The 56,917-nt window shown below is 56.8% G+C and carries 48 protein-coding genes and 3 pseudogenes (2 of these 51 only partly in view); 27 read left to right on the forward strand and 24 right to left on the reverse strand.

All coding sequences use genetic code 11. The features are described from left to right. Together FBY12_RS27220 and FBY12_RS27225 are read left to right on the forward strand one after the other, a co-directional pair. A protein-coding gene (locus tag FBY12_RS27220; RefSeq protein WP_121731219.1) for a gluconokinase crosses the window boundary here: on the forward strand, positions 1-519 show its 3' portion. Its footprint begins 15 nt before the window's first position; 519 of the gene's 534 nt are visible here — the last part of the coding sequence; its start codon lies beyond the left edge, outside the window; the stop codon is at positions 517-519. 82 nt (positions 520-601) lie between these two features. Continuing rightward, entirely contained in the window at positions 602-1,954 is a 1,353-nt protein-coding gene (locus FBY12_RS27225; RefSeq protein ID WP_092278937.1) for a GntP family permease, read from the forward strand. Positions 1,955-2,084: 130 nt separating this feature from the next. On the opposite strand, the gene alaC is transcribed toward FBY12_RS27225, so the two are convergent. Further along, positions 2,085-3,302 carry an alanine transaminase gene (gene alaC / locus FBY12_RS27230; RefSeq protein ID WP_145257508.1) on the reverse strand — a complete coding sequence of 406 codons (1,218 nt, stop codon included), beginning with the start codon at positions 3,300-3,302 and terminating at the stop codon, positions 2,085-2,087. Between the two features lie 140 nt (positions 3,303-3,442). On the opposite strand from alaC, the gene FBY12_RS27235 reads away from it, so the two are divergent. The 3 genes from FBY12_RS27235 to FBY12_RS27245 all read left to right on the forward strand — a co-directional run bounded on the left by FBY12_RS27235 (position 3,443) and on the right by FBY12_RS27245 (position 5,258). Beyond that, positions 3,443-4,105, forward strand: coding sequence for a LysE family translocator (locus FBY12_RS27235; RefSeq protein ID WP_145257511.1), 663 nt, complete (start codon positions 3,443-3,445; stop codon positions 4,103-4,105). Between the two features lie 90 nt (positions 4,106-4,195). Continuing rightward, the gene (locus tag FBY12_RS27240; RefSeq protein ID WP_145257513.1) at positions 4,196-4,681 is read left to right on the forward strand and encodes a GyrI-like domain-containing protein; all 486 of its coding nucleotides are present in this window, start codon (positions 4,196-4,198) and stop codon (positions 4,679-4,681) included. Between the two features lie 88 nt (positions 4,682-4,769). Beyond that, positions 4,770-5,258, forward strand: coding sequence for a GNAT family N-acetyltransferase (locus FBY12_RS27245; RefSeq protein ID WP_121731215.1), 489 nt, complete (start codon positions 4,770-4,772; stop codon positions 5,256-5,258). A 387-nt stretch (positions 5,259-5,645) separates the two neighbouring features. Here the strand turns inward: FBY12_RS27245 and FBY12_RS27250 are convergent, their stop codons facing one another. Beyond that, on the reverse strand, positions 5,646-6,131 hold the full coding sequence (locus FBY12_RS27250) for an N-acetyltransferase (protein WP_121731213.1): 486 nt from the start codon (positions 6,129-6,131) through the stop codon (positions 5,646-5,648). A 141-nt stretch (positions 6,132-6,272) separates the two neighbouring features. On the opposite strand from FBY12_RS27250, the gene FBY12_RS27255 reads away from it, so the two are divergent. The 4 genes from FBY12_RS27255 to FBY12_RS27270 all read left to right on the forward strand — a co-directional run bounded on the left by FBY12_RS27255 (position 6,273) and on the right by FBY12_RS27270 (position 8,935). Further along, a complete protein-coding gene (locus FBY12_RS27255; protein ID WP_145257516.1) occupies positions 6,273-6,698 on the forward strand; it encodes a nuclear transport factor 2 family protein in 426 nt (141 codons plus the stop codon). A gap of 93 nt (positions 6,699-6,791) precedes the next feature. Then, positions 6,792-7,136, forward strand: coding sequence for a YciI family protein (locus FBY12_RS27260; protein WP_121731211.1), 345 nt, complete (start codon positions 6,792-6,794; stop codon positions 7,134-7,136). 72 nt (positions 7,137-7,208) lie between these two features. Beyond that, entirely contained in the window at positions 7,209-7,700 is a 492-nt protein-coding gene (locus FBY12_RS27265) for an SRPBCC family protein (protein WP_121731210.1), read from the forward strand. Beyond that, positions 7,700-8,935 (forward strand): RNA polymerase sigma factor, encoded by a 1,236-nt coding sequence (locus FBY12_RS27270; protein ID WP_145257518.1) that lies wholly within the window; start codon positions 7,700-7,702, stop codon positions 8,933-8,935. Before FBY12_RS27265 ends, FBY12_RS27270 begins: the two co-directional genes overlap by 1 nt. A gap of 42 nt (positions 8,936-8,977) precedes the next feature. On the opposite strand, the gene FBY12_RS27275 is transcribed toward FBY12_RS27270, so the two are convergent. Then, entirely contained in the window at positions 8,978-9,832 is an 855-nt protein-coding gene (locus FBY12_RS27275) for a LysR family transcriptional regulator (protein ID WP_145257521.1), read from the reverse strand. 89 nt (positions 9,833-9,921) lie between these two features. Between FBY12_RS27275 and FBY12_RS27280 the strand changes: the two genes are divergently transcribed. Continuing rightward, the gene (locus FBY12_RS27280) at positions 9,922-10,359 is read left to right on the forward strand and encodes a multidrug/biocide efflux PACE transporter (protein WP_121731207.1); all 438 of its coding nucleotides are present in this window, start codon (positions 9,922-9,924) and stop codon (positions 10,357-10,359) included. 102 nt (positions 10,360-10,461) lie between these two features. Here the strand turns inward: FBY12_RS27280 and FBY12_RS27285 are convergent, their stop codons facing one another. Beyond that, complete coding sequence (locus tag FBY12_RS27285) at positions 10,462-11,220, reverse strand: SDR family NAD(P)-dependent oxidoreductase (RefSeq protein ID WP_145257524.1); 759 nt, start codon at positions 11,218-11,220, stop codon at positions 10,462-10,464. A 118-nt stretch (positions 11,221-11,338) separates the two neighbouring features. Between FBY12_RS27285 and FBY12_RS27290 the strand changes: the two genes are divergently transcribed. After that, positions 11,339-12,238: a LysR family transcriptional regulator gene (locus FBY12_RS27290; RefSeq protein ID WP_145257528.1), complete on the forward strand. Its 900-nt coding sequence runs from the start codon at positions 11,339-11,341 to the stop codon at positions 12,236-12,238. Between the two features lie 83 nt (positions 12,239-12,321). On the opposite strand, the gene FBY12_RS27295 is transcribed toward FBY12_RS27290, so the two are convergent. Together FBY12_RS27295 and FBY12_RS27300 are read right to left on the reverse strand one after the other, a co-directional pair. Continuing rightward, positions 12,322-13,950: an inorganic phosphate transporter gene (locus tag FBY12_RS27295; RefSeq protein ID WP_145257531.1), complete on the reverse strand. Its 1,629-nt coding sequence runs from the start codon at positions 13,948-13,950 to the stop codon at positions 12,322-12,324. 155 nt (positions 13,951-14,105) lie between these two features. Then, positions 14,106-15,128 carry a transporter gene (locus FBY12_RS27300; protein ID WP_121731203.1) on the reverse strand — a complete coding sequence of 341 codons (1,023 nt, stop codon included), beginning with the start codon at positions 15,126-15,128 and terminating at the stop codon, positions 14,106-14,108. Between the two features lie 300 nt (positions 15,129-15,428). Here FBY12_RS27300 and FBY12_RS27305 point away from each other — a divergent pair. Further along, positions 15,429-17,051: pseudogene (locus FBY12_RS27305) on the forward strand (methyl-accepting chemotaxis protein). A gap of 99 nt (positions 17,052-17,150) precedes the next feature. Here the strand turns inward: FBY12_RS27305 and FBY12_RS27310 are convergent. From FBY12_RS27310 to FBY12_RS27320, 3 genes are all read right to left on the reverse strand, one after another. Continuing rightward, positions 17,151-18,329, reverse strand: coding sequence for a GAF domain-containing sensor histidine kinase (locus FBY12_RS27310; RefSeq protein WP_145257533.1), 1,179 nt, complete (start codon positions 18,327-18,329; stop codon positions 17,151-17,153). A gap of 124 nt (positions 18,330-18,453) precedes the next feature. After that, complete coding sequence (locus tag FBY12_RS27315) at positions 18,454-18,762, reverse strand: PepSY domain-containing protein (RefSeq protein WP_092278977.1); 309 nt, start codon at positions 18,760-18,762, stop codon at positions 18,454-18,456. A gap of 84 nt (positions 18,763-18,846) precedes the next feature. Further along, positions 18,847-19,974: a glycerophosphodiester phosphodiesterase gene (locus FBY12_RS27320; protein ID WP_145257536.1), complete on the reverse strand. Its 1,128-nt coding sequence runs from the start codon at positions 19,972-19,974 to the stop codon at positions 18,847-18,849. 235 nt (positions 19,975-20,209) lie between these two features. On the opposite strand from FBY12_RS27320, the gene FBY12_RS27325 reads away from it, so the two are divergent. Next, the gene (locus tag FBY12_RS27325) at positions 20,210-20,536 is read left to right on the forward strand and encodes a DUF2025 family protein (protein ID WP_145257539.1); all 327 of its coding nucleotides are present in this window, start codon (positions 20,210-20,212) and stop codon (positions 20,534-20,536) included. Positions 20,537-20,722: 186 nt separating this feature from the next. Here FBY12_RS27325 and FBY12_RS27330 read toward each other — a convergent pair whose 3' ends face one another. From FBY12_RS27330 to FBY12_RS27345, 5 genes and pseudogenes are all read right to left on the reverse strand, one after another. Beyond that, positions 20,723-21,265: a DUF1003 domain-containing protein gene (locus FBY12_RS27330; RefSeq protein ID WP_101206580.1), complete on the reverse strand. Its 543-nt coding sequence runs from the start codon at positions 21,263-21,265 to the stop codon at positions 20,723-20,725. A 220-nt stretch (positions 21,266-21,485) separates the two neighbouring features. Continuing rightward, a complete protein-coding gene (locus FBY12_RS28280) occupies positions 21,486-22,046 on the reverse strand; it encodes a methyl-accepting chemotaxis protein (RefSeq protein WP_371927585.1) in 561 nt (186 codons plus the stop codon). Further along, positions 22,035-22,805: pseudogene (locus tag FBY12_RS28285) on the reverse strand (PAS domain-containing protein); the annotation flags it as partial. The gene FBY12_RS28280 and the pseudogene FBY12_RS28285, both read right to left, overlap by 12 nt. Positions 22,806-22,997: 192 nt before the next feature. After that, a complete protein-coding gene (locus tag FBY12_RS27340; protein WP_145257545.1) occupies positions 22,998-24,074 on the reverse strand; it encodes a diguanylate cyclase in 1,077 nt (358 codons plus the stop codon). A gap of 158 nt (positions 24,075-24,232) precedes the next feature. Then, positions 24,233-24,841, reverse strand: coding sequence for a TetR/AcrR family transcriptional regulator (locus tag FBY12_RS27345; protein WP_145257549.1), 609 nt, complete (start codon positions 24,839-24,841; stop codon positions 24,233-24,235). A gap of 214 nt (positions 24,842-25,055) precedes the next feature. Here FBY12_RS27345 and FBY12_RS27350 point away from each other — a divergent pair, with 214 nt between their 5' ends. Continuing rightward, positions 25,056-26,105 (forward strand): MBL fold metallo-hydrolase, encoded by a 1,050-nt coding sequence (locus FBY12_RS27350; protein WP_145257553.1) that lies wholly within the window; start codon positions 25,056-25,058, stop codon positions 26,103-26,105. A 56-nt stretch (positions 26,106-26,161) separates the two neighbouring features. Here the strand turns inward: FBY12_RS27350 and FBY12_RS27355 are convergent, their stop codons facing one another. Continuing rightward, complete coding sequence (locus FBY12_RS27355; protein WP_121731194.1) at positions 26,162-26,479, reverse strand: helix-turn-helix transcriptional regulator; 318 nt, start codon at positions 26,477-26,479, stop codon at positions 26,162-26,164. Positions 26,480-26,762: 283 nt separating this feature from the next. Between FBY12_RS27355 and FBY12_RS27360 the strand changes: the two genes are divergently transcribed. Beyond that, complete coding sequence (locus tag FBY12_RS27360) at positions 26,763-27,941, forward strand: hypothetical protein (protein ID WP_145257556.1); 1,179 nt, start codon at positions 26,763-26,765, stop codon at positions 27,939-27,941. A gap of 8 nt (positions 27,942-27,949) precedes the next feature. Here FBY12_RS27360 and FBY12_RS27365 read toward each other — a convergent pair whose 3' ends face one another. The 5 genes and pseudogenes from FBY12_RS27365 to FBY12_RS27385 form a co-directional block, all read right to left on the reverse strand. Further along, positions 27,950-28,939 (reverse strand): hypothetical protein, encoded by a 990-nt coding sequence (locus FBY12_RS27365; RefSeq protein WP_145257558.1) that lies wholly within the window; start codon positions 28,937-28,939, stop codon positions 27,950-27,952. A 123-nt stretch (positions 28,940-29,062) separates the two neighbouring features. Then, positions 29,063-29,911, reverse strand: coding sequence for a DUF2971 domain-containing protein (locus FBY12_RS27370; RefSeq protein ID WP_145257561.1), 849 nt, complete (start codon positions 29,909-29,911; stop codon positions 29,063-29,065). 223 nt (positions 29,912-30,134) lie between these two features. Continuing rightward, complete coding sequence (locus FBY12_RS28055) at positions 30,135-30,347, reverse strand: very short patch repair endonuclease (protein ID WP_306092833.1); 213 nt, start codon at positions 30,345-30,347, stop codon at positions 30,135-30,137. Between the two features lie 119 nt (positions 30,348-30,466). Beyond that, positions 30,467-31,180 (reverse strand): HNH endonuclease, encoded by a 714-nt coding sequence (locus FBY12_RS27380; RefSeq protein WP_145257564.1) that lies wholly within the window; start codon positions 31,178-31,180, stop codon positions 30,467-30,469. Between the two features lie 120 nt (positions 31,181-31,300). After that, positions 31,301-31,833 (reverse strand): annotated as a pseudogene (locus FBY12_RS27385) (Bro-N domain-containing protein). Between the two features lie 504 nt (positions 31,834-32,337). Between FBY12_RS27385 and FBY12_RS27390 the strand changes: the two are divergent. The 3 genes from FBY12_RS27390 to FBY12_RS27400 all read left to right on the forward strand — a co-directional run bounded on the left by FBY12_RS27390 (position 32,338) and on the right by FBY12_RS27400 (position 38,245). Further along, entirely contained in the window at positions 32,338-33,390 is a 1,053-nt protein-coding gene (locus tag FBY12_RS27390; RefSeq protein ID WP_145257567.1) for a DNA cytosine methyltransferase, read from the forward strand. Between the two features lie 153 nt (positions 33,391-33,543). After that, on the forward strand, positions 33,544-36,486 hold the full coding sequence (locus FBY12_RS27395) for an ATP-binding protein (protein ID WP_256663366.1): 2,943 nt from the start codon (positions 33,544-33,546) through the stop codon (positions 36,484-36,486). A 1-nt stretch (position 36,487) separates the two neighbouring features. Next, entirely contained in the window at positions 36,488-38,245 is a 1,758-nt protein-coding gene (locus FBY12_RS27400) for a response regulator receiver domain (protein WP_145257573.1), read from the forward strand. A gap of 120 nt (positions 38,246-38,365) precedes the next feature. Here FBY12_RS27400 and FBY12_RS27405 read toward each other — a convergent pair whose 3' ends face one another. From FBY12_RS27405 to FBY12_RS27415, 3 genes are all read right to left on the reverse strand, one after another. After that, a complete protein-coding gene (locus FBY12_RS27405) occupies positions 38,366-39,616 on the reverse strand; it encodes a ribonucleotide-diphosphate reductase subunit beta (protein WP_092279009.1) in 1,251 nt (416 codons plus the stop codon). Between the two features lie 515 nt (positions 39,617-40,131). Next, positions 40,132-40,386 carry a hypothetical protein gene (locus FBY12_RS27410; RefSeq protein ID WP_145257576.1) on the reverse strand — a complete coding sequence of 85 codons (255 nt, stop codon included), beginning with the start codon at positions 40,384-40,386 and terminating at the stop codon, positions 40,132-40,134. 190 nt (positions 40,387-40,576) lie between these two features. Further along, on the reverse strand, positions 40,577-40,843 hold the full coding sequence (locus FBY12_RS27415) for a DUF2790 domain-containing protein (RefSeq protein WP_145257579.1): 267 nt from the start codon (positions 40,841-40,843) through the stop codon (positions 40,577-40,579). 406 nt (positions 40,844-41,249) lie between these two features. On the opposite strand from FBY12_RS27415, the gene acs reads away from it, so the two are divergent. From acs to argR, 7 genes are all read left to right on the forward strand, one after another. Next, positions 41,250-43,205, forward strand: coding sequence for an acetate--CoA ligase (acs, locus tag FBY12_RS27420; RefSeq protein WP_092279015.1), 1,956 nt, complete (start codon positions 41,250-41,252; stop codon positions 43,203-43,205). A gap of 696 nt (positions 43,206-43,901) precedes the next feature. Then, positions 43,902-44,675 carry an ABC transporter substrate-binding protein gene (locus FBY12_RS27425; protein WP_145257582.1) on the forward strand — a complete coding sequence of 258 codons (774 nt, stop codon included), beginning with the start codon at positions 43,902-43,904 and terminating at the stop codon, positions 44,673-44,675. Positions 44,676-44,766: 91 nt separating this feature from the next. Beyond that, positions 44,767-45,456 carry an ABC transporter permease gene (locus tag FBY12_RS27430; RefSeq protein ID WP_092279019.1) on the forward strand — a complete coding sequence of 230 codons (690 nt, stop codon included), beginning with the start codon at positions 44,767-44,769 and terminating at the stop codon, positions 45,454-45,456. Continuing rightward, positions 45,453-46,151: an ABC transporter permease gene (locus FBY12_RS27435; protein ID WP_092279021.1), complete on the forward strand. Its 699-nt coding sequence runs from the start codon at positions 45,453-45,455 to the stop codon at positions 46,149-46,151. The genes FBY12_RS27430 and FBY12_RS27435 overlap by 4 nt, the downstream gene beginning before the upstream one ends. A 1-nt stretch (position 46,152) precedes the next feature. Then, positions 46,153-47,265: a M14 family metallopeptidase gene (locus FBY12_RS27440; RefSeq protein WP_145257585.1), complete on the forward strand. Its 1,113-nt coding sequence runs from the start codon at positions 46,153-46,155 to the stop codon at positions 47,263-47,265. Between the two features lie 27 nt (positions 47,266-47,292). Continuing rightward, a complete protein-coding gene (locus FBY12_RS27445) occupies positions 47,293-48,057 on the forward strand; it encodes an ABC transporter ATP-binding protein (RefSeq protein ID WP_046042317.1) in 765 nt (254 codons plus the stop codon). A 248-nt stretch (positions 48,058-48,305) separates the two neighbouring features. Beyond that, positions 48,306-49,286, forward strand: coding sequence for a transcriptional regulator ArgR (argR, locus tag FBY12_RS27450; RefSeq protein ID WP_092279026.1), 981 nt, complete (start codon positions 48,306-48,308; stop codon positions 49,284-49,286). Positions 49,287-49,311: 25 nt separating this feature from the next. Here argR and FBY12_RS27455 read toward each other — a convergent pair whose 3' ends face one another. Continuing rightward, positions 49,312-54,369 (reverse strand): dermonecrotic toxin domain-containing protein, encoded by a 5,058-nt coding sequence (locus tag FBY12_RS27455; RefSeq protein WP_256663367.1) that lies wholly within the window; start codon positions 54,367-54,369, stop codon positions 49,312-49,314. 304 nt (positions 54,370-54,673) lie between these two features. Between FBY12_RS27455 and FBY12_RS27460 the strand changes: the two genes are divergently transcribed. Both FBY12_RS27460 and aruF read left to right on the forward strand, forming a co-directional pair. Then, positions 54,674-55,894, forward strand: coding sequence for an aspartate aminotransferase family protein (locus FBY12_RS27460; RefSeq protein ID WP_145257588.1), 1,221 nt, complete (start codon positions 54,674-54,676; stop codon positions 55,892-55,894). Between the two features lie 195 nt (positions 55,895-56,089). Then, on the forward strand, positions 56,090-56,917 hold the 5' portion of the coding sequence (gene aruF / locus FBY12_RS27465) for an arginine/ornithine succinyltransferase subunit alpha (RefSeq protein ID WP_121731185.1). 192 nt of this gene lie beyond the right edge of the window; only the first 828 of its 1,020 coding nucleotides appear in the window; it begins with the start codon at positions 56,090-56,092; its stop codon lies off the right edge, out of view.

Consider the following 56,917-nt stretch of genomic DNA (forward strand, 5'->3'; position numbering starts at 1 on the left):
ACCGCCCTGGTCATCATGGGCGTTGCCGGTTGCGGCAAGACCTGCGTCAGCGAGGCCTTGTGCCAGCTCAGCGGCGCGACTGCCATTGAAGGCGACACTTTCCACCCTGCCGCCAATATCGAAAAGATGAGCGCGGGCATTCCCCTGAACGACGACGACCGTGCCGGCTGGCTGCAAAGCCTGTGCGTGGAACTGCGCCGCGTCGACGCCGAGGGCAAACACCCCGTGCTGACCTGCTCGGCACTCAAACACAGTTACCGCGAAGTGTTGCGCAGTGCCTTGCCGGGCCTGGGTTTCGTATTCCTTGAGTTGACGCCGGAAGTCGCCGCCGAACGTGTATCGCACCGTCCCGGCCACTTCATGCCCTCGACCTTGATCGACAGCCAATTCGCCACGCTTGAATCGCCGGTCGGCGAGCCGCTGACCCTGGCACTGGACGCCTCCAACCACAGCGTCGCGCAATTGGCCGGACAGGCGCACGCCTGGTGGCTGCAACACGGTTTGAAATTTTCGGTATGAGTTTTCTTCGAAGAGATAGCGCTGTCCTCGCGCCTGGCGAATTTCCCGCTTTAATAACAACAACAATCAGGAGACACCCCTAATGTTCGGCATGTCCCACGAGACGTTCCTGCTGCTCGATGCAGTGGTCACGGTGATCGGACTTATTGTCCTGATCACCAAGTTCAAATTTCACCCGTTTATTGCACTGATCATCGCCGCGCTGTTCCTCGGCCTGACGTCAGGCATGCCGGTGGGCACCATTCTCAAAGCGTTCCAGGACGGCTTCGGTGGTGTGCTCGGGTTTGTCGGGATCATCCTCGCGCTGGGCACCATGCTCGGCAAAATGATGGCCGAATCGGGCGGTGCGGATCAGATTGCGCAAACGCTGATTCGCGCGTTCGGCAAGGACAAAGTGCAGTGGGCGATGATGTTCGCGGCGTTCCTGGTCGGCATTCCGCTGTTCTTCGAAATCGGCTTTGTGCTGTTGATCCCGCTGGTGTTCATCGTTGCGCGGCGCACCGGTGTGTCGATCATCAAGATCGGTATCCCGCTGCTGGCCGGTCTGTCGGCGGTGCACGGTCTGGTTCCGCCACACCCGGGCCCGCTGCTGGCCATCGGCGTGTTTGGTGCCGACATCGGTAAAACCATTCTGTACGGTTTGATCGTGGCGCTGCCGACGGCAATTATTGCCGGTCCGATTTTCGGTACGTTCATCGCCAAACACATTCCGGGCCACGCCAATCAGGAACTGGTTGATCAACTGGCGCGCGAACCGCAGGCGACCACGCTGCCGAGTTTCAGCATCACCCTGATCACCGTGTTGTTGCCGGTGTTCCTGATGTTGCTGAAGACTTTTGCTGACGTGGCGCTGCCGGAAGGGCACTTCTTCCGTGCCTGGATGGACATGATCGGTCACCCGATTTCCGCGCTGCTGCTGGCCTTGCTGCTGTCGCTGTACACCTTCGGCTACCGCCAGGGCATGGGCTCGAACAAGATTCTGAAACTGCTCGACGCCAGCCTTGCGCCGACCGCCGCGATCATCCTGATCATCGGTGCCGGTGGTGGCTTTAAACAGATGCTGGTAACCAGCGGCGTCGGTGATGTGATCGGCCACATGGCGGTGAACGCGCAGATCTCGCCGATCCTGTTGGCGTGGCTGGTGGCTGCGGTGATTCGTGTTGCGACCGGTTCGGCGACTGTGGCGACCATTACTGGCGCGGGCATTGTGGTGCCGGTGGTGGGGATGATTCCGGGCGTCAACCGCGAGCTGCTGGTGCTGGCCACCGGTGCCGGTTCGCTGGTGTTGTCGCACGTCAACGACGCCGGTTTCTGGCTGGTGAAGCAGTACTTCAACATGACCGTCGTGGAAACCTTCAAGACCTGGACCGCGATGGAAACCATCCTGTCCGTGGTGGCGCTGGGCTTCATCCTGCTGCTGTCGATGTTCGTTTAAGCCACACAGGCAGCAAGATCGCAAAACAACTGTGGGAGCGAGCTTGCTCGCGATGACGGACTGACATTCAACCTCTTCGCTGAATGTCAGGCCCGCATCGCGAGCAAGCTCGCTCCCACAGTGTTATGCGTCAGGCGTTGGTTTTTGCGACCAGCCCATCCGCGCGAAACATCCCGCGTATCCCGCGCACTGCCTGACGAATCCGGTCCTGGTTTTCGATCAGTGCGAAGCGCACGTGGTCATCGCCATACTCGCCAAAGCCTACGCCCGGCGAGACACAAACCTTCGCCTCGGCGAGCATTTTCTTGGCAAATTCCAGCGAACCCAGGTGCGCGTACGCTTCAGGAATCTTCGCCCAGACATACATCGACGCCTTCGGATTCTCGACCATCCAGCCCAGTTCATGCAAACCTTTGACCAGCACATTGCGGCGCTGGCGATACTGCTCGGCGATGTCTTTGACGCACTGCTGATCACCTTCGAGCGCAGCAATCGCCGCCACCTGCAACGGCGTGAACGTGCCGTAGTCGTGGTAACTCTTGATCCGTGCCAAGGCGTTGACCAGTTCCGCGTTACCGACCATGAAACCGATGCGCCACCCGGCCATGTTGTAGCTCTTGGACAAGGTGAAAAACTCCACCGCAATGTCTTTGGCGCCGGGCACTTGCATGATCGACGGGGCTTTCCAGCCGTCGTAGACGATGTCGGCGTACGCCAGATCGTGCACCACCAAGACGTCGTATTGCTTGGCGAGAGCGATCACCCGTTCGAAGAAATCCAGCTCCACGCATTGCGCGGTCGGGTTCGACGGGAAACCGAGGATCATCATCTTCGGCTTCGGGATCGAGCCACGAATCGCGCTTTCCAGTTCGGCGAAGAAATCCACGCCGGGAACCAGCGGCACCGAGCGCACCTGCGCGCCGGCAATCACCGCGCCGTAAATGTGAATCGGGTAGCTCGGGTTCGGCACCAGCACCGTGTCGCCCTGGTCGAGGGTGGCCAGCATCAAATGCGCCAGGCCTTCCTTGGAACCGATGGTGACAATGGCTTCGGTTTCCGGGTCGATGTCGACCTCGTAACGATCCTTGTACCAATTGGAAATCGCCCGGCGCAGACGCGGAATGCCCTTGGACGTCGAGTAACCGTGGGTGTCTTCGCGCTGGGCGACGGTCACCAGTTTTTCGACGATGTGCGGCGGGGTCGGGCCGTCGGGGTTGCCCATGCTGAAGTCGATGATGTCTTCGCCACGACGACGCGCGGCCATCTTCAGCTCGGCAGTGATGTTGAAAACGTAGGGGGGGAGTCGATCTATGCGCGCAAAGCGGCGCGGCGAACCTGGGTTAGCCATTCGTTGCCTCGGAGAACGTGAGCGCCCGGAACCGTCCGAGCGACGCTGGCCACTGCGGTGGCCTGTGGCGGAATGTAAGGGCGGATGTGGCAAACTGTCCAGCCACTTTGTAAACAAAATTGTCCGAAGGAAACGGGTTGATGGAATTTAGCAGCGGCTTTTTGTTGAGCCTTTCGTTGTGCCTGGATATCGGCGTTGCCAACATCGCGATGATCACGTTGGCCATGCAACGCGGCTATTTTCAAGGCTTTGCGCTGGGGTTGGGGACCTGTGTCGGTGACCTGATCTACGCGATTCTGGCGCTGGCCGGCATGACCGTTTTGCTGCAATACGAAACCGTGCGCTGGGTGCTGTGGATCGGCGGATCGGCGCTGTTGCTGTACTTCGCGGCGAAGATGATCTACTCGGCGATCCACCATGAAGCCGTGCTGGCCGAGGCGGCGGACGTAGGAAACAACTCGCATAGACGTGAGTTTTTTCGCGGGATCTTCCTCGCCATGTCCTCGCCAAGCGCGATTCTGTGGTTCGCCGCAGTCGGCGGTACGCTGATCGCGCGGTCGGGCGGTGGCGGTGCGCTCAGTTCGGCGCTGTTTCTCGGCGGATTTCTCTGCGCCGGGGTGTTCTGGTGCGGGGCGCTGTGCTTCGCCGCGAGTCATGGCGGCAAGCTGCTCGGCGACAGATTGCTGCGCTATTCGTACATGGCATCGGCGGCGATCTTCTGCTATTTCGCGGTGTACGTGATCCTATCGGGTTACAACGAGTTTATCGGCAAGGCTGCCGTCGGGCAGATGCCGGGGCTTTGAACGGCCAATCGCTGGGGGAATCGGGCATGAGTTCTATACTTTTTCCGCTGAGCTTCCCAACGCCCACTTTTCCATCAAAGGAGTTGAATCATGGATGAACAAACGCAGGTCAAACTCGCCGAACCACGCTTTGAGCACGGGCACTTTCTGCTCATCGCCGGGCTGGGCGGGCGATTCACACAGGAATCTTCGAAGGATATTCCCAAGCTCTGGGAACAATTCGTTCCCGAGATCGGCAATATTCCGGGGCAAAAAAGCGAAGTGACCTACGGCATCTGCTGCAATCCCGACGGTCAGGGTGGTTTCGAATACATTGCCGGCGTCGAAATCGACAAGCTTGATGATCTGCCAGACAAGTACCGCTGGGTCGAAGTGCAGCCGCAGCAATACGCGGTTTTCGAGCACAAGGGTTCGCTGGACAGCTTGCCTGCGACCTTTCAATACATCTGGAAAACCTGGCTGCCGCAATCGGGGCGGCAAGCGGCGGATGCGCCGGAGTTCGAACGCTACAGCGAAGATTTCAACCCGACGCTGAATACCGGCGTGCTGGAAATCTGGTTACCACTCAAGGATTGAATCCGCGCGAGAGTGCGGACGCCCAGTCCGCCTCTGCAGCGTTTTAATTTATGATCTGCGATCTTTCCTACGCTGATCCCGAGTTGCCATGAACACCGTCATCCGCAATGTCACGCCCGCCGACCTCGACCGCTGCTACGCCATCGAAACCGTTGCCTATGAAGGCGACGAAGCTGCCACCCGCGAAAAAATCGCCACGCGCATCGCCACTTGGCCCGAGGGTTTTATCGTCGCTGACGTGGACGGCGTTGTAGGCGGTTTCGTCAATTCCGGTGCGGCGTTTGACGTCGAGATGTCGGACGAAGCGTTCAAGGAGCTGATCGGCCACGACCCGGCTGGCCCGCACGTGGTGATCATGTCAGTGGTGGTGCACCCGGATTTTCAGCGGCAAGGGTTGGCCAAAAGCTTGCTCGCCGAGTTCATTGAGCGTATGCGCGCGCTGGGCAAAACCCATATTCACCTGATGTGCAAGGAACGGCACATTGCGCTGTACGCCGGTTTCGGCTTCGCCTACATCAAGCCCTCGGCATCGGACCACGGCGGAATGGCCTGGCATGAAATGGTGCTGGAACTCTGATTGATTTGAAGACGCCTGTGGGAGCGAGCTTGCTCGCGATTGGGCCGGCACTTTCAATATCAATGTTGGCGGTGACTACGCCTTCGCGGGCAAGCCTCGCTCCTACATCGGGACGGTGTCGTACACAAATCTCCTGCCCACTGAAAATCCCCTGTAGGAGTGAGCCTGCTCGCGATTGGGCCGGCACTTTAAACATCAATGTTGACGGTGACTACGCCTTCGCGGGCAAGCCTCGCTCCTACATTGGGTGTGTGTCGTACACAAATCTCCAGCCCACTGAAAATCCCCTGTGGGAGTGAGCCTGCTCGCGATTGGGCCGGCACTTTCACCATCAATGTTGGCGGTGAATACGCCTTCGCGGGCAAGCCTCGCTCCTACATGTGTGCATCAGAACACCAGGCTCATGCGCCGCTCGTAGCCGATGCGGCCGCGATACGCCTCTCCGCTGTCGACGTAGCCGAACCGGGCGTACAGCGCAATCGCCGCTTCGTTGTCGGCGTCGACCGACAATTCAATCGCCTTGATTTCGGGAAATGCCTGCCGCGCAACCTCGGGCAATGCTTCAAGGCAGGCCTTGCCATAACCTTTGCCCTGGGCGTGCTGATCGACTTGCAGGGCGTGCAGCGTGGCGCTGTGTTCGTCGGCCCAGGCCGGTAAAACCGGTGGCCGTTTGAGCAGCAGGAACGCGACGGGAATGTCCTCGGCCAGCAGCGCGAAACCTTTGACGCCGGGGCCGGGTTTGGACAGCAAGGTGTGCAACGCACCGTGGATGTCGCCGCTGAATCTGATCTGTTCCCGGTGAACTTCAATGGCCTCGACCTGCTGGCGCTGCAACGCGTTCAGGCTCTCGTATGGCACGAGTACGACTGTCACTGGAGGTGTCCTTTTCCAACCGATATGAGGGGCGGATTCTAGCGAGTTTGCGCGGCTGGACTATTTTTATTTCGACTGTCGATTGGCCGTGATGCCGAACGACTAAAGGTGTCTTCCCAACAAAAACCACGGAGAAACACCATGAATCCGCTCAGCCAGATCCATCATCTGATCGACAGCTATCGCCAGGCTGTCGTCGCCAAAGACGTGGAAAAAGTCATGGCGTTGTACGCCGACGACATCGTCTCGTTCGACGCGGTCAAGGCCCTGCAATTCAAGGGCAAAGCGGCGTACCGCGCGCATTGGCAGGAATGCATGGAAATGTGCCCCGGCCCGCACATCTTCGAATTCCATGAAATCGACATCGTACCCTCGCAGGAAATCGCCTTCGCCCATTGGCTGGCGCACTGCGGCGGCACCAACGAACAGGGCGAAACCCAGGCCTGCTGGATGCGCGTTACTCAGTGCTACCGGCAAGAAGCGGGGCTGTGGCAGATCGTCCACGAACACTGGTCGGCACCGTTCGACATGGTCAGCGGCGCGGCGTTGTTCGAGTTGCAGCCCTGAGCGTCGGACCGATGCATCCGGGTTTGCTCGTCGGAAAAACCGCCAACTCGCCGCGCAGCAGCCATAGTTGATCAGCCGATCACGGAGAGCCCCATGAAATACCTATGCCTGGTTTACAGCAACGAACAGACCCTGCATTCGTTGCCCGAAAGCCCTGAAGACGCCGAGTGCATGGCCTACGCCGAGTCGGTTCAGGGCAGTGGCCGGATGATCGCCGCCGAAGCGCTGGAGTCAGTGCAGACCGCGACCACGGTGCGTATGCGCAACGGCAAATTGTCGATCACCGACGGCCCGTTTGCCGAAACCAAAGAGCAGCTCGCCGGTTTTTACCTGATCGATGCCAAGGACCTCAACGAAGCGCTGCAGGTCGCCGGCCATATCCCGGCGGCCCGCGTCGGTTGTGTCGAAGTGCGCCCGGTGCGCCAGTTGAATCCCTGAGCACTCATAAAAAAAACAGCATTCACAAAAACAGCAATCTCAAAAACAACAATCAAAAAAACAGGAGATCCCATGAGCCCGCAGTCCTTGAAAAACCAGCCTGCGCCGTTCCAATTGTCGATCAGCCGATTGATCGACGCGCCACGCCGCAAAATCTTCCGCGCCTGGACCGAGCCCGCGTTGCTCGCGCAATGGTGGGGCCCGCACGGCATGACCACGCCGGAGTGCGAAATGGACCTGTGGGTCGGCGGCCAGTTTCGCACCTTGATGCGCGCGCCGGATGGCAGCGAATACCCGACGTCGGGGGTGTTTCTGGAGATCGTCGCGCCCGAGCGATTGGTCTTCACCGATGCATTTGCGCCGGGCTGGATTCCCTCGGGCAAACCGTTCATGAGCGCCGAAGTGACGCTCGAAGAGCAGGGCGGGCAAACCCTGTACACCGCCCGCGCCATGCACTGGAGCGAAGAGGATCGCCAGGCCCACGAAGCCATGGGTTTCCACGACGGTTGGGGGCAAAGCCTTGATCGGCTGGTGACGCTGGTCACCGAAGGCATGCCGGACTGATGTCCGCCGAATCGGTGAAGGCGCGGGTCGAGCAGGTTTATCGCGAAGACTCGCGGCGCATTCTGGCGACGCTGATCCGTTTGCTCGGCGATTTCGACCTCGCCGAGGAGGCGCTGCACGAAGCGTTTTTCGTCGCCGTCGCGCGTTGGCAAACCGACGGCGTGCCGGCCAATCCGCGTACGTGGCTGGTGTCCACCGGGCGCTTCAAGGCGATTGACGTGTTGCGCCGACGAGCGCGGTTCAACGCCTCGCGGCCGCTGCTGATCGCTCAGTTGGAAGAACTGGAACAGGCCGACTGGAGTGACGAAGACGTGGAAGACGATCGCTTGCGCCTGATCTTCACTTGTTGCCACCCGGCCCTCGCGGCGGATGCCCAGGTGCCACTGACCTTGCGCGAAGTCTGCGACCTGACCACCGAAGAAATCGCCCGCGCGTTTCTTTCGGCGCCAGCGACCATTGCCCAGCGCATCGTGCGCGCGAAAGCGAAAATCCGTGACGCGAAGATCCCGTATCAAGTGCCGTCGCTGGCCGAATTACCCGAGCGCCTGGACAGCGTTTTGCGGGTGATTTATCTGGTGTTCAACGAAGGCTATTCGGCGTCGATTGGCGCCGAGCTGACCCGCGAAGATCTGACCCGCGAAGCGATTCGCCTGGGCCGATTGCTCGTGGAATTGTTGCCCGAAGCAGAGGTGCTGGGGTTGCTCGGGTTGATGCTGTTGCACGAGTCGCGGCGCCCGGCGCGGACCTCGGCAAACGGTGAGCTGATCTTGCTGGATGAACAGGATCGCGCACTGTGGGACGCGACGATGATTGCCGAAGGCTGCGCGCTGGTGGAACGCGCGCTGACCCTGCGCCGCTTCGGCCCGTATTGCCTGCAAGCGGCGATTGCAGCGGTGCACGCCGAAGCGCCGACGGCGGCGCAAACCGACTGGCCGCAGATTGTCGGTTTATACGATTTGCTGCTGCGCGCGCAGCCATCACCGGTGATCGAACTCAACCGCGCCGTGGCGCTGGCCATGCGCGACGGGCCGTTGGCGGGACTGACGGTGGTGGAGGCGATTCTGGCGCGCGGCGAATTGCTCGATTACCACTTGGCGCACTCGGCGCGGGCGCAGTTTTGTCGGCAGTTGGGCAGGGTGGACGAGGCGCGGGCGGCGTATCAGCGAGCGCTGGAATTGACCCGGCAAGCGCCGGAGCGGCGGTTTATCGAGCGGCGCCTGGAAGAATTGCAGTAGCCCCGATCGGCATGGAGGTTTGCCCGCAAAATGCGCGCGGCGCTATTCCAGCATTTTGCGCAACAACCAACTGCCCGCCGGCCCCGGAGGATGCAGCCGCGACCACAGTGCATCGACAAACACCGGTTTCGGCCAGCCACGCACCTGCAACTCCACCAGTGACCCGGCGCCAAAACGCCCGACCAGCCAGCGCGGCAGCGGCGCCCAGCCGAATCCGCCCTGAGCCATTTCCAGCAGCATCAAATAACTCGGCGCCGACCACACCCGGCCCTTCGCCCGGCTTTCATACGGATTGACGATGGTCGCCAGACGCAACTCGCGATGCTGCTGCAGCACGTCTTGATCGATGCCGCTGAGCGCCGCCAATGGGTGAGTCTGCGCGACAAACAGGGCAATCTCGGTGCGCTCATCGACCGTCGAACTGACCAGATCCGGCGGATAGCTGTCCTGCATTTCCGCAAACGCCACGTGCGCCCGGCCGCGTTGCACCAACGCCACCAGGTCATCGCACTCGGCGATCAGGCATTCGAGTTCCAGATCCGGATAACGCTGCTCGAACACACTGAGCGCCGCTTCGAAACGGTTCGATTGATACGTGTCGGAAATCGCCACGGTCAGCTTCGCCTCGACCCCTTGCGACAACTGGCTGGCGCTCAATTGCAGACGACTGGTGGCGGCCAGGATTTCCTCGGCGCGTTGCAGCATTACGCGCCCGGCCGGGGTCAAGCTGGGCTTGCGGCTGCTGCGGTCGAACAGCGTCAGGTCGAGGTCGATTTCCAGGCTGGCAATCGCCGCGCTGATGGTCGACTGACTGCGCCCGAGTTTGCGCGCCGCCGCCGAAAAAGAGCCTTGCGTCGCCGCTTGCACAAATGCCTGCAACACTTCTTCAGAAGCCATGAGCTATCGACCTGATCGATGGTTATTGGTTTTGAAGTATCGGCGCGCCCGTGGATGATCGCAACCTCAGTCATTCAGGGGGTCCGGCGATGAACGCCAACAAATCCATTACTGAACGTGTTTTCCAGGCCATCGGTTTTGAACTGCTGGCCGTGTTGATTTGCACCCCGCTGCTGGCCTGGGTGATGGACAAACCGATGCTGGAAATGGGCGTCGCTACCGTGGCCATCGCCGCACTGGCATTGGCCTGGAACGTGGTGTTCAACGGCGTGTTCGACCGTTTGCTCAAGCGCTATGACATCGTGCGCAACGCCTGGATTCGCGTGGTGCACGCGCTGTTGTTCGAAGGCGGTTTGATCGTGATGGGCGTGCCGCTGATTGCCTGGTGGCTGAGCATCAGCCTGTGGCAGGCGTTCTTGCTCGACATCGGTGTGCTGCTGTTTTTTCTGCCGTACACCTACGTTTACCACTGGGGTTACGACGTAGTGCGCGAGCGATTGCTGCTGCGCAATACCTGCGAAAACTGAATGCTCTTGTAACCATAAGGGAGCCCTGCGAGGTTGCGTTCGACGACAAATCGGACGCAGCCTCGCGGGGCTCGGCAGCTGCTACATGGATTGGTGGTTCAGTTAGAGGAACATGCCGCCCGAGGCTTCGATGCGCTGGCCGTTGATCCACTGGGCGCCCGGCGACAGCAGCAGCGCAATCGCGGCGCCGATGTCATCCGGCTGACCGGCGCGGCCCAGCGCCGTGTTGCTCGCGACCATCTGATTGACCGCCGCAATATCGCGCACCGCGCCGCCGCCGAAATCAGTTTCAATCGCCCCCGGTGCCAGAATATTCACCGAAATCCCGCGCTCGCCGAGCTCCTTGGCCTGATACCGCGTCAGCACTTCCATCGCGCCTTTCATCGCCGCATAAGTGCCGTAACCCGGCAGGCTGAAGCGCGCCAGACCGCTGGAAATATTGACGATGCGCCCGCCGTCATTCATCAGCGGCAGCAATTTCTGCGTGAGGAAAAACGGCCCTTTCAGGTGAATATTCATCAGCAGGTCAAATTGTTCGAGCGTGGTGTCGACGAAATTGGCGTGCACGCCGACCCCGGCGTTGTTGACCAGAAAATCAAAGTTTGCCTGCTCGAAGTGGCTGCTCAGCACCTCGCTGACGGCACTGGCGAATGCGTCGAAACCTTCACTCTTGCCAACATTGAGTTGCAGCATCGCGGCGCGGCCGCCGAGGCTTTCGATCTGCGCGACCAGTGCCTGCGCCTCGTCAGCGCGGCTGTTGTAAGTGCCGATGATGTCGATGCCTTGCGCGACCAGATTCAACGCGGTGCTCTTGCCCAAGCCACGGCTGGCGCCAGTGATCAATGCGATTTTGCGATTCATGAGATTTCCTCAAACAGTGGGTGACCGATGGGAGGAAGTGTATTTATCCGGCGTGGGGTGATAAACAGGGCTAAACCGGAATCACTGGTCGGCTGTGTCGAACAATAAAGGTCAGTTCATGAACAAACTGGAATTGCTGCGCACCTTCGTTCGCGTCAGCGAAATGTCGAGTTTTACCCTCGCTGGCGAGAGCCTGGGGTTGCCCCGGTCCACGGTTTCCGAACACGTGCAATCGCTGGAAAAACTGCTCGGCACACGGCTGTTGCAACGCACCACGCGCAAGGTGCAGGCGACGCAGGACGGCTTGGCGTTGTACGAGCGCAGCAAGGATCTGCTGGCGCACATGGATGAAATCGAAGGGCTGTTCCGCCAGGATGAGGCGTCGTTGGCCGGGCGGATTCGGTTCGACATGCCGAGCATCATGGCGCGACGTTACGTGATGCCGCGCCTGCCGGAATTCATGGCGCGGCATCCGCATCTGGAGCTGGAAATCAGCAGCACCGACCGCCGCGTCGATTTGCTCAGCGAAGGGTTTGACTGCGTGGTGCGGGTTGGCGCGCAGCCCGATCAGACCGTGGTCGCGCGCCACGTATGTGACTTCGAGATGTTCAATTGCGCCAGTCCGGCGTACCTGCAACGTTACGGCGTGCCGCACAGCATTGAAGACTTGGCGCAGCATCGGTTGGTGCATTACGTCGGGGCGTTGGGTTCGCGTTCGGAAGGTTTTTTGTATGAGGCGCAGGGCAAAGTGCATCGGGTGGCGATGGCCGGCAGCGTCACGGTGAACAGCACTGACGGTTATGAATCGGCGTGTCTGGGCGGGTTTGGTTTGATTCAGGCGCCGCGCGTCGGTATGCAGCCGTTCATTCAAAGCGGCGAATTGGTGGCGGTGTTGCCGCAATTCACAGCGCCGTCGATGGAAGTGTCGCTGCTGTACGCGCGGCAGCGGCATTTGCCCTTGCGCGTGCGGCTGTTCATGGAATGGCTGACGCAAGTGATCATTGAGCAAACCCGCTGACTTGTGGGAGTAAGGCTTGCTGGCGATGGCGGTTTTGAAATTGGCATCGCGAGCAAGCTTTGCTTCTACATTGGCGGGGAGGGTCAGAAGAGTTGGGTAAACAACCAATACAAACTGCCCGACAGCAAGATCGCCGCCGGCAGGGTCAGCACCCACGCCATCAGCAGATTGCGGATGGTCTTCATCTGCAAACCGCCGCCATTGGCGACCATGGTCCCGGCCACGCCCGACGACAACACGTGCGTGGTCGACACCGGCAAACCAAACATATCCGCCGCGCCAATGGTCAGCATCGCCACGGTTTCCGCCGAGGCGCCCTGGGCATAGGTCAGATGCGTCTTGCCGATTTTTTCGCCGACCGTCACCACGATGCGTTTCCAGCCGACCATGGTGCCGAGGCCCAACGCGATTGCCACGGCGATCTTCACCCACAACGGAATAAACCGCGTCGAGTTGTCGATTTGTTGCTTGAACAACTGCAATTTGTCGCGAGTGTCTGCGTCGAAGTTGCCGACTTTGTTTTTGTCCATCAAACGAATGGTTTCGCTGGTCAGGTACATGTCGTTGCGCACGTTGCCCACCGCTTGCGCCGGTACGTTGGACAGTGAGCCGTAGCCCTTGACCTCGGCGCCGATGCTGGCGGTCAGGGCGGCGAGGGCGGGGATCAGTGGCGGCGTTGCTTCTTTGCTGCGCACGTAATCGGAAAGAATCGCGCGCGGATCGGCCGGCGCCGGCAGCGGCGCATGCTTGACCAAGGCTTGCTGGGTCACTTCGGCCACCGCCGCGAACTGCAACGCCTGATCTGCCGGCATGGCGCGGTTCAGCGCGTAAGCCATCGGCAGCGTGCCGACCAGAATCAACATGATCAGGCCCATGCCTTTCTGGCCATCGTTGGAACCGTGGGCGAACGACACGCCGGTGCAGGTCAGGATCAGCAAACCGCGAATCCACCACGGTGGCGGCGCATCCCCTTCGGGCGCCTTGTACAGCGCACGATTCTTGACGAAGGCGCGCAACGCCAGCAGCAACAACGCCGCAAAACCGAAGCCGACCAGCGGCGACAGCAGCAGCGCATAACCGATCTTCGTGGCCTGCGCCCAATCGACGCCGCTGGTGCCGTCGCGCCCGTGCATCAGCGCATTGGCGACGCCGACGCCGATGATCGAACCGATCAACGTGTGCGACGACGAGGCCGGCAGACCCAGCCACCAAGTGCCGAGGTTCCACAGGATCGCGGCGATCAGCAGGGCGAAGATCATCGCAAAACCGGCCGAGGAACCGACTTGCAGAATCAGCTCGACCGGCAGCAACGCGATGATCCCGAACGCCACCGCGCCGCTGGAAAGCAGCACGCCGAGAAAGTTGAAAAACCCCGACCACGCGACGGCGAAATTCGGCGGCAGCGAGTTGGTGTAAATCACCGTGGCGACGGCGTTGGCGGTGTCGTGGAAACCGTTGACGAACTCAAAACCCAGCGCAATCAGCAGCGCCACGCCGAGCAACAGAAACGGCGTCCAGGTGGTCACCACGGTGCCGAGTTCGTGCATGTCGTGCATCAGGCTGTAAGCGGTAAACAGCAATCCGCTGGCCAGCACGCCGAAGAAAATCACCCAAGTGAAGAACCCGGGTTTTTTATCCAGTTGAGCTCTGGCAGGGCTGACGGGGACTTTGCTGGCGGGCGCCGGTGCGGCGGTGAAGGAAGGAGTAGCCATCACGGACAATCCTGAGGAGGGAAGGAATGTCGCCCATGATCGTTTCAAAATGTGACAGAGAGACTGCGGTGGGTCAGTGTTTAGGGTTTTTGCTCATCCATTCATCGCAACCTCCACAAATCCCCGGCGCCCCTCACCACCAGGCCCTGAGTGGCTCAATAATCCTGGCGCTTGCGGAACGCCCAGCGCCCGGCCAGCACGGTGAAGGTGGCCACCAGCGCCACCAGAATCCAGAACCCATGCGCGTCGTCCGCCAACGGAATTCCGCCCACGTTCATCCCGAAAAACCCGGCAATGATGTTGATCGGCAGCGCCAGCACCGTGACCACGGTCAGCGTGAACAGCGTGCGGTTGCTCTGTTCGTTGAGGTTGGCGGCGATCTCTTCCTGCAACAACTTGATCCGCTCGCCCAGCGCCGTCAGGTCGTTGATGATCAGCGCAAACTCCTCGGTGGACTTGCGCAACTCCTTGACGTCCTCCTTCTGCAGCCATTGCGGCGGACGGTTGAGCAAACGCAGCAACGACCCCGGCTCCAGCGCCAGCAGCCGTTGCAGGCGCACCAGCACACGCCGATTGGCGCCAAGTTCAGCGCGGTTGGTCGAGAGCCGCGACGACAGCAATTGATCTTCGATCTGGTCGACACTCAGGCTGGTCTTGCGCACGATCTGCGTCAGCACTTCGCCCTGATCGCGCAGCAGATGCACGAGCAATTCCAGCGGCGAACGAAAGCGCTCGCCAGCCTTCACCGATGAACGCAACTTGTCCACCGAGTGCAGCGGTTGCAGGCGCGCGCTGATGATCAGGCGGCTGCGTGCGCAGACCCACAGCGTCGAGACATCCGACGAAACCATGCTGCTGAGGTTGAACACTACATCGTTGACCACCGCCAGCAGCGCCGAATCCACGTGCTCGATCCGCGTCGAACGCGAACCTTCGTGCAGCGCCTCGAAAAACTCTTCGGGCAATGCCAGATGGCTTTTCATCCAGCGCTCGCACGCGGCGTGGGCCAGGTTCAGGTGCAACCAGAGAAACTCATCGGCATCCTCGGCGTGCTGCAAAAAACCCAGCGCCTGCGCCGAATCGATCTCTTGACCACGCTCGCCGGGACGAAACCGATAGCCGTAAAGCAAGCCAAACAAATCGGGATCGCGATGGCTCTGGTCGATGCTGTGGTTCATGGCGGCTCACTGAAAGATAGCGGTCGAAGCGCACGTCGAGGCGGCGGGATGAACTGCATTTCGCGGGCTCACCTGAGCCGCATCATCGCAAGCGTTTCTGACCGTTGTGTGACAGTCGGATGGCGCCGCAAAACTGCCGCCGCCGATGGTCGGTAATGGTTAAAGAAGCGCTCTGGCCCGCCGATTACGCAGGTGTCAGGTTGCGCGGCGGTGGCCAGCAATCCGCTCGGTAGACACGGATGTCCGCACGTCTTTCACGCCGTATCCGGCGTGCCTCTTCCTTGTCATGAGTATCAGCCGATGCTGCAAAAATCCCTGAGAGCCCAAATCCTCGCGCTGTTGAGCGGCAGCCTGTTGGCGATATTGCTGATCGCCCTGGCCAGCTTTCATTTCCTCTCTGGCGGCGTGCAAAGTTACGCCAACCTGATCGACGGCCCGCTGCACACTTCGCAACTGATCGATGAAGCCAACCTGCAATTCAAGGTTCAGGTTCAGGAGTGGAAAAACGTTTTGCTGCGCGGCAAGCAACCGGCAGACAGGGACAAATACTGGAAACAGTTCGAAGATCGCCAGCGCGACGTGCAAGGCATTCTAGGCGAATTGGCCGGGCAAAAAGGCCTCGATGGCCAACTCAAAACCCGCATCGAACGCCTGCGTGACGAACACCGGCAGTTGGGCAGCGCCTATCAAAAGGGCCGCGATGCCTACGTCGCTTCCGGTGGCGACCCGACGGCGGGCGACAACGCGGTCTAAGGGGTCGACCGCGCCACCAGTGAGCAGATGAGCGAACTGGTGACCGAACTGCGCAAACAGGGCACCGAGCAATCGGCGCTGATCAGCGCCAGCGCCGAGCGCACGGTGTTGCTGGGCACGATCGTGATGCTGGCGTCCGGTTTGCTGATTGGTCTGTTGAGCCTATGGCTGATCAACCGCAACCTGGTCGCGCCGATCCGCAAACTGATCGATTACGTGGCGCAACTCAGCCAGGGGAAATTCGCCGAACGGGTTGCGAGCAATCGTCAGGACGAACTGGGCAATCTGGCGACAGCGGCAAATACCTTGCGCGATTTTCTCGCCGAAACCTTCAGTCGTTTGCAGCGCAGCGCCAAGGATCTGGACAGTGCCAGCGGTGAGTTGAATGCGATTGCCGGCCTGATGGCCAGCGGCACCAACGAGCAGTTCAACCGTACCGATCAGGTGGCGACGGCGATGAACGAAATGTCCGCGACCGCGCAAGAAGTTGCCCGGCATGCCGCCGATGCTGCACGCGCCGCCGACGATGCCGATCAGTCCGCGCAGCAGGGCGAAAAGGTCATGCAGGGGACCATTCACACGATCACCCGGATGCGCGGTGAAATCGCCAACACCGCCACCGTTATCCGGCGTCTGGAAACCGACAGTGGGCGCATCGGCAAAGTGCTGGAAGTGATTCGCGGCATCGCCGAACAGACCAATTTGCTGGCGCTGAATGCCGCCATCGAAGCGGCGCGAGCCGGTGAGGCCGGGCGTGGTTTTGCCGTGGTGGCGGATGAAGTGCGCAGCCTGGCGCAACGCACGGCGGCGTCGATCATCGAGATCAACCAGATTATCCAGACCGTGCAAACCGGTGCGGTGGACGCGGCGCAGGCCATCGAAAGCGGCCAGTCGCGCAGCGAAGAAAGTGTTGCGCAAGTGACTGAGGCCGGTGCGATGCTGGAGCGCATCACCCATGCCGTCGAAGCCATTCGCGACATGAACCGCCAGATCGCCACGGCCGCCGAAGAGCAGACTTCCGTCGCCGAAGACATCTCGCGCAACCTCACCGAGATCACCTCGATCGCCAGCACCAACCTCGACAATGTGCAGCGCACCGAAGCGGCGAGTCACAACTTGCACGGCTTGTCCGGCCAGTTGAATGAAGTCACGGCGCGGCTGAGCGCGTAACAAAACGGCGCTGTGTATCGGTTTGCTTGCCGAGCCGCTACACAGTCGCTCTCAAGTGTGACCAGAGGCAGCAAGTCGCGTACTGCTCAGCACCACCGCTTAAACGGTGGTTGGCAAACTGAACGTGAACTGCGTGCCGTCCTGCGCGGTGGAGTGGACTTGCAGTTGGCCGCCATGCGACTGGGCAATCTGGCTGGCGATGTAGAGGCCCAGCCCGAGGCCGGCGCGGGTGTTATCGCCGCTCGGGCGCGAGTACGGCTGGAACAACTGCGCCAGTTGTTCCTCGGGAATCTGCCCACGGTTTTTCACTGATAACTGCAACGTGCCGCGTTCCATTGCCGCGCTGATTTCCACGGCACCTTCGGGGTCGCCGTGGTCGATGGCGTTCGCCAGCAGATTGGAAAGCAACTGCGCGACCCGTTCGCGATCACACAGCACGCCTTGCAAATCGCCGATCGATGCCCGAATCACGCGCTGCGAATGCACGCTCTCGATCTCTGAAACCACATGACGCAAGGCATCGGCCAAATCCGCGCACGGCGCAATGCTGAGCGGAATACCGTTGCCGAGCCGGCCACGGGCAAAGTCCAGCACGTCATCGACCAATTGCGAGGCGCGGCCGGTGCTGGAGAGGATGTGCTGCACCAGTTTGTCACTGACCGGGTTGGGGCATTTGCGTCGAAGCATTTCTGCCGAAGCACTGATGGCGAACAGCGGGTTGCGCAAGTCATGGCCGAGCACGGCGATGAATTGTTCGCGCAGTTCGGCGGTTTCCTGTTCGTGTTGCAGCGCGGCTTCGGTGATTTGCAGGTTTTCTTCGGCTTCGATTTGCAGCGCGAGCAACCGGGCGAACGATTCCATGGTGGTCTGGATCGCGCTGCTTTTAAGCTCGGCAGGGTTGGGGTCGAGGGCACAAATGGTGCCGAAGAAGCGCCCGTCGGTGCGGAACACCGGAACTGAGATATAGCTTTCGAATTGATACAGGCGCGGCGTGTGGTGGTTGCAGTACTGCGGGTCTTCACTGGCCTTGTCGATGACCACCGTGTGGTGTGCCTGGCGGATTTCGTGGCACAGGGTGGTGGCCACGTCCAGTTCACCGCCGACGCCGAGGCCGAAATTCAGCTCATCGAGGACGGCGCAGGCGATCCACGATTCTTCGTTGACCCGCGCGACGGCGGCAAAACGCAGCCCGGTCATTTCGCGGATTACCTGAAGAATCGCCGGCACGGCACTGATCCGGCCGATCGTGGCGATATCTGCTGCCGCTGTTTGCCTCATCTTTCTTGTGCTCTGCATGGACGCCGTTTGCGGATTCTAACGGGCCTTGGGCGCGCAGGCATAAAAAAACGCACGATCCGACGATCGTGCGTTTTTTTGATGGGGCCGTTGAAGTTTCGCGGTGTTAGTCGTCTTGCTTGTTTTTCAGGACTTCGCCGGTGGCGGCGTTCAAGTCCACGTCCCATTCAACGCCTTTGGCATCTTTGAGCTCAACTTCGTACTCATAGCCGTTGAAGTGGTTGTCCAGGTCGGAGTCGGTAATCGTGGCGCCTGGGTGCAACTTCATGATGACTTGGTTGAGTTCTTCCAGTGGCTTGATCTTGCCGTCCTTGACCAACTGAGGAATCTGGCTGAGTGGAACATCATCAGCCTGGGCCAAACCAGCAGTCAGCGTCAGAGCCGCAGCAGTAAACAGGGCAGTTAAAGTTTTCATCAGGTTCTTTCCTTGGGGTGATTTGTTTAAGTGAGTTCAGGTTAAACGGCGCAACTTAATTCACCCTTAATTACTGACACTTGCTCAGTAACCATTGTTCTGCAGCAGTTGCGCAACCGTGCCAGCGGCCGGGCGCTTGTAGAACTTCAGCAACTCGCTGGCGCGATTAGTGAAAATCCCGTCGACGCCCGCATCCATGACTTTCTGATAATCCACGGCATCGTCGATCGTATAAACGTGTACCAACAAACCTTGGTCGTGGGTGTACTGGTTCATCCACGGTTTGACCAAATCGGAATAACTCTGATCACCGCCCTTGGTCAACGCCGCCGAAGGCCCGGTGCCGATGGCGCCTTGAGCCTTGGCGTACTCGACCCATTGCTGGAACTCGGCTTTGGATTTCGGCTGTTGTTTGGCGTAGTAAGTGGCTTTGTCCTTGTCGCCGGACTGCGCAAAAGGCACTTTCGATTTCGGCTCGATACTGCCTTCACCGACCCACAACAATAGGATCTTCGGCACGTTGGGCATTTCTGCCTGAAGCAGTTCGAGGCTGCTCTTCTCGAATGTTTGCAGTACCACTTTGCCTTTGCCCTGACCGACCGCCAGTGCGCTCTTCGCCAGTTTCGAACCTGCCGGGCTCAGCCAGCCGCGATCCTGGAGTTTCTCCTTGAGGTCGCGCTCGATGCCGGGGAATTGCTTCGGCTCTTTGGTTTCGATGTACAAACCGGGTTTGTGCAGCGGGTTGCCCTGAGCGATGTCGATGATTTCATCGAGGGTCAGAATCTTCAAACCGACATAGGCCGGGCGCGCGCGGTCCGGGTAAGCAGCGTTGAACCAACTGCCGGCGTCGAGGGTTTTCAGTTCGGCGATGGTGAACTGGTTGGCCGGGGCGTCCTTGCGCTCGGGGAACTTGCTGGCGACGTCGGTGGTGCGCTGCAAGTTGTCGTCGTGCAGCGCAAACAGCACGCCGTCCTTGCTGCGCTGGACGTCCATTTCCAGATAATCGGCGCCCAGATCGCGCGCCAGTTTGTAAGCGGCGGCGGTGGATTCCGGCGCGTCGAACGAGGCGCCACGGTGCGCAATCACGGCCGGGTGCGGAATGCCCAAAGTGCTCGCCAGCGCAGCGGGTTCAGGGTGGCTGGCGGCCTGTGCCTGGCCGAGGCCGAGCAACACGCTCAGCAGCAGGGCGCTCTTGTTGAAGGTAACAGGCATGGTCGAGATCCTTTCGCAGAGGTTTTCAAAGACGTCCCTTTTAACAACTGAGCGCCGAGAGTGCTATCGCCAGACCGACATAAACGTGTTTAAAGCCATTTTTATCAACGCTTTTGTGCGCGCCTTTGCAGTACTCTTGGCCCCGGCGTTTCCCCGGCAGAGGGAAATCCGTTCCCCAGCCCTTGCGTGTAAACCATCGATCACCGGTCCCTTTACGACCTTTTGTGAGGTTTATATGCGCATCACTTCCCAGCTCATTTGCCAAGCCGCCGATCAACTCAAGGGCTTCGTCGGCCTCAATCGCAAGACCGGCCAGTACATCGTGCGTTTCAGCGAAGACTCCTTCGGCATGGACGTGGCGGATGACGGCATCATTCCTGCCAGCGAATTCGTCTGGGCGCCGGGACCGGGCGAGGCCATGACGCTCAAGCGTGAATTGATTCAGTTGTTGCTGGACCAGAACATCGATGACCGGATCAACCTGAGCGAGCCATTGCGGGTGTATATGCATCGGCGGGAAGTGCCGGAGATTTCGGCGGTGCGCAGTCTGGTTGGCGGTTGATGGATTTGTGCTGACTGGCCGGGCCTCTTCGCGGGCAAGCCTTGCTCCTACAGAAGATCGCATTCCCCCCTGTAGGAGCGAGGCTTGCCCGCGAAGGCAGCCTCAGATTCCGCACATTTTTACTGTTTAAGCGCATGCCCCCGCCCCAATACCTCGCAGCGCTGACCTGGTGATGAGCTTGAGGGCTCATGTCTTCGGCGAATCCTTGCGTACAAAGTGCTGATGCATCTCCGAGGTCAGGGTTTCGATGCGCTCGGTGAGGCTTTTGGTCATCTCGGTCAGGCGGGTGTTCTGTTCGAGCAATTCCAGCAACTGCGCGGTGTTTTGCGCGGCTTGCGCCTGACGCTCACTGTTGGCCACCGCCAGCGCTTCGCGGTGTTGCGCGTCGGCATCCGACTGGGCTTTGTCGCGTGCCGCCTGACGCGTCTGCGCCAGCAGAATCAGCGGCGCGGCGTATGCCGATTGCAGGCTGAACGCCAGGTTGAGCAGGATGAACGGGTACAGATCGAAGGTCGCGACGCCGAACAGGTTCAGGCACACCCACAACACCACGATCAGGGTTTGCGCGCCGAGAAACATCGGCGTGCCGAAAAACCGCGCAAACGCTTCGGCGCGCAGGGCAAATTTATCGTTACCAAAGGTTGGCGCAAGGTGCGCGTGCGGGCGGTGGAAACGCAGATGATCGACGGGTGCGGCGGTGTGTTTAGCGTCGGATTTGGTGGAATTCATGGTGCGCTCGGCAGGGTTCGGGACGTGGGTGACTATAGTCCTGCACGGCACAGTCCTGCACGGCATAGCCCTGCTCGGCGGCGGCTTGGCTGAATTGATGTTGAATGAAAGTCAGCCTTCGCGGGCAAGCCTCGCTCCTACAGAGGAATGCGATCCCCGTAGGAGCGAGGCTTGCCCGCGAAGGCCGCAACCCGGTCCCAATCCTCGTGATTACAGAACCTCAGACCCCGGTTCGCTCATTCGCAAACATGCTCACCGCTTGCACTGCATGACTCGCGCCATCACGAATCTGCAAAATCACCGTCCCGGCCTGATTGGCCAATTCAACCCCTTGCGCCGCCCGGTCCCGCGTGCCGTCCATACTTTTGATCGCTTGCCGGGTCTCGTTCAGGATCAAGCCGATCATGCTCGAAATCTCCGCCGTCGAACCGCTGGTCCGCGCCGCCAGCAGCCGCACTTCATCCGCCACCACGGCAAAGCCGCGACCCTGCTCGCCGGCCCGCGCCGCTTCGATCGCGGCGTTGAGCGCGAGCAAATTGGTCTGATCGGCAATCGCGCGGATGGTATTGACGATGGTGGTGATCTGCTCGGAACGCTCGCCGAGCTGCGCAATCAAGGTCGAAGACTCGTCAATGTTTGCAGCAATTTCACGCATCTCGCTGGCCGCTTGCTGAATCACTTGCGTGCCTTGCTCGGCGACTTTTCGCGTCTCCACCGAGATGTGATAAGCCTCGGAAGCGCTGCGCGAATCTTCGGCATGCTGTTCCACCCGCGCGGTCACGTCCGAGGCGAACTTGACCACTTTGCACAAGCGGCCGCTGGCGTCGTACACCGGGTTGTAGTTGGCTTCGAGCCACACCGTTTGCCCGCGTTTATCGACGCGCTCGAACTGCCCGTTGAACAACTCGCCCTGATTCAGTCGGCGCCAGAAGTCCTGATACGCGCCACTGTTGACCAGCGCCGCGGTGCAGAAAATTCGATGATGTTTGCCTTTAAGTTCGGCGAGGCTGTAACCCATGCGCGTCAGGAAATTCTGGTTGGCGGTGATGACGTTGCCGCTGAGGTCGAACTCGATCACCGCCATCGCGCGGTCAATCGCCTGCAACTTGGCGTTGGATTCGCTTTCCTGCTGCACTTTCGCCGTGACATCCAGCGCGTACTTCACCACTTTCACCACGCGCCCCGACGCATCCTTGATCGGGTTGTAACTCGCCTCCAGCCAGATCGGCTCACCTTTGCTGTTGACCCGCTCGAAAGTCCCCGACTCGAAATGACCGTTATTCAATCGCGACCACAACTCGCTGTACTGGCTGCTGCGGGCAAACTCCGGCGGACAGAATTTGCGGTGCTGCTGACCAATCACCTGCTCGCGTTGATAACCCACGGTCATCAGGAAATTGTCGTTGGCGCGCAGGACCACGCCGTTCAAATCGAACTCGATTACCGCCATCGAGCGATCAATCGCGTCGAGGAGGCCGGCTTGGTTGGCGACAGTATGCTGGAGTGTTTCGAGTTCAGCTTTATGGCGATTGAAGAACATGGGCAGTGCTCAAGAAGGTTGGGAACAACGAAGAGTCAGTCCCTATTCCGGCGCCTGCAGGCCGAAAATCCTGGAGATTTTCGGCGATGTCTGCTCAATGTCAGCGGGTCCGTGGCTGACAGAGCAATACTTATACAAAACTTCGTAAACTTGTACAAGTGAGCGATTTATTAATATCCTTGTATAAGTTTTTCAGGCGGAGATTGGCGTGGTCGCAGCATCGATCGCAAGGCTGTCAGCGATGCTGATTTTGTTGCGCCCGGTGTTTTTCGCGGTGTACAGCGCTTTATCGGCAGCGTTGAGCCATGCCGTCGCGTCGCTGAACGTGGGTTGGTAGGCGGCGAGGCCGATGCTAAGTTTTATCTGCAATTGCGGCACGTGCGGGTGGCGGTAATTGTTCAGCACCTCGCGCAAGCGCTCCATGATTTCCCCGGCCTGCTGCAGCGACATGTTCGGCAGGATCACGCAGAACTCGTCACCGCCATATCGCCCCGCCAGGTCGATGTCGCGCAGACTGCGTCGCAACTCGAAGCTCATTTGGCGCAGCACCGAATCGCCGATGATGTGGCCGTAGCTGTCGTTGATCGTTTTGAAATGGTCGATGTCGATCAGCGCGATTACCGAGGCAATCTGATTGTGTCGGCTCTGCTGAAACTTGACGTGCAACAGGTCTTTCCACGAGCCGTGATTGAGCAATCCGGTGAGGCTGTCGGTGCGGCTGAGGGCGCTCAATGCGCGTTTGTGTTCGGCGAGTTTGAACGCCAACCGATAACAGACAATTCCGACCGCCAACGGGTAAATCACCAAGGACGGCAGACAAGCCCAGACTTGGACCGGTGTCGCCGTGGAGGTAAACGCGATGCCGAACACCGACCAGGCAATCAACGCACCGAGTATTTGCGCCACCGCACCGTGGAGAAACAACCTCGGACCGCCGGCGGCGACGTTGTTCATTGTCATCATCGACAGAATGGTCACGGTCACAATCGGATTGAATTGCACGGCCGCCGCCCAGAAACCGCCGCACAGCGAATCGCCGATGATGTTGCGGCGTTCAGCGCGGTAGGGGTAGGGCGAGCGAGTGGCCATTTGGTAGGCGACATGTGGCCAGACGAAGCCGTTGACCAACATCAGAATCCACACCCAGCCGGGCATATTCAGCGGATACAGCGCAGCGGTCACACAAATGCAGCCGATGCCCAGGCCGACGGTTCTGGGCATGTAGATGCGTCGAGCAAATGACAGACCCTTGCCGCGTTGATTTTCCATAATTCCCTGCGCCAGATTCATTCTGAAACACATTGCGGTGTTTTATTCAGACTTACCGTTCATCGGTTAAGCGGCGGACATTGTCATTTATTCCAACGGGAATAATCAGTGTCCTTGGAAGCCATTTAACGATAGCGCAGACGCAGCAGGGCGGGGATCTAGAGCTGATAACAGGCGAGAAACATGTCCATCGCCGACTCGACGACGGTGCTTTGCACGTCTGGCGACAGGCCATTCTGGCCCATCGACACCTGCGGCCAGAACGCAAAAGATTTGAGCAAGCCTTGCACCTGCTGGGCGGCGAACTCCGGCGCCACCGCTTTCAAGCGGCCATCGGCCTGGGCAGCACGAATCCACACCGTCAGGCCTTCTTCGCGTTCGCCCATGCGCGTGATCATGTTCTGCGCGCGTTCGGGGGAATGGATGGTCGCGGCTATCGCCACGCGCGCCAGATCGAGGAAGTTGTCGTCGCCCATCATCTGCACTTTCGCCATCAGGATCTGGCGCAATTGATCGCGCAGCGGCTGGTCCGGGCTGTAGGGCGTTTCCTGTTCGGCGGTCACCCGCGCCCACAACTGACTGAGGATTTCGGCGAACAACTCTTCCTTGCTGGGGAAGTGGTTGTACACCGTGCGCTTCGACACGTCGGCGGTGGCGGCGATCCTGTCCATGCTGGTGATGTCGAAACCATGAGCGCGGAATTCGGCAATCGCAGCCTGGATAATCGCTTCGCGTTTACGGTCGGTGAGGCGCAGTGGAGCTGTCATAAATTGGCTTCGGCACAAGGAAGTGGAGAATTACACTCGGCAGTTTACTTGTCGACGGCATTGATGCAACCTAGAAACTACACTGTGCAGTGTAATGTTTCCTTAATCCTGCACCGTGACAAATAGCGTCTGCGGCTGATGCGTGCGTGCCTTGGTCATCTTTATCGCCACAAGCGAAACCGTCCTTCAAGCGGTTTTCTGGAGTCATTCAGCAATGGTTACTTCAACTTCCTCTGCGGACAAAACGCCTACGCCTGAAGCGTCCCGTCAGGTCGAAGGGCATTTCCGCAACCACTCGCCGGTGCAGCGCGAGGGCTTGCGCAAGATGCTGCGGATCATGTGGAACATGATCTTCCACAAACCGCGCAACACCCGACCGAGCGCAGCAGTGCCGGTACAAACACTGACCCGCGCCGCGTTGCTCGCCGCGCCCAATCACAGCGTCTACCGCCTCGGCCACTCGACCGTGTTACTGAAATTGCGCGACAAATTCTGGATCACCGACCCGGTGTTCGCCGAGCGCGCCTCGCCAGTGCAATGGGCCGGCCCCAAACGTTTCCACCAACCGCCAATCAGCCTTGAAGAATTGCCGCCGATCGAAGCGGTGATTCTCTCCCACGATCACTACGACCATCTCGACCACCACGCGGTGCTCAAACTGGCCGATAAAACCAACTATTTCCTGACCCCACTGGGCGTCGGCGACACCCTGATCAAATGGGGCATCGACGCCGTCAAAGTCCGCCAACTCGACTGGTGGCAGGGCACGGAAGTCGATGGCATCAAATTCATCGCCACGCCGTCGCAGCACTTTTCCGGGCGCGGCTTGTTCGATGGCAACAGCACGCTGTGGGCGTCGTGGGTGATGATCGATGCCGATACGCGGATCTTCTTCAGCGGCGACACCGGTTATTTCGACGGCTTCAAACGCATCGGCGAACAGTACGGCCCGTTCGACCTGACACTCATGGAAACCGGTGCTTACAACGTCGAGTGGCCACACGTGCACATGCAACCCGAACAAACCCTGCAAGCACACATAGACCTGAGAGGCCGCTGGTTGCTGCCGATTCACAACGGCACCTTCGACCTGTCGATGCACGCCTGGTACGAACCGTTCGACCGCATCCTGGCGCTGGCCTGGGAACGCAGCGTGTCGATTACCACGCCGCAGATGGGCGAGGCGTTCAACGTCAAATATCCGCAGCGTGGTCAGCCGTGGTGGCTGGATCTGGAGAACGTGGAAAACCAGGTAACCGCCTGATCATCCGAGCGAGGGACGCCGGGCCGCTGATTTGAACAGCGGCCCCAGGGGATCACTCACTCGACCATCGCATAATCGGCGCGCGCCATCGGATTGGGTGTCGAGCCTCTGACGTTCATCCCCCGACCCGGCGCAAATCCAGGGAAAAACACCAGACCTTCCGATTCAAACCGATACGCCAGCGTCAGGCGCGTGACATCCAACACATCGCGGTTGGCCTCGAAACGCTCGATGGCCTGCACCGAAACCCCGGATTCCCGGGACAGCTCGTCAACGCTCCAACCCAACATCGCTCGGGCCTGAGCGCTGTGGGCCGGGGTAAATTGGAAAAGGGCGATACGTTCCAAAGTGATTTTCATCGCAGAAGAGGCCATGGTGTGCTCCGGGCTCGAGAGTGCTGATTCAAAATGTACTGTGTTTTTGTACAGTTGTTTTGAATCCGGATCAAATGCATTTTTTGATATTGGCCATTTCGCTGTGTCTCTCCTGACGGACGGTAGGCGCCACGATCGGAGTTGGATTCGCCACTCGCGCAAGGTTGAAAGTGCCACATTGGCCCTCGATTCCATGGACTAACCCCGCCATAATCCGCATCGCTCAAAGAGCGCCGCCGATGCTTCGGCCGGAGTTGCTCCTACTCATATCAGGGATAGATCGATGCTCAAGGGATTGTTGCGCGGGGCGCCAATTGCCACGTCGTTAGTCATGTTGGCAGTCATGTTGTGTTCCAGCGCCCACGCCGGCGAAGGACGACGCATCTTTACCGGTACGCTGGGCAAGATGCCGATCGTCATGGAAGTGCAAACGGCCGCGCCAACCAACATCAGCGGTCGCTACTTCTATCAGAAATACCGCAAAGACATCGCCCTGAGCGGCATAATGCAGGGCGCGACGCTGGTGCTGAATGAAGGCGAACAGCCTTACGGTGATGAAAAGCCGCTACCGCAAATTCATCTGAATATCGAAACTGGTAAGGCGTGGGGCGAGTGGAGTAACGACCAAGGCAAAATGCTGAAGATAGAACTGACTGAAGCTGAACTTCCAGCGATATCGGCAGGCACGCTGCCCTATCTCGCCAAGCTTTACGACGCCGAGCCCTACGAATATCTGCGTCTGCAAGACATGAATCTCAAACAGGGAAAAACCCAAACCTTCCAAGGTTATTCGCTGCAATGGTGGAGCGAGCCGCAAACTAAAACCGCTTTCTTCGAGATCGTTTCGGGCTACACCCCCGAAGTGCGGGATCGCATCAACAAGTTGCTGTTGGGACGATTGTGGCAAGAAGTCGTCGAGTATTACGGATGCTTCTCGGCGGGTGGCGGCGCTTACTATTTGCAAACGGTAAAACCGCTGTTGATCACGCCCAACGTCATCAGCATCAGCGTGGGCACCGAGGCTTATTGCGGCGGCGCGCACCCGGATTACAGCGATGCCTATATCAACATCGATGCGCAAAACGGCAAACCTGTAACGCTCGAAGATGTGCTGTGGGTGGGGCAGGGCAAGCCGCTGCATTACGAAGAGCGCAACAGCGAACAATCCGCCGAAATCTCCGCCGCGTATTCGGAATACCGCAACAACGAATTCGCCCCTTGGCTGGTTGCGCAATTACGGCAGCTCTACCCCGAAGAAATGCAGCCAGTCCCCGACGACAACTGCACTTACGGCGAACAAGACCATTGGGATTACCCGACCTGGTACTTCGCTGAAAACGGCATCAAGTTCGGGCCATCTTTCTCCCACGCGGACGCGCCATGTGCATTTGTCGACTGGAGCGTTTTGCCGTATTCGGTAATCAAGCAGAATCCCGGTGGAGTGGCGGTGCAGTTGCCCTGAGGCAAACGCTATTTATCCGCCAACCCCGGCGCTTCCCGCACGATAAAGTGATCCAGACTCTCAATATTCGCGCTGAACACCCCGAACGTCTGTTCGGGGTTTTTCTTGCTCGGGACTTGCTTCAACTCCGGCGTCACGCCGTAGAAGAAACAGAACAACTCCTTTCCGCTCTCGATGGCGTGCTTGATCTCTTCGAGGAACGCCTTGCGCTTGCGGTAGTTGTCGATCAGCTTCTTGCTCAAGTAAACGTTCACTGAGTAAGGCTTCTTCTTCGCCTCGTCCGTTTGCTTGAACCAGACTTTTTGTTCGAAATCGATGCGAAAGCTCTGGGTGTAATCCTTGATCTCCTTGATCTTGCCCCAGTAAATCAGCCCCTTGTTGTCGGTCAGGTATTCAATCTTCTTGAAGAAAGAACCATAAGGCGCGGTGTGCTCGCCGATCTTCAGCGGCATGCGCTTGAGCAATTCCTTGTCCTCGAAGTTCGACACGAAACACTCGACCGGGTGGGCGAAGACACTGGTCTTGTCGGGTGCGGTCTCCCGACTCGGATGCTCGACGCTAGTGTTCGCGGGCGATGGTTTAGGATCATCGCGCACCACATCCGCGGCCACTGCCGGGCTCGACGGCTTGCGCACGTATTCGCGTCGAGTCAGTAACAATTCCGACGGGAAATGCTCCTCGCGGCTGTCATCCGTTTCCGCGCCTTCGGCCTCAACGCCCGACGCCGGCGTCTTCAGACTCACATAAGGACAATCCGCGACATGCCGCGTGCTCGGCGTGTTCTTGAAGTGCGGGGTGCGAACGTAATTCACATTCTTGGCGTTGAACGTGGTCAGCACATTCGCCGCATCAAACGCCGCCCGGCAGGCGTCATTGGGACACTGGAAGTGTTCCTTGGCGGAATCGAACTCCATGGTCTCGTCGAAATTGAGATCGCGCACGTCATAGATCGACAGCTTGTCGTCGAGACTGAGGCAGTAGGCGAGGTCGAATTTCATGGCGGGCTCGGGTCCTTGAGTGGGGGAGGGTATTAATAGCGATTAGGGAGTTAAAAAGCACCCATATTTTTACCGATTGGTGTGGGGCTCTATGCAAATTAGCAACATGCTGGATGGAGGTTGTCAATCTATGCGAATAATTTTTAGCGCAAAGGTGTTTTTGTCCTTTTGAGCCTTATAGAACTCAATGTTTGTTTTTTTGTTTTTACATGTGCTTATGATGGCTTCTATGTCATGCGGGCTAGTTCGCAGACCAAAAGTTATTGTTTTTAGGCATGTGGGATTAAATGGTCTGAGGCCAAATCCTTTTTGGTCAATTAGTCTAAATTCTTGTTCGTATGACCATTTTTCATATTTGTCGGTAATTACTGCAATTCCACCACGCTGGTCATCTAAAAATTTTGTTTCTTTTCCTAGTTCAAGATATTTTTTCTTCCAAAGTGCGTCTGGTAAGAAAATATATTCACCATACATTTTTTTATAAAATTCGAGAATTAACTCTGGGTCACTTAGATCTGTGTACTGGTCAGTGTAATTTATAGGCAGTGGTTTGGTCTCGGGAATCGTATTTTTATGAAGATTGTCAAAGCCTATACAGAAACCTTTGTGGTTATCTGCGTAATGACTCCACATCAGTATTTCATTATTGACTTTGCTGAGGCTGTACACCCCTGTAGTTTCCAGTGTTTGTTTTATTTCATCGTGTTTTTTGTCTAGAGATGAGCTTTTTTTCTCGATTATTATTTGGCAGACATTTTTAAGATGTTTGTGATTTTCAATAGATATGGCTTTTTGTGCTAAAAGTTTGTCTACCCCCGTTGATACTTCTGTGTACATTCTTTTTAGATCTGGAAATGGTGTGGAAAACTCAAATGGATCGTTGAAGTCAGTGTATTTCGAAAAGTAGACTGTGTTGTTTGTGAGTGTCTCTAGCGAATACTTATTAATAGCTCTGTATTTGTATCCAAGCATGCGGTGCTCAATATTTGTTTGGTTTTATGTTGGTTGTATTTGGTATTTTTCTTTTACTTGGTTGGTGTCTTTTGTTTCGCATTCCCAGATTACGATAACTCGCCAACCTAATAATTTTAATTTGCTTGTGTTTTGGTGGTCCCTACTAATGTTCGTGTTAAATTTTTCTAGCCAGAAATTCACTCGGATTTTAGGCATGGAGGCATATTTACATCCGATATGCCTAATGCCAAAAACACCCGTGTACAAATATACATAAATTATGCTTTGGAAAAACTAGATCAGGTGTCCCAGGTAGATCTCTTCGGTGTAGCCGGAAGCGTAGTCCCATTTGATGACATAAAGACCTAACGATCATCTCGGGTTTTGTATTTTTCCCCTTCACCCGGGACATCATTCTGGAGCGCCGCTCCAGCGTTACAATGTCCGTACACATTCAAAATCCCCACCATTCCCCGTCGGAAACCCAGTATCGGTGTATCACCTTGAGGTTTCGGAGAGGATGCAAACATCACGAGGACTAGGTCAAGAGGAGCTCGCAGAGATGCTCCGGTATTACTCAGGAATCAGCCGCCCGATTTTTGCATAAAGCGATAGGGTGTAAGCGTCTTTGTCGTTTGAATGGTGACAACGTTGATGACAATTCGGGCACAGCGCCACAGCATTGGTGACGCGATCTGATCCCTTCAGGGCTAGATGCTTAACATGGTGAACTTCAAGATAAGGCAGACCGTGTTTCTGAAACGGAGCCACTCCACCACAGCCTTCACAGATACCGTTGGCTTCATTTCTTACCCAAGCCCTTACCTCTGGATCACGCACATAAGCTGTGCGAGGACTTGACGCTCGCTTCGGTTTCAAAATGCCTTCCGGAGCTGTCTTGATTTTTTGTTTCTGGAGCGCTGCAGCTCGCCGTTCGAGCGTTTCCTCATCGGCTGTCGGGGTGGATTCGTCAACAGCGAGGATCCCTCGATCCGCCAGCACAGCGCGGATCGAGTTTTCGACATTCGACCCCATATGAGGGGCTGGTTTGTAACCGGCTATGCGCTGCTTCCCCATCCGCAACAATACGGTTGAAATATTAAGCATTCGAAACTCAATGGAGCCTTCGGTGCGTTCAGAAAGCATTCCCGCCCGAAGAAGGCGGTTTTCCTTAGCCTTATTGAGCTTCTGGCCGTTCTGTTCCAGCTCTAGCATCTTAAGGTAGGCATCAACCGCAGTTTCGAGCTCGGATTCGCTCCAATCGGTGTATTTTGCTTCGATGTCCATAAGATCGCCGAGGGTTGAAAACCCTCGGACGATACTGAGAGGCCATTACCGCTGTCTACGAAAAATCCTACAGGGGCAGCCGATAAATCGCTCAATCGATCCTACAAAGGCGTCACTGAACTAATTCACCGATTGCTTCGACGACTGAACCACCTCTACAACCTTCCGCCACCAAGGCTTAACCATCGGCACCCGCCGTCGCGTGCGATTGAGCAACAAATAAGGCATGTCCCGCAGCCGAATCCAGCCTTCATCCTGCCAATGCAGCAGAGTCAAAGACATCTCTGGCCAATCCAACAAACTCGTCATCGGTCGATCAGAATTCTTCGACTGTCTCGCATCGCGCAAGGACGGCACCACCTGATGTGTCAACCATTCGCGCAACAAACGGTTCCCCGGCGCGTAGTGATACACCAACAACGCATAGACGCCAGACTCGCTGAGCATCATCCGTTTTTCCAGTTGGCCGTGATAGTTGATCAGCAGCATGTGTCGCTGATCTTCATCCAGTTTGCTAACAACGCGATCGCTCAGGTGAAAACCCATCAAGCGGCCCAAATCTCGGGCGCAGAACCATGGCTGGTTTTCCAAAGGAGTGCGTGAAGGCCTAGATTTTGGCGGATGAAGACTGTGGGAGTGTATGGATCAGACATTGCGAACCTCCTGACGTGGGAGGCAGGGCAGGCGACTTGGGAGCGACAAATTGCCTTCCTGGGGAAGGTCAGACATTGGGGCATATCCATTTACCTCTGGCTGCTTTCTTAGGGCATTCGTTATGGGTGTCGGGAGCTAAGAAACCCACCAGAGACGGGCCGGACATATTCCCCTTCCGGGTCTTGTATTCGCCCACACCCGACATAACGGGCATTTTCGTAGGCGTAGGGGATCCGAAGACGAAAAAAAGCCGCATGACTGTCAGGTGCGGAGGACCGCTCTGGTTGTGAGTTTCTTAGGCTCGTGAGAAGAGTAGGGTCAGGATGCGTTGTGGTTAAGGCTGGTCATACGAAGGATCAATCACGGGAGGTGGACATTTTCTGTAGAACACTTTGTAGTTCGAACCTTGTATTCTACTCAGGCATAGTTGCCAGGCCGGTTTTCGAGCCTATTATTACGGTATTTTTGGCGCTAGATGCGCATTCATTCGTCAGGAAACACATATGGTTAATGGGGCTCGCAAGCCAATCGCCCTCGATTTGTTCAGTGGTTCGGGTGCCGTCACGCTGGGGCTGAAACAGGCGGGATTCAGCGTGGTGGGTGCTGTTGATTTGAACCCAGGGGCGTGTAAGACCTATCGAGCAAATCATCCTGAGGTCCGACTCCTCGAAAAGGACATCCGTACTACATCTCCAGACGAATTTTCGGACATCATTCCCGAAAAATTAGATTTGCTGGTTATATGTGCCCCTTGTCAGCCATTCAGCAGCCAAAATCGCCATCGCAGTAACGACGATGTACGAAATGATTTGGTTAGCTCTTCCATTCCATTCATTGAAAGATTTAATCCCACAATAATTTTTCTAGAGAATGTCCCAGGATTGCAATCTAGCGATGTTTTTGGAGGGTTTATCCATTGGTTAGAGACTGAAGCTGGTTACACAGTTTCAAAAGCCATGCGTATTGATGCCGCTGATTTAGGTGTACCTCAAAGGCGCACAAGAATGGTGTTAATTGCGGTTAAAGGTGTCCCGTTAGAAATAGCGGTAGATATAGCTAGAAAAAATAAAGAGACAGTATGGAAAGCTATTTCTGATTTACCAGAACCTCCATTGGGTCGCCCATTAGATGGTCGAGATCAGCTGCATTTCGCGAGAAAGCACTCTCCACTAAATATCCAGCGCTTAGAAAATATACCCAAAAATGGCGGAAGTCGGCACTCTCTTCCTCCAGAGCTTCAACTTGCCTGTCACCGCGGCAAAAAGAAATCATCTTTTCCTGATACATATGGACGGATGTACTGGCATGAAGTTTCTCCAACTTTGACGACTGGTTGCACTGATATAACTCGTGGTCGTTTTGCCCACCCGGAGCAAAACAGGGCAATAACTCTGCGAGAAGCAGCGAGACTACAAACATTTCCCGATAATTATATTTTTAATGGGAATTCTGCTCAAGTTTCAACCCAGATTGGAAATGCTGTTCCACCTAAAATGATGGCCCAAATAGCAAAAAGCCTTTTGAAAGCTCTGAGCTTCGAATCAAAAGTAGATTGACTTAATGCTGGCGTGGGTGGTATGCCCTGTGGGTGATTGTGGCGACATGTTGATTCAGTGCTTAGGGGCAATTCTTACTAAATAAAATGAACAGTCCTTAAATACTTGGGAGTCTTAATGACACAGCTCAGGGTAAGAGCTAGAGCCGTCGATATGCTCGGCCGACAGCAGATCGCTGGTATTCCTACCGCGATTCATGAACTATTCAAAAATGCCCATGACGCATATGCAGAACGGGTTGAGGTTGATTTTTTTCGACGCACCCGTGTTCTCGTGCTTCGTGATGATGGCTATGGTATGACCCGGGAGGATCTAGAAAATCGTTGGTTGACACTAGGAACTGAATCCCGAGTAAATGCAAATCGTGTCAAACCTGGTGAAGAAGTAGAAGAATGGCGGGGTCCTAAAAAACCTGAAAAACGAGTAATAATGGGGGAAAAAGGAATAGGGCGGCTAGCGATCGCTGTTATTGCTCCTATTACATTATTAATGACAAGGGCTAGTCGTCCAGATGGTTTGCGCAATTTAGTAGTGACACTTGTGCACTGGGGGCTATTTGAGCAGCCGGGTATAGACATTAGTGCTATCGATATTCCGATAAAGGAATTCCCCGGCGGAACTCTTCCAACAAAAAAAGATATAGGCGATTTAATATATCAAGTCTCTGAGAATATTCAGAGCTTGAAGCATGATATTAATCCGGAAGCATATCAGAAGCTTTTATCAGAGTTACAACAAGCCGAGGTGATCGGTCCCGACAAGCTTGATGCAACCTTGAACCTCAATCGTGAAAACCCCTTAACATTGAGTGGCAATGGATATGGGACTCATTTTATTGTCCTTCCAGTTGCGCCAGAGTTGGATGACGATATAGATGGTGGGGCCGATAAAGAATCCTCAAAACTTGAGCGTAATCTTCTTGGTTTCTCTAATACTATGACGGGCGATTTGCCTATCATAAAAACGGAATTTCGCGATCACCATCTGGCGGAAATAGAAAGCCTGATCGGCCCTAGCAATTTTTTCACATCTGATGAGTTTGAGAAGGTCGATCAGTATTTTGAAGGTGAGTTTGATCTGGAAGGTCAGTTTAAAGGGACTGTATCTGTTTATGGGAAAAAGCACAGTTTCATTTGTAATTGGGTAGAGGGGAGAGGGCGTGCTCCTCGCTGCGGTCCATTCTCTATTCGTTACGGTTATGTTCAGGGTGACAAAAAAGAGACGTCGCTTGAGATGCCTGAATGGCAGCGAATGACCGCAAAGCTAGATAGGCTGGGTGGCTTATATGTGTATAGAAATGGCGTGCGGGTATTACCTTATGGCCATTCTGATTACGATTACTTAGATATAGAAAAGCGAAGAACTAAGTCGGCGCAGGACTGGTTCTTTTCATATCGACGAGGATTTGGTTATATCTCAATCTCTCACGAAGATAACGCTACTTTGACTGAAAAGGCTGGACGTGAAGGGTTTCGCGAGAATCAAGCATATCGTGATTTTAGATCGATATTAATTAATTTGTTTCAACAGTTGGCGTTGGAGTTTTTTCGGCCGACTGGCTCTCAGGGTGAATTATTCTGGGAAAATAAAGTTCGGCTCGCAGCTCAGTATAAAGTACTGGAAAAACAGTCAAAGAAAGCTGAAGGCAGAAGAAAAGACTTTCGTGCAGAGTTAACTATTTTTTTCAAAGCTTATGAAGAAAATTATTTTGAGCATGAGGTCTCGCGAATTCAAAATGAACTGAAATCCGAGGTAGATAGACTCTCCAGCGAAGAGAGTATCGGAGAGTTGGCCGCAAAGTTGAGGGTTGTTGAAGTCGATGTGAGAAAAAAATATAGGGCTTTATTTAACAAGGCCGTTGTTACGTGCCCTAGAGGGCTAGCTTTAGGTAAGGTGCTTGAGAGGGATTGGAGCGCTTATGAACGCATGTTTTTAGAGATAAAAGACACTGCGTTGGATCCTCTTCTTATAAATATTGATGAGCAGTTAACTAGTGCAACGGAGGGGCGTTTAGCTGATGCACAGAGGCGAGAAATCGCAATTCAAAATATTGAGCGTGAACGTGATAGCGCGATGAAAAGCCTAATGGGCTTGCGTCGCGAGGCATACAATGCGTCCGATGCCATGCAGCAGTCATTTAAAAGCGTGCTGCAAGAACAGTTTTCAGAGTTACGAGTAGGTGTAGAGTCTTTAGTAGTTGAATTTGTTAAAAAATCGGCGGAAAAGCCAGAGAATCTGGACACTTATCGCCGAGACGTTGAAGGAAAAATTATAGAGCTACGCCAACAAGAAATGGAGCTTTTTGATTCTTTTAGAAGGCAAATGGTCGAGTTGTCCGACGGTATAAATGATAGAGAAACCCTTGATGACCGTTTTGCTGCGTTGGAAAATAGAAATCAATTATTAGAAGAACAGTTAGATTTCTATTCTGACTTCGCCCAGATGGGAATGTCCGTTGGTATCCTTCAACATGAATTCGAACGTGCCGCTAAAGGGATACGAGTAGCTATGGCGAATCTGAAACCTTGGGCTGCTTCGAATCCGCCGTTGGCAGTGATATATTCAAGCTTGCGCGATCATATTGAACATCTAGATGGGTACTTGAAAGTATTGGATCCTTTAGGTCGGAGAATGCATCGTGCAACAGTGCAACTATCAGGTGACGAGATTCTAACTGTACTCCGGCGCGTTTTTAGTGAGTACCTGCTTGACGCAAATATTGATATCGTACCCACTCCAGAATTTCGTGATAAAACGGTTCAGTGTAAGTCATCTGCGTTGCTTGGTGCTTTTATAAATATTGTTGATAACGCAATCTACTGGGTGTCAACAGGTGCTGAATCTAGGCGAGAAATTTTTCTCGATGCTGACGAGCGCGGCTTTTTGATTTCTAATACTGGACCTGGAATTGAAGAGCGGATAAGGGATCTTATATTCGAATTTGGTGAGACAAAAAAACCAGGTGGTCGAGGTATGGGGTTGGCAATTAGTAGGGAAACGTTACGTCGTGAAGGTTTTGAGGTGGAGTTGATAAGTGCGGGCTTAGACTTTAGACCTGTATTCCGGATTAGGCCGATGGACGAACAAGGAGAGTAAAATGCAAGCTGAAGTTTTTGAAGGTACTGTAGAGGCCGTCGACACTAATCAAGCTTGGCTTGCACATCGTCTAGAAGCTGTTCGAAAGTTTTTAAAAAGTGCTGTGGTTATAGATAATGAGCCTCTCCTTCGGGAAACAGTGGAGGCCGCAGCTAACGAATATTCAGCTAAACCTCTAGATATTGCTGATGACGGTATGGGGGGGGTAAATCTTTCCGTTGCATTGAAAGTTCCAGCCGCAGTGCAGAAGTTGTCTGATGTTGTTGTGGATGCAAGTGATGATCATCCTTTAGATGTTAGGGCTGTATCTGATGCATTCGTTGATGCGGGTATCGCGTGTGCCTTTGTTCTACCTGATAACAAGGTTTCTGACGATGAAGCGAAAATTGGCCGCGCACTAGCTGCTGCTAAAATATCAGACATTGTGGTAATTGATTGGTACCTGAAACCGAAAAGCGCAAGCCTTACTCTGAAAGTGCTGGAGTTACTTGCAAAGTCAGACGTCGATGAGAGTGGAAGGATGCGTCTGATTTGTGTATATACCGGGCAGACGATAACGGATGATATTTTTTCTGATATGAAGAGGGCTCTGGCTGCTGGCGGCGTTTCTTTGACTGATATGAATAATAAGTTCTATGCGAAAAATGGGCACTGCTTAATCATGGCGCTCAATAAAGCTGAAGTTTCTTCTATGCAGTTACCAAACGCTTTGGTGGAGGCTTTTACATATCTGGCTGATGGATTAATTCCTGCTTTTTCGTTGGCGGCGGTGGGGGCGATTAGAAAAAATATTCATCATATGGTCACCCGTTTTGACAAAAATTTAGATTCATCTTATATCGCGAACCGGCTCATAACCAATCCGCCAGGTGATGTGGCGGAATTGATGCGGGAGTTGTTAGTTGCAGAGTGTGATAACGCCCTTGGTCTAGAGGCTGTGGCAGATGAGTTTCTCGATATCCCTGCTATAGAAAAGTGGTTGGCTTTCCATAAAGATAGTTTATGTGTGACTGAGTACGAAACGAAAAAAAACGGCGCGAATGTAAAGGTGAAGATTGATCTTGATACTTTGCTTGGTGTATTAAAGAATGGTGTCAACGATAAAGAAATGATTGTCGGAGAGCGAGATGTAAGGGATTTTCCAGAGTTTCGCAGAAACAAAATCACAGAGGCTCTGGCCGGCACTGTGGAAAAAGCGATGAGTGCTGAGAACGATTTTTCAAGATTAGTTGCATTTCGGCGTGAAGCGTTTGGAAGTACAAAGTTGAGTAGTAATGACGGATGGCTTCCATCGTTGACTACTGGCACCGTTTTAAAATTTGGCAGCGATAAGGAGGCGCGCTTTTTTATGTGCTTAACTCCTGCCTGCGATATGTTGCGACTGAAAGAACCAAGAAATTTTGTATTTCTCGAAGGAGTTTCTCAACCCAAGCCATATAATTTTGTAGTGAAGGATTTTGGTGGCGAAGCGATAAGCCTATTTTTTGATAAGAAAAGTCCAAATATTTGTACGTTTGTTTTTGCGCCGGATGACTCTACTCAAAGAGTTAGGGGTGTTAAGGCGGAGGATAAGCAATCTTTTAAATTCTTTACAGTTAAAGATTCTGGTGGGATGGAATTTCTGTGGCTAGGAGAGATTCGTTATGGTCGTGCCGCAAGTGAAATGTCTAGTTTGGCGAGTAATTGGATGAGGATAGGTATTCTTGATTCTGAGTATCTACGAATTTCTGCGAAAGGGCATTTTAAGTTTGGTGCTTGATTCTAAATTCGGCTCTGTTCATTCTATGTAAGTTACATTTAGAGTGCGGCTATATATTAGATTTTATAAATAAAAAGGTCGCCTTTCGGCGACCCTTACTAGCGCTTCGTTTGTTGGAAGTCAATCCCAGCTCAAAGCCCCACCAGTCTGATACTCAATAACCCGCGTCTCAAAGAAGTTTTTCTCTTTCTTCAAGTCCATAATCTCGCTCATCCAAGGGAACGGGTTAGTCGTCCCTGGATACTCTTCCTTCAACCCAATCTGCGACAGACGACGGTTAGCGATGAACTTGAGGTAGTCCTCCATCATCGCCGCGTTCATCCCCAATACACCGCGAGGCATGGTGTCGCGTGCGTATTCGATTTCCAGCTGAGTGCCTTGCAGAATCATCTGCGAAGCTTCTTCCTTCATTTCGGCATCCCACAAGTGCGGGTTTTCGATTTTGATCTGGTTGATCACGTCGATGCCGAAGTTCAGGTGCATGGATTCGTCGCGCAGGATGTATTGGAACTGCTCGGCGACGCCGGTCATTTTGTTGCGACGGCCCATGGAGAGGATTTGGGTGAAGCCGCAGTAGAAGAAGATGCCTTCCAGAACGCAGTAGTAGGCGATCAGGTTGCGCAGCAGTTCTTTGTCGGTTTCGACGGTGCCGGTTTCGAACTTCGGATCGGAGATCGAGCGGGTGTACTTGAGGCCCCAAGTGGCTTTTTTCGCGACCGATGGGATCTCGTGATACATGTTGAAGATCTCGCCTTCATCCATGGCCAACGATTCGATGCAGTACTGGTAGGCGTGGGTGTGGATCGCCTCTTCGAAGGCCTGGCGCAGGATGTACTGGCGGCATTCCGGGTTGGTGATCAGGCGGTACACGGCCAGGACCAGGTTGTTGGCAACCAGCGAGTCGGCGGTGGAGAAGAAGCCGAGGTTGCGCATGACGATGCGGCGCTCGTCGTCGGTCAGGCCTTCCGGGTCTTTCCAGAGGGCGATGTCGGCGGTCATGTTGACTTCTTGCGGCATCCAGTGGTTTGCGCAACCGTCCAGATATTTCTGCCAGGCCCAGTCGTACTTGAATGGCACGAGTTGGTTGAGGTCGGCGCGGCAGTTGATCATGCGCTTTTCGTCGACAGCGACACGGGCGGAGGCGCCTTCGAGTTCAGCCAGACCTTCAGCGACGTCGAGGTTGTCCAAGGCAGCCTTGGCACGCGCGATCGCGGCGGAGTCGGACGCGGTCACGGCACGCGCTTCTTGGGCGGCGACGCCACCGGCGGTGTCGAGGCGGTCCATGTTGGCTTCAGTCGCGTGGCCGGCGTTTGCGCCTTTTACCGCTACTTCGCCCGTGTCTTCTTTGTCGAATTCGTCCCAGCTCAGCATGACGTGTCGTCTCCTGCGTGAGGGCCAGTTTGCCCGTGTGATGGTTTTTCACACGGTCGTACTGACCGCGTTGGATCTTAAGGAATCGTTTTTTGCAGCAGCTATACGCAGGCATCAAACAGAATTTTGTACGGAAAACCCGAAGCCGCCTCGGTGCGCAGAAACGTGAAAAGCGTCTGCCTGGGCTTCGGATGCCTGCCTGTCCCTGTAAGGGAATATTGCAGGCCCGTTTGAGGCCGCATTATAGGGAAAAAAACCGGCGTGTGGTGCGACGAATCGGCGCTGAGAACGGTAGGCGAGGGCGGGTATTTGGGTCGGAGCGAGGGTTTACAGGGCTTTGGCTGGGGATCGACTGCGAAGATTTTTTTTTGCTAATTTTTGGCGAGGCGTATTTTTGATCAAAAAACAGCCAAAAAAGCGCTTTTTCACTATATGTTGTGTTTTGCGAGCCTTTTCGATGCCCTCAGACACAACTGAGCCCGACCGAAGTCGGGCGGTGGCTAATCAGCCAAATGTCAGCTGAAAGTGGCCGAGTAGGTGCGTTCAAAACCATCAGCAGCGAAAGTCGCCGAGCCGGTTTTGTCGTAGCCATCTTCTGCAAAGGTTGCCGAGCCAGTGCGGTCGTAGCCATCTTCGGCGACGGTAGCCGAGCCGGTGCGATCGTAACCATCAGCAGCGACTGCCGAGCCGGTGCGGTCAAAACCATCAGCGGCGAAAGCGCTGCCGGCCAATACGGAAAGGGTCAGGGCGAGGATCAGTTTGGTTTTCATGGTGGTAGCTCCAGGTTCGTTGGCGTTTTGTGCCTTGGGTGTGGAAGTGATACTACGCCAGTGAATTTGATTAAAAAGCGCAAATAATCGCACTAAACAATCGTGTTATTCGATCTATACGGTTCGGCGCTTCAGCTACCAGATAGCGCGGGCAGTTGGGTCGAACCGTTTAGAGGGGTAGTGCGGGAGATCAGCCGTTAGAGCAGCCGTTGCCCATAACGCTGTAACGCAGGATGTGGCGCTGACCTTTGGAGTCGTCGTATTCCATTTTCATCGGAACAACTTCACAGACATTCGGGATTTCGCTCATGGACACGACGTTGGCGATGTCCAGGTGGGTGGAGTAAGTGTATTGCTCTTCCACCGGTTGTTGCAGCTGCGCGACATCAGTCGGGGCCTCGTCTGCCATGGCGGTTAAGCACATGCTGCTGAGGGCCAGAACTAATAAAGCTTTCATTTCAAATTTACCTTTCTAAGGTCGAGTGGGGTCACGCAATCTTTTTGGGATTGCGTGTGGAACTTCAGTACTTGGTTTTTTGATTAACTGCCTTCGTGGGGGCTGCAACTTGGTTAATCAGGTTTGCCTTGTTGGCGAGGCTGATTTTAGGCGTGAGGGTTGGATTCATATACCCGTGCTTTTGATAAACACCTTTCGCAATTCCCGTAACAATCAGTAATAAGTCAGAAAATCGCGGGTGATCGTGCGGGCTCGCGGCCCAGTAAATGCGGGGGTTGGGCAGTTTTAGCGGTGTGTCCACGACGCTGGGCAGGGGCTTGTTACTACCATCGTCGAATGGTTCTATAGGCCCGGCCCGGCTACAACAGGGTCATACAAAAACAACTATTCCACCGAGGTAAGAAAGATGAGTGCGGCTTCTTTGTATCCCGTTCGTCCCGAGGTAGCAGCCAATACGCTGACTGACGAGGCCACCTATAAGGCCATGTACCAGCAGTCGGTCGTCAACCCGGACGGCTTCTGGCGCGAACAAGCTCAGCGTCTCGACTGGATCAAGCCTTTCACCACGGTGAAACAGACTTCCTTCGACGATCACCACGTCGACATCAAATGGTTTGCCGACGGCACACTGAACGTTTCCTACAACTGCCTCGACCGTCATCTGGAAGAGCGCGGCGATCAAATCGCGATTATCTGGGAAGGGGATGACCCCTCCGAAAGCCGCAACATCACCTACCGCGAACTGCACGAACAAGTCTGCAAGTTCGCCAACGCCTTGCGCGGCCAGGATGTGCATCGCGGCGACGTGGTGACTATCTATATGCCGATGATTCCCGAAGCCGTGGTCGCCATGCTGGCCTGTACCCGGATCGGCGCGATTCACTCGGTGGTGTTTGGTGGTTTCTCGCCGGAAGCGCTGGCGGGGCGGATCATCGATTGCCGTTCCAAAGTGGTGATTACCGCCGATGAAGGCGTTCGTGCCGGCAAGAAAATCCCGCTGAAGACCAACGTCGACGACGCGCTGACCAACCCGGAAACCAGCAGCATCCAGAAAGTCATCGTGTGCAAGCGCACCGGTGGCGACATCAAGTGGAACCAGCATCGCGACATCTGGTACGAAGACCTGATGAAAGTGGCGGGCAGCGTTTGCGCGCCGAAAGAGATGGGCGCCGAAGAAGCGCTGTTCATCCTTTACACCTCCGGTTCCACCGGCAAACCGAAAGGCGTGCAGCACACCACTGGCGGTTACCTGTTGTATGCGGCCATGACCCACGAGCGCGTGTTCGACTACCGCCCGGGTGAAATCTACTGGTGCACCGCCGACGTCGGCTGGGTCACCGGCCACACCTATATCGTCTATGGCCCGCTGGCCAATGGCGCGACGACCGTGCTGTTCGAAGGCGTGCCGAACTATCCGGACATCACCCGGGTGGCGAAGATTGTCGACAAGCACAAGGTCAACATCCTCTACACCGCACCAACAGCGATCCGCGCGATGATGGCGGCGGGTAACGCTGCAGTCGAAGGCGCGGACGGCAGCAGCCTGCGCCTGCTGGGTTCGGTGGGTGAGCCGATCAACCCGGAAGCCTGGGATTGGTACTACAAGAAGGTCGGCCAGTCGCGCTGCCCGATCGTCGACACCTGGTGGCAGACCGAAACCGGCGGCAACATGATGAGCCCGCTGCCGGGTGCCCATGGCTTGAAACCTGGTTCGGCTGCTCGTCCGTTCTTCGGCGTGGTGCCGGCACTGGTGGACAACCTGGGTAATATTCTGGAAGGCGCCGTTGAGGGCAACCTAGTGATTCTGGATTCGTGGCCAGGCCAGGCGCGCACGCTGTATGGCGACCATGACCGTTTTGTCGACACCTACTTCAAGACTTTCCGTGGCATGTATTTCACCGGTGACGGTGCGCGCCGTGACGAGGATGGTTATTACTGGATCACCGGTCGCGTGGATGACGTGCTGAACGTTTCCGGGCACCGCATGGGCACCGCCGAAATCGAAAGCGCGATGGTTGCGCACCCGAAAGTCGCCGAGGCAGCGGTGGTCGGCGTGCCGCACGACATCAAGGGCCAGGGCATTTATGTCTATGTCACGTTGATCGGCGGCGAAGAGCCGAGCGAGCAACTGCGTCTGGAACTGAAGAACTGGGTGCGCAAAGAGATTGGCCCGATTGCTTCGCCGGACGTGATCCAGTGGGCGCCGGGGCTGCCGAAAACCCGTTCAGGCAAGATCATGCGGCGGATTCTGCGCAAGATCGCGACTGCCGAATATGACGGCTTGGGCGATATTTCGACCCTGGCGGATCCGGGCGTGGTGCAGCATTTGATTGATACGCATAAGACGATGAACGTTGCGTAAGCAGCTGTTTTGATCTGTTGAAGCCCTGCCAGGTGTTATCTGGCGGGGCTTTTTATTGGCTGGGGGGCTTGGGGTGGTTGTGCGGGCCTCATCGCGAGCAGGCTCGCTCCCACAGTTGATCTTTGGTGAACATAAATCCTTGCCGGGCGCAGATCCCTTGTGGGAGCGAGCTTGCTCGCGATAGCGACCTGTCAGGCACCACATCAACAACGTCCAATAATTATCGGCTTCACTCGTAGGCCATTTCCCACTGTTACCTCCACCGATGAATGTGTCTGAATGTGTAACCGCCCGCGCCAATCCGGGGCATTGGGAAACGCACAGGCCCGTTTCGGAGCGTCTAAACCGCGGGTGAAAAATAAGACACCACGCTGTACTTGCCGGATTAGAAGGGTTTGCCAATAATAGGCCCGCAATTTGCAGCATAGATCGGTTTACAATCTTTTGCTCTTGCATGAAATTGCAGGGCTGTCAACGTGTCCAAGTGGCTTTCTCGGTGCATCTGTAATTAGTTGTCGCATTGAAGAAATATCGACTTCGGGCCTGTCGTTAGAATGCCGATCACTCGCTCGTCGTCGCTCGCGCTGAATCAGCGTGGGTTTTGCATGACGCAGCAGCGCTTTTCGATTTCACCCATTCGCATATTGGGCTGTCGCTCACTCTGCCGTTTTTGCCCTTTACCGATGGAGTCCCGAGATGAAGAAACTTGTGCTGCTTGGCGCCTTGGCACTGTCCGTGCTGTCCCTGCCAACCTTCGCCGATGAAAAACCCCTGAAGATCGGTATCGAAGCGGCTTACCCTCCGTTTGCCTCCAAGGCACCGGACGGCAGCATCGTCGGTTTCGACTACGACATCGGCAACGCTCTGTGCGAGCAGATGCAGGTCAAGTGTGTGTGGGTCGAGCAAGAGTTCGACGGTCTGATCCCGGCACTCAAAGTGCGCAAGATCGACGCGATCCTGTCGTCCATGTCGATCACTGAAGATCGCAAGAAGTCGGTCGACTTCACCAACAAGTACTACAACACCCCGGCCCGTCTGGTGATGAAAGAAGGCACGCAAGTCAGCGAAGGCCTGGCTGAGCTCAAAGGCAAAAACATCGGCGTGCAACGTGGTTCGATCCACGAACGTTTCGCCCGTGAAGTGCTGGCGCCGCTGGGTGCTGAAATCAAACCTTACGGTTCGCAGAACGAAATTTACCTCGACGTCGCTGCCGGTCGCCTCGATGGCACCGTGGCCGACGCCACGCTGTTGGATGACGGCTTCCTGAAAACCGACGCGGGCAAAGGTTTTGCGTTCGTTGGCCCGGCCTTCACCGACGTCAAATACTTCGGCGACGGCGTAGGTATCGCGGTTCGCAAGGGTGACGCGCTGAAAGACAAGATCAACACCGCGATCACGGCCATCCGCGAGAACGGCAAGTACAAGCAAATCCAGGACAAATACTTCGCCTTCGATATCTACGGCAAGTAACACGTCCCGGCGACAAGTCCGAAATGGCGCAAGCAACAGGATCTCTGCGGTTTGCGCCATTTTTTCATCCCAACTTTCGAGGACCTGAATCATGTTGAAAGGCTACGGGGCTGTCATCCTCGATGGCGCATGGCTGACGCTTCAGCTCGCCTTGTCGTCCATGGTCCTGGCCATTGTTCTGGGCCTGATCGGCGTTTCGCTGCGTCTGTCCCCGATCCGCTGGCTGGCGTGGCTGGGCGACCTGTATTCCACGGTGATTCGCGGGATTCCCGACCTGGTGCTGATCCTGCTGATTTTCTACGGTGGTCAGGACCTGCTCAACCGCGTCGCGCCGATGCTCGGTTTTGATGACTACATCGACCTGAACCCGTTGGCCGCCGGTATCGGCACGCTCGGTTTCATCTTCGGTGCGTACCTGTCGGAAACCTTCCGTGGCGCGTTCATGGCGATCCCCAAGGGTCAGGCCGAAGCGGGCATGGCTTACGGGATGAGCAGTTTTCAGGTGTTTTTCCGGGTGTTGGTGCCGCAGATGATTCGCCTGGCGATTCCGGGTTTTACCAACAACTGGCTGGTCTTGACCAAAGCGACCGCGCTGATTTCGGTGGTCGGGCTGCAAGACATGATGTTCAAGGCAAAGCAGGCGGCCGATGCCACCCGCGAACCTTTCACCTTCTTCCTCGCAGTGGCGGCGATGTACCTGGTCATCACCAGTGTTTCGTTGCTGATATTGCGTCAACTTGAGAAGCGCTACTCGGTAGGCGTAAGGGCGGCTGATCTATGATCTTCGACTACAACGTCATTTATGAGGCCTTGCCGCTGTACTTCGGTGGCTTGCTGACGACGCTCAAACTGCTGGCGATTTCGCTGTTCTTCGGGCTGCTGTGCGCGTTGCCGCTGGGATTGATGCGCGTCTCGAAAAACGCCGCCGTCAACATGACTGCCTGGCTGTACACCTACGTGATTCGCGGCACGCCGATGCTGGTGCAGCTGTTTTTGATCTACTACGGTCTGGCGCAATTCGAAGCCGTGCGCGAAAGCGTGTTGTGGCCGTGGCTGTCCAGCGCGACGTTCTGTGCGTGCCTGGCGTTCGCGATCAACACCAGCGCCTACACCGCCGAAATCATTGCCGGCAGCTTGCGCGCAACGCCTAACGGCGAGATCGAAGCGGCGCGGGCGATGGGCATGTCGCGCTACAAAATGTACAAGCGCATTCTGCTGCCGTCGGCCCTGCGCCGGGCGCTGCCGCAGTACAGCAACGAAGTGATCATGATGTTGCAGACCACCAGTCTGGCGTCGATCGTGACGTTGATCGACATCACCGGCGCCGCGCGCACGGTCAACGCGCAGTATTACTTGCCGTTCGAGGCGTACATCACCGCTGGCGTGTTCTACCTGTGCCTGACGTTCATTCTGGTCAAGCTGTTCAAACTGGCCGAGCGCCGCTGGCTGGGCTATCTGGCCCCGCGGAAGCACTGATATGGAACGTATCGACCATTGCTTGCCGTGGAGCCACTTGGGCAGCGAACGGCACATTTCGGTGTTCCGCTTCGGTAAAGGCGAGCGCAAGGCCTACATTCAGGCCAGCCTGCACGCCGATGAATTGCCGGGCATGCGCACCGCGTGGGAGCTGAAAAAGCGCCTCACCGAACTCGAAGCGCAAGGCTTGCTCAACGGTGTGATCGAACTGGTGCCAGTAGCCAATCCGCTGGGCCTCGGCCAGTTGCTGCAAGGCAATCACCAAGGACGTTTCGAGGCCGGCAGCGGCAAGAATTTCAACCGTGATTTCGTCGAACTCAGCGCGCCGGTGGCCGCTGCGGTGGACGGGCGTCTGGGCGATGATCCGCACGCCAATATCCGTTTGATCCGCCAAGCCATGAGCGATGCGCTCGCCGCATTGCCGCTCGCAGCGAGTCAGTTGCAAGGCATGCAGCGTGTGTTGCTCAGCCACGCCTGCAGCGCTGACGTGGTGCTGGATTTGCATTGCGACGCCGAAGCCGCGCTGCACATGTACGCCTTGCCGCAGCATTGGCCGCAATGGCGTTCGCTGGCCGCACACCTGGACGTCAAGGTCGGTTTGCTGGCCGAAGATTCCGGTGGCAGTTCGTTTGATGAAGCCTGCTCGCTGCCGTGGCTGCGTTTGTCGCGGCTGTTCCCGGACGCGCAGATTTCGCTGGCATGCCTGGCAACGACGATTGAATTGGGTGGCCAGGCTGACACCGGTCGCGCCGAGGCTGAGGCTTACGCCGAAGGCATTCTGGCGTTCCTCGCCGAGCAAGGCCTGATCAGCGGCGAATGGCCGAAACCGGCGCGCGATGCCTGCGAAGGCATGCCGTTCGAAGGCACCGAATTGCTGTTCGCGCCGCATCCCGGCGTGGTGAGTTTCCTGCGCAAGCCGGGTGAGTGGGTCGAGGCCGGCGACGAGATTTTTCAAGTAATCGATCCTTTATCCGATCGCGTCAGCACGATCTGTGCTGGTACGTCCGGGGTGCTGTTTGCCGTTGAACGGCTACGTTATGCCCAACCCGGTTTCTGGCTGGCCAAGGTGGCGGGGCGCGAAGCGCTGCGTCACGGGCGCTTGCTCAACGACTGACTGACTGTTTTTGTGAGAACCGACCGCATGTACAAACTTGAAGTCCAAGACCTGCATAAACGCTATGGCAGTCACGAAGTGCTCAAGGGTGTGTCCCTGAAAGCGGCGGCTGGCGATGTGATCAGCATCATCGGCTCCAGTGGCTCCGGCAAAAGTACTTTCCTGCGTTGCATCAACCTGCTCGAGCAGCCGCACGCGGGCAAGATTCTGCTCAACAACGAAGAGCTGAAACTGGTGGCCAACAAGGACGGCGCGCTGAAAGCCGCCGACCCGAAACAGCTGCAACGCATGCGTTCGCGCCTGTCGATGGTGTTCCAGCATTTCAACTTGTGGTCGCACATGACCGCGCTGGAAAACATCATGGAAGCGCCGGTCCACGTGCTCGGCATGTCCAAGGCTGAAGCCCGCGAGAAAGCCGAGCACTACCTGAACAAGGTCGGCGTGGCGCATCGCAAGGACGCTTACCCTGGCCACATGTCCGGCGGCGAGCAGCAGCGCGTGGCGATTGCCCGTGCGTTGGCGATGGAACCTGAGGTGATGCTGTTCGACGAACCGACCTCGGCGCTCGATCCGGAACTGGTCGGCGACGTGCTCAAAGTCATGCAGGCCCTGGCGCAGGAAGGCCGGACCATGGTTGTGGTCACGCACGAAATGGGCTTCGCCCGTGAGGTGTCGAACCAGTTGGTGTTCCTGCACAAAGGCGTCGTCGAAGAAAGCGGCAACCCGCGTGAAGTGCTGGTCAATCCACAGTCCGAACGCTTGCAGCAATTCCTCTCTGGCAGCCTGAAGTAAACCGAACTCCCGCTGCGCACCGGGATAGTGCATGCTTCGCAGCCTAAAGACTGGCCCCGCCCCCCTGTAGGAGCGAGGCTTGCCCGCGAAGAGGCCGTGTCAGTCGACATCATTTGTGAATGACACACCGCCTTCGCGGGCAAGCCTCGCTCCTACAGGGGGTTGCTGCCGGTTTTGAGATTTGCGTTCATTTACGGGCTAGCATTGGCCCATGCCTTCATCACTGTTTTTGTTTCGGATTGCCCGCCATGACTGCCCATCGAATTGGTTTCCTGATTTGGCCCAGCACTAAAGCTCTGACGCTTGCGCTGGCTGAGGAGGCCTTGCGTGTTGCTCAGCGTGTGCATCCAGACGTTGTCTACGAACTGTCGTTTTTGCAGGCCGAGCCGCCAACCGAAGGCGCCTGGCAATTGCCCGGTGAACCGTGGGCCGGCAAACTTGAAAACTTCCAGAAACTGTTTTTGCTCGCCGATGAGCCGCCGACCGCATTGGCCCCGGCGCTCAGCAGTTCGCTCAAACAACTGGTGCGCGCCGGTTGCGTGATTGGCGGGTTGTCCGCCGGTGTTTACCCGTTGGCGCAACTCGGTTTGCTCGACGGTTATCGCGCTGCCGTGCACTGGCGCTGGCAGGACGACTTCGCCGAGCGCTTCCCCAAAGTCATCGCCACCAGCCATTTGTTTGACTGGGATCGTGATCGCCTGACCGCGTGCGGCGGCATGTCGGTACTCGATTTGTTGCTGGCAGTTCTGGCCCGCGACCACGGCGCCGAACTGGCCGGTGCCGTCTCCGAAGAACTGGTGGTCGAGCGCATCCGCGAGGGCGGCGAACGCCAGCGCATTCCGCTGCAAAACCGCCTTGGCTCCAGCCATCCGAAGCTCACCCAAGCGGTGCTGCTGATGGAAGCCAACATCGAAGAGCCGCTGACCACCGACGAAATCGCCCAGCACGTGTGCGTGTCGCGTCGGCAGCTGGAGCGCATCTTCAAGCAATACCTCAACCGCGTGCCGAGCCAGTACTACCTGGAACTGCGCCTGAACAAGGCTCGGCAAATGTTGATGCAAACCAGCAAGTCGATCATCCAGATCGGCCTGTCGTGTGGCTTCTCTTCGGGGCCGCATTTCTCCAGCGCCTACCGCAATTTCTTCGGCGCCACGCCGCGCGAAGATCGCAACCAGCGCCGCAGCAGCAGCCCGTTCGAGTTGTCTTCAGTACCTTCAGAGCGCGGCTGAAGACTGCTTTGGCGCAGGCGCAAAATCAGTCTTCCACGGTTGAGTTCTCTGAGTCGGACACCTCCATTTCCGCGCCGTCGATGATCGCTTCCACGCCAAAATCAATTCTGGTTTTCTTTAAGTAGGCACGCAGGAGTTGCAGGCTTTCTTCGGAAAACGGGTTGTCGCGCAGGTTGATCGCCGTTCCCGTGTCACTGGGCAATTCCAGCAGGTCGCTGGGCAAGTCGCGAATCCCGTTGCTGCTCAAGTTCGCTTCATCGAGCGCTTGTAACTGCAACAAGCCATGCGGCAATTCCGTGATCAGCGTGTCATTGAGAATCAGCATCGACAGGTTGGGCATCTGACTGACATCGGGCGCCAGCGTCAGCGGATTGCCGCTGAGGTCGAGGATGTCCATTTTTTCCATGCCTGCCAGTGCCGCCACGGTGTTCGGCGTAAGAGTGATATGGCAATCGCTGAGCTCCAGCGTTTGCAAGCGGCCCATGTTGAATACGCTGTCCGGGATCGTGGCGATTCGATAGTCGCGGATGGTCAGCGCTTTAAGTTTGGGGAAGCAGCGCAGGAACCCGTCACCCACGGTCGTAAGTCCTTCATCGCTGCCCAGATACAGATGCGATACGTGGCTGAAGTCGGCGGTCAGCGTCGGCAGGTCACCGACGATGATCATTTCGATATCCAGCTCGTATGAAGGCTCGCTCGGGTCCAGCGGGTTGTCGAACTGGTCCAGTTCGAGGTCTTTGCGCCAGGCTTTTTCGATCTCGCGCTTGAAGTTGTCGCGGGTGCCGTGCTCCAGCAGCAATTGCAGCGGCGTGAAGGGCTGCTCGGTTACTGGATGCAGTGCCGGCACATCGACGGTCCACGCCGCCAGCGTATTAACCATCGTGCTGTATTCGGTTTCGAGCCGCGTGAGTTCGATGCGACCGGTTTCCAGCGTGCCGGGCAATCGGTACACAAAATCACTCGCCTCTTCGCGTCCCAACAGCGGATAAAGATTCACCGCCCGTTCCAGATCGGCTTGCGGGGCAACCACACCAAAGTCCTGGCCGATGCGCTGGAAGTTGGCCTTGATGCGATTGCGGGTCGCATCGGAGAACGGGTTGTCACCGAAATCGAAGCGATCGACCCGTTCCGGCGGCAGGTCGAACAGCTCGACAGGCAGTTCACTGATTGCGTTGTCCGAGAGAATGGCCCCACGCAGGACGGTGCGTGTGGCCAGTCCGGCGGGGACGCTGGACAGTTGGCATTCGTTCAGGTCGAGGTATTCGAGCGCTGGCATGCCTTCCACGCTGAAGCTTATTCCCAGCGGATTGCGATAGAGATCCAGCGTGCGCATCTTGCTCAGCGCAGCGATGACAGCCTGCGTCTCAGCGCTCAGGCGCAGGTGACAGTTGCTGATGATCAGTTGGGTCATGCCGGGTCGGGTGGCGATCACCTCTGGCAGGTTTGGCAGAGCAATGTCGCGCACTGCCAAGCGGCGCATGCCGGTGAAATGATTCAAGAACGCTTCGCCGCCCAGTGTCATCTCATTGCCTTCCAGAACGACATGAGTGATATGGCCGAAATCGGCCTCGAACGCAGGCAACTCGCCAATGATCGGGTGAATGAAAGAGAACAGATAGTCCGGATCGGGCGCTTGCGCAGTCGCCTCGTTGAGCGCGGTTTGCCGACGCCAGCAGCGTTGCAATTCACTCTTGAGCAGTTGCCGGTTATGCGTGTTGGCCGCTATTTGTGCCGGGCTCAAATCGGCGCCGGTCAAGGGGTGCAGGTTTACTTCGGCGTTGGCCCAGATGTCGAGGTCGGTACTGAGCCGAATAAATTCCGCGTGCAGGCGCGATAGCTCGACGCGCGCGCCCGAGGGGTGTTGTTGCAACCTGTGGGTGAATACGGCGAGTTCTTCTTGAGTGAAGGAGGGGTACACCACTTGAATCCGCTCCTGCAGCGACGGTGCGCCGGGATGCGCGAGTCGGTAGCCATCCGCGCCGCCCGGCAGGCGCATGATATTCGGGTCGTAGGACGGTTTGCGTACGGGCGTGGAGGACAGCAGCGCCTGCAATTCTTCATGGGCGAGCGCGTGCTCGCGGATGTTCTGTTTGAGCAGCGGACCCTGGCCGATGTGCAGGTTGAGATTTTCGCGCTCGCTGTCCGGCAAAGCGCTTAACAGGCTGTTGTAAAAATCGTCGCTGCTTGCCAGTTGTGCACCGGCGTTGTCGTAAGGCTGGTAGCGCCCATCTTCGAGCTGCACCAGCACTTTGCGCGGCGAGGTCAGCGGTCCGGTGCTGTCGATGGTTTCGCCTTCAAATGAATAGCGTTTGATCTCGATGCGCACATTCCCCGACCAGCCCGGCAGGCTCGATAACGAATGCACGGCCAAACGCTCGGCATCCGGATTGTCCACCGAACCCAACTCCAGACCTTCGCGGGCGCGCACCGCTCGCACCTGTTGCTGCGTCCAGCGCGCCAGTTCCTTGAGGCGCGGGGCGACGACGCCTTGTTCCAGTTGCTGCAACTCGCGTGCGCTTGCGCTCAGCAACAGTTCTTGCGCCGAGCCGGCGGGCAATCCGGGCACTGCGTCGATGAGGTGCTGGGCCAAAGGGTCTGCGCTGATTTGCTGAGCCCGGTAACGCGCCTCGAACAGCGTGTTGCGGCGCGCCTGGGCAATCTGCGTCAGCCGAGCGCGAAGTTGCCCGCTGCGAACCTGCAGAGCTAACTGCGGATGGCCAAAAGGTTCGGCAAACAAGGCCTTTATTTCCGCCTCGTTCAAGCAGCCGAGCGAAGCCTTGAGGACGTCGCCATTCAGCTCGGCGACGTCATACACGCGTGCGCCGTGATGGCCGCTCAGGTCGCTTTGCCAAGACACTTGGCCATTGCTGTCGAGCAGGCGCAGCGCTTTATGGCTGGGCCATGGCATGTGCTCGGTCAACAGTTGCAATTGCGTCGGCGCGTCGGCGCTGAGATAGAGCTCGGCATGCTCGCTGCCGAGGCGTTCTATAAAAGTGCGCAGATCCTTGTCGATCTTCAAACGCTTGAGCGTATCGGCGAGCAAGGCGGGCAGAGGTTCATTGTCGACGTGGAGTCGACGCAGGGTATTTTCGTGGTATCCGCTGATGCTCAGGGCTTGTTCACGCTCGGCGAGGGACAAGCTGTCGGCGAGATGACCGAGGCGCATCAGGAGTTTCTCGCGAGTCCAGCTCAGCGGTTGCTCGTGCTCCGTTTGCCAGGCGCCATCGCCGTTGTGTTTCAGTCGTGGTTTGTAGGCTTCAGGACGGTTTGGGTGTTCGATCAGGAACGGTTCTCGGCCATTGGTTTTTGTCACGCGATAAGTTTTGTCCTCAAGTATCAGCAGGCTTTTTTCGTTGTGCTGACGCAGGCCCAATTCGCCCGGTGACAGCTGCGTCGCAGGCTCTGATTGTTGGTATGGCTGCATGTCGCCGTCCCAATAACGGGTCTGGCCGCCAGCGGATTTGACTGGCGTGAAGCGATCAATGAAGTCGATCCAGGTAGGCGGCAGTACCTGGCGAAATTCGCCGACAGCGATGCTGCCACCGGCGGCGAACGTGCCGAGTTGCACCAGTGTTTCCACCACGCCCATGGTGTGCTCGAAGGCTTGCTGCGTCAGGCCTTCGGCCCAGTCGACAATCCCTTCGAAGGTTTCATCGAGCACCTGGTACGCCGTGTAGGCCAGCATCAGTTCGCCGAGAAACGGCACGAACGGCAGCGCCACCAACGCAGCGATTTGCAACACCGCCGAGGCAATTCCGGTGAACGAATCCCAGCGTTCCCAACGGGCTTTTCTATCGGCATTGGCGGTGGACACTGCGAGCGTTCGCGCGTCATTGAGAATCTGGTCGAGCTTGCGTTGCTGCAGATGATTCCACAGGTTGGCGCGGATGGGCGTTGCGGCAAATTGCAGATTGCTGTGCGCGGCCGGTGTCTCGCGCCAGCTCGGCAGTGGATCCCCGCGCTCGCGTCGATGCCAAGTGGTTTGGGTCAGGCGGTTATTCAAATCCGCAAAAAAATAACCGCGATCCGCATGCGCGACGAAGCGGCTGAAGAACGCCTGGTAATTTTTCGAGCGCAGGCGCTTGCTCAGGTCAGCCATGAACTCGGCGCTGGACGGGTATTCCTTCAGCGGCTGCTCGGGATCATCGGGAATGTAGGCGATCACCGGGACGGCGTCGCGGTGGCGTTCCAGGTCCGGCGCGAACAGCAGAATGCCAGTGAGGCGCGCGTTCATCATGGTCAGGTCGTGGCATAGCAGCGGTTTGCCATTGAGCACCGGGTTTTGACCGCCCTCTATCAGCCCGAGCAGCGAGCGATAGGTCGCCTCGTTCATCGGCTCTCGCGCAATCAGCGCCAGTTCGAGGGCCAAGCGCAACGCAGATTTGTGGCTGTCGCTGATCTGCGGTTGCAACACCGCGCGCACCAGGCCGTTGCTGATGCCGAGATTGTCTTCGAGCCAGGCCTGATATTGCTTGCCCAAATCCAGCTCGCGACACAGCCGCGCGAAGTCGCCGATGCCCAGACGATGCTTGATGTGTCGGAGCACTTCGAACTGGCCGGTCGCGGAGGGCTCGGTGATGTAGGCCGATTGCGCGGCATAAGCGTCGTCCTTCGCTTCATCGGGTTCGAAATTGTGCAGCGCCGCGTCCAGCAATGAAACGGTCCAGGTGCGCGCGCCTCCTGACTTGATCGGGAACCACGGTGTGGTGGTCGGGATATACAGGCGCAACCAGGTGGTGTTGACGTCCAGGTCCAGGCCGAATTGTTGTTTCAGCGCGGCGCGCAGCAGTGGCGCACCAAATTCGCGGGCGTTCTGCAGTCGTTGCAGGCGTTGGTCGATGGCGTTCTGCGCGTGCCAGTAAGCGCTGTTCAACTGCTTCAGCGTGCGGTGCTGGGCCGACGTGACATGGCCGAATTGACCGATTGCACGCGGATGGATGTCGGCAAGGGTGGCGCGGCGAGCGGCGCTGGCATTGAGCAGCCATGGCGGCAACGCGGCTGCCAAGTGGCCGTAATGTTCGTCGGGATGTAGCGGCCATAACGGCGCAGGGCGGATGGGTTGAAAGTCCTTGGAAAAATTCACGGTGCTGTCCTTGGCGTGTCGAGCTCGCTATCAGACCCGCCAATCATTTTTCATGTGCGGTACATATTTACCGCACATCAAACAAACCCGTGGTTTCAAATACACGCGGGTGCCGCTCATCCGTCGCATCGGTTTAAACTGCGCCATTGCGACGGTATATGTCGCATTGCCGTAAACCCGGCTAAAACCGGGGTTGGCGCTATAAGAAGTTGTCGCTTGGCGGCAAGGCCGGGCTGAAAACTGTCCTTACAATCCCCTCATCGCTCGCCAGTTTCAGGCGGGTGTTCCTCTTCAGGAGACTCCGATGTCCGTTGAGCACGCTGCGGTACAACGCGCCGATTTCGACCAGGTAATGGTTCCCAACTACGCGCCTGCCGCATTCATTCCTGTGCGTGGTGCCGGTTCCCGCGTTTGGGACCAGTCTGGCCGCGAGCTGATCGACTTCGCCGGCGGGATTGCCGTCAACGTATTGGGCCATGCGCACCCGGCGCTGGTCGGTGCCTTGACCGAACAAGCGAACAAGCTGTGGCACGTGTCCAACGTGTTCACCAATGAGCCGGCCTTGCGCCTGGCGCACAAGCTGATCGACGCCACGTTTGCCGAGCGCGTGTTCTTCTGCAACTCCGGCGCTGAAGCCAACGAGGCCGCGTTCAAGCTGGCCCGTCGCGTCGCGTTCGATCGTTTCGGCAGCGAGAAGTACGAAATCATCGCCGCGCTGAACAGCTTCCACGGCCGCACGCTGTTCACCGTCAACGTCGGTGGCCAGTCGAAGTATTCCGACGGTTTCGGTCCGAAAATCACCGGCATCACCCACGTGCCTTACAACGACCTGGCTGCACTGAAAGCTGCGGTTTCGGACAAGACCTGCGCCGTGGTGCTGGAACCGATCCAGGGCGAGGGCGGTGTATTGCCGGCCGAGCTGGCTTACCTGCAAGGCGCCCGCGAACTGTGCACCGAGCACAATGCGCTGCTGGTGTTCGACGAAGTGCAGACCGGCATGGGCCGCAGCGGCAAGTTGTTCGCCTACCAGCATTACGGCGTGACTCCGGACATCCTCACCAGCGCGAAAAGCCTGGGCGGCGGTTTCCCGATCGCGGCCATGCTGACCACTGAAGAGTTGGCCAAGCATTTGGTCGTCGGCACCCACGGCACCACGTACGGCGGCAACCCGCTGGCATGCGCGGTTGCTGAAGCGGTGATCGACGTGATCAACACCCCTGAAGTGCTCAGCGGCGTCAACGCCAAGCACGACAAGTTCAAGGCGCGCCTGGAGCAGATCGGCGAGAAATACGGCCTGTTCACTCAGGTGCGTGGCTTGGGTCTGTTGATCGGTTGCGTGCTGAACGATGCGTGGAAAGGCAAAGCCAAGGACATCTTCAACGCCGCCGAGCGTGAAGGCCTGATGATCCTGCAAGCCGGCCCGGACGTGATTCGTTTCGCCCCGAGCCTGGTGGTGGAAGACGCCGACATCGACGCCGGCCTCGACCGTTTCGAACGCGCTGCGGCGAAACTGGCACAAGCCTGATAGACCTTTCGACGCCTGACGATTCAGGCGTCGATGCAAATTTTTATGCCGGACCCGCTTTTCTGTAAGAGCGAAGCTTGCTCGCGAAGGTGTGTCAGTCACTGTGATGTCGACTGACACACCTTCGCGAGCAAGCTTCGCTCCTACAAGGGGCCGGCTTATTTCCCCACAAGAGTTAGAGAAAGGAGTGACACCATGCTGGTGATGCGCCCCGCGCAAATGGCTGATCTGGGCGAGGTACAGCGTCTGGCTGCGGACAGCCCGATTGGTGTCACTTCCTTGCCGGATGACGTTGAACGCCTGAGCGACAAGATCGCCGCGAGCGAAGCGTCGTTTTCCGCTGAAGTCAGCTTCAACGGTGAAGAGAGCTATTTCTTCGTTCTCGAGGACTCCGCCACCGGCAAACTGGTCGGCTGCTCGGCCATCGTCGCCTCGGCCGGTTATTCCGAGCCGTTCTACAGCTTCCGCAACGAAACCTTCGTTCACGCCTCCCGCGAACTGAAGATCCACAACAAAATCCACGTGCTCTCGCAGTGCCACGACCTGACCGGCAACAGCTTGCTGACCAGCTTTTACGTGCTGCCGGAACTGGTCGGTTCGCCGTGGTCGGAACTCAACTCGCGTGGGCGCTTGCTATTCGTCGCCAGCCACCCGGAGCGTTTTGCCGATTCGGTGGTTACCGAAATCGTTGGTTACAGCGATGAAAACGGCGACTCGCCGTTCTGGGATGCAATCGGGCGTAACTTCTTCGACCTCAACTACGCCGCCGCCGAGCGTTTGTGTGGCCTGAAGAGCCGCACGTTCCTCGCCGAACTGATGCCGCATTACCCGATCTACGTGCCGCTGCTGCCGGACTCTGCGCAAGAAGCCATGGGCCAGGTGCACCCGCGCGCGCAGATCACCTTCGACATCCTGATGCGCGAAGGTTTTGAAACCGATCATTACATCGACATCTTCGACGGCGGCCCGACCTTGCACGCGCGCGTCTCGGGGATTCGTTCGATCGCCCAGAGCCGCGTGGTC

The organism is Pseudomonas sp. SJZ131 (assembly GCF_007828705.1).
Lineage (GTDB): Bacteria > Pseudomonadota > Gammaproteobacteria > Pseudomonadales > Pseudomonadaceae > Aquipseudomonas > Aquipseudomonas prosekii.

Excerpts from the sequence above, each read along its gene's own strand:
- FBY12_RS27380 (WP_145257564.1), bottom strand. The coding sequence starts at position 31,180 with ATGGACATCGAAGCAAAATACACCGATTGGAGCGAATCCGAGCTCGAA.
- FBY12_RS27235 (WP_145257511.1), top strand. The coding sequence starts at position 3,443 with ATGGAATTTAGCAGCGGCTTTTTGTTGAGCCTTTCGTTGTGCCTGGAT.
- FBY12_RS27295 (WP_145257531.1), bottom strand. The coding sequence starts at position 13,950 with ATGGCTACTCCTTCCTTCACCGCCGCACCGGCGCCCGCCAGCAAAGTC.
- FBY12_RS27435 (WP_092279021.1), top strand. The coding sequence starts at position 45,453 with ATGATCTTCGACTACAACGTCATTTATGAGGCCTTGCCGCTGTACTTC.
- FBY12_RS27400 (WP_145257573.1), top strand. The coding sequence starts at position 36,488 with ATGCAAGCTGAAGTTTTTGAAGGTACTGTAGAGGCCGTCGACACTAAT.
- FBY12_RS27225 (WP_092278937.1), top strand. The coding sequence starts at position 602 with ATGTTCGGCATGTCCCACGAGACGTTCCTGCTGCTCGATGCAGTGGTC.
- FBY12_RS27350 (WP_145257553.1), top strand. The coding sequence starts at position 25,056 with ATGGTTACTTCAACTTCCTCTGCGGACAAAACGCCTACGCCTGAAGCG.
- FBY12_RS27265 (WP_121731210.1), top strand. The coding sequence starts at position 7,209 with ATGAGCCCGCAGTCCTTGAAAAACCAGCCTGCGCCGTTCCAATTGTCG.
- FBY12_RS27430 (WP_092279019.1), top strand. The coding sequence starts at position 44,767 with ATGTTGAAAGGCTACGGGGCTGTCATCCTCGATGGCGCATGGCTGACG.
- FBY12_RS27405 (WP_092279009.1), bottom strand. The coding sequence starts at position 39,616 with ATGCTGAGCTGGGACGAATTCGACAAAGAAGACACGGGCGAAGTAGCG.
- FBY12_RS27325 (WP_145257539.1), top strand. The coding sequence starts at position 20,210 with ATGCGCATCACTTCCCAGCTCATTTGCCAAGCCGCCGATCAACTCAAG.
- FBY12_RS27290 (WP_145257528.1), top strand. The coding sequence starts at position 11,339 with ATGAACAAACTGGAATTGCTGCGCACCTTCGTTCGCGTCAGCGAAATG.
- FBY12_RS27445 (WP_046042317.1), top strand. The coding sequence starts at position 47,293 with ATGTACAAACTTGAAGTCCAAGACCTGCATAAACGCTATGGCAGTCAC.
- alaC (WP_145257508.1), bottom strand. The coding sequence starts at position 3,302 with ATGGCTAACCCAGGTTCGCCGCGCCGCTTTGCGCGCATAGATCGACTC.
- FBY12_RS27245 (WP_121731215.1), top strand. The coding sequence starts at position 4,770 with ATGAACACCGTCATCCGCAATGTCACGCCCGCCGACCTCGACCGCTGC.
- FBY12_RS27390 (WP_145257567.1), top strand. The coding sequence starts at position 32,338 with ATGGTTAATGGGGCTCGCAAGCCAATCGCCCTCGATTTGTTCAGTGGT.
- FBY12_RS27365 (WP_145257558.1), bottom strand. The coding sequence starts at position 28,939 with ATGAAATTCGACCTCGCCTACTGCCTCAGTCTCGACGACAAGCTGTCG.
- FBY12_RS27330 (WP_101206580.1), bottom strand. The coding sequence starts at position 21,265 with ATGAATTCCACCAAATCCGACGCTAAACACACCGCCGCACCCGTCGAT.
- FBY12_RS27345 (WP_145257549.1), bottom strand. The coding sequence starts at position 24,841 with ATGACAGCTCCACTGCGCCTCACCGACCGTAAACGCGAAGCGATTATC.
- FBY12_RS27415 (WP_145257579.1), bottom strand. The coding sequence starts at position 40,843 with ATGAAAGCTTTATTAGTTCTGGCCCTCAGCAGCATGTGCTTAACCGCC.
- FBY12_RS27280 (WP_121731207.1), top strand. The coding sequence starts at position 9,922 with ATGAACGCCAACAAATCCATTACTGAACGTGTTTTCCAGGCCATCGGT.
- FBY12_RS27440 (WP_145257585.1), top strand. The coding sequence starts at position 46,153 with ATGGAACGTATCGACCATTGCTTGCCGTGGAGCCACTTGGGCAGCGAA.
- FBY12_RS27340 (WP_145257545.1), bottom strand. The coding sequence starts at position 24,074 with ATGGAAAATCAACGCGGCAAGGGTCTGTCATTTGCTCGACGCATCTAC.
- FBY12_RS27310 (WP_145257533.1), bottom strand. The coding sequence starts at position 18,329 with ATGAGGCAAACAGCGGCAGCAGATATCGCCACGATCGGCCGGATCAGT.
- FBY12_RS27255 (WP_145257516.1), top strand. The coding sequence starts at position 6,273 with ATGAATCCGCTCAGCCAGATCCATCATCTGATCGACAGCTATCGCCAG.
- FBY12_RS27320 (WP_145257536.1), bottom strand. The coding sequence starts at position 19,974 with ATGCCTGTTACCTTCAACAAGAGCGCCCTGCTGCTGAGCGTGTTGCTC.
- FBY12_RS27275 (WP_145257521.1), bottom strand. The coding sequence starts at position 9,832 with ATGGCTTCTGAAGAAGTGTTGCAGGCATTTGTGCAAGCGGCGACGCAA.
- FBY12_RS27240 (WP_145257513.1), top strand. The coding sequence starts at position 4,196 with ATGGATGAACAAACGCAGGTCAAACTCGCCGAACCACGCTTTGAGCAC.
- FBY12_RS27360 (WP_145257556.1), top strand. The coding sequence starts at position 26,763 with ATGCTCAAGGGATTGTTGCGCGGGGCGCCAATTGCCACGTCGTTAGTC.
- FBY12_RS28055 (WP_306092833.1), bottom strand. The coding sequence starts at position 30,347 with ATGTGTACGGACATTGTAACGCTGGAGCGGCGCTCCAGAATGATGTCC.
- acs (WP_092279015.1), top strand. The coding sequence starts at position 41,250 with ATGAGTGCGGCTTCTTTGTATCCCGTTCGTCCCGAGGTAGCAGCCAAT.
- FBY12_RS27260 (WP_121731211.1), top strand. The coding sequence starts at position 6,792 with ATGAAATACCTATGCCTGGTTTACAGCAACGAACAGACCCTGCATTCG.
- FBY12_RS27315 (WP_092278977.1), bottom strand. The coding sequence starts at position 18,762 with ATGAAAACTTTAACTGCCCTGTTTACTGCTGCGGCTCTGACGCTGACT.
- FBY12_RS27355 (WP_121731194.1), bottom strand. The coding sequence starts at position 26,479 with ATGGCCTCTTCTGCGATGAAAATCACTTTGGAACGTATCGCCCTTTTC.
- FBY12_RS27285 (WP_145257524.1), bottom strand. The coding sequence starts at position 11,220 with ATGAATCGCAAAATCGCATTGATCACTGGCGCCAGCCGTGGCTTGGGC.
- FBY12_RS27300 (WP_121731203.1), bottom strand. The coding sequence starts at position 15,128 with ATGAACCACAGCATCGACCAGAGCCATCGCGATCCCGATTTGTTTGGC.
- argR (WP_092279026.1), top strand. The coding sequence starts at position 48,306 with ATGACTGCCCATCGAATTGGTTTCCTGATTTGGCCCAGCACTAAAGCT.
- FBY12_RS27410 (WP_145257576.1), bottom strand. The coding sequence starts at position 40,386 with ATGAAAACCAAACTGATCCTCGCCCTGACCCTTTCCGTATTGGCCGGC.
- FBY12_RS27425 (WP_145257582.1), top strand. The coding sequence starts at position 43,902 with ATGAAGAAACTTGTGCTGCTTGGCGCCTTGGCACTGTCCGTGCTGTCC.
- FBY12_RS27270 (WP_145257518.1), top strand. The coding sequence starts at position 7,700 with ATGTCCGCCGAATCGGTGAAGGCGCGGGTCGAGCAGGTTTATCGCGAA.
- FBY12_RS27395 (WP_256663366.1), top strand. The coding sequence starts at position 33,544 with ATGCTCGGCCGACAGCAGATCGCTGGTATTCCTACCGCGATTCATGAA.
- FBY12_RS27460 (WP_145257588.1), top strand. The coding sequence starts at position 54,674 with ATGTCCGTTGAGCACGCTGCGGTACAACGCGCCGATTTCGACCAGGTA.
- FBY12_RS27370 (WP_145257561.1), bottom strand. The coding sequence starts at position 29,911 with ATGCTTGGATACAAATACAGAGCTATTAATAAGTATTCGCTAGAGACA.